This window comes from Streptosporangium sp. NPDC050148 (assembly GCF_055586505.1).
This window is the reverse complement of the sequence record NZ_JBVJIA010000034.1, coordinates 33,117-87,407: the sequence shown is the minus strand read 5'-3', so window position 1 is coordinate 87,407 and position 54,291 is coordinate 33,117. Positions and strand designations below refer to the sequence as shown.

Annotated in this window: 30 protein-coding genes; 20 read left to right on the top strand and 10 right to left on the bottom strand. The window is 74.2% G+C overall.

Features of this window, described 5'->3' with window-relative positions; genetic code table 11:
* Window positions 1-20 precede the first annotated feature (20 nt).
* The 9 genes from ACZ6RT_RS30240 to ACZ6RT_RS30200 are packed head-to-tail and all read left to right on the top strand — an operon-like array spanning window position 21 to window position 23,952.
* Window positions 21-4,169: an SDR family NAD(P)-dependent oxidoreductase gene (locus ACZ6RT_RS30240; RefSeq protein ID WP_470157323.1), complete on the top strand. Its 4,149-nt coding sequence runs from the start codon at window positions 21-23 to the stop codon at window positions 4,167-4,169.
* Window positions 4,170-4,173: 4 nt separating this feature from the next.
* Window positions 4,174-9,138, top strand: a complete 4,965-nt coding sequence (locus ACZ6RT_RS30235; protein ID WP_470157322.1) for a type I polyketide synthase — start codon at window positions 4,174-4,176, stop codon at window positions 9,136-9,138.
* A 26-nt stretch (window positions 9,139-9,164) separates the two neighbouring features.
* Window positions 9,165-19,010 carry a type I polyketide synthase gene (locus ACZ6RT_RS30230; RefSeq protein ID WP_470157321.1) on the top strand — a complete coding sequence of 3,282 codons (9,846 nt, stop codon included), beginning with the start codon at window positions 9,165-9,167 and terminating at the stop codon, window positions 19,008-19,010.
* Window positions 19,011-19,055: 45 nt separating this feature from the next.
* Window positions 19,056-19,907, top strand: coding sequence for a 3-hydroxyacyl-CoA dehydrogenase family protein (locus tag ACZ6RT_RS30225; RefSeq protein ID WP_399195245.1), 852 nt, complete (start codon window positions 19,056-19,058; stop codon window positions 19,905-19,907).
* Between the two features lie 12 nt (window positions 19,908-19,919).
* On the top strand, window positions 19,920-20,174 hold the full coding sequence (locus tag ACZ6RT_RS30220; RefSeq protein WP_344901094.1) for an acyl carrier protein: 255 nt from the start codon (window positions 19,920-19,922) through the stop codon (window positions 20,172-20,174).
* Window positions 20,171-21,382, top strand: a complete 1,212-nt coding sequence (locus ACZ6RT_RS30215; RefSeq protein WP_470157320.1) for an acyl-CoA dehydrogenase family protein — start codon at window positions 20,171-20,173, stop codon at window positions 21,380-21,382. The genes ACZ6RT_RS30220 and ACZ6RT_RS30215 overlap by 4 nt, the downstream gene beginning before the upstream one ends.
* On the top strand, window positions 21,379-22,452 hold the full coding sequence (locus tag ACZ6RT_RS30210; protein ID WP_470157319.1) for an HAD-IIIC family phosphatase: 1,074 nt from the start codon (window positions 21,379-21,381) through the stop codon (window positions 22,450-22,452). Before ACZ6RT_RS30215 ends, ACZ6RT_RS30210 begins: the two co-directional genes overlap by 4 nt.
* Window positions 22,453-22,462: 10 nt before the next feature.
* Window positions 22,463-23,257, top strand: a complete 795-nt coding sequence (locus ACZ6RT_RS30205) for a thioesterase II family protein (protein ID WP_399195251.1) — start codon at window positions 22,463-22,465, stop codon at window positions 23,255-23,257.
* Between the two features lie 29 nt (window positions 23,258-23,286).
* Complete coding sequence (locus tag ACZ6RT_RS30200) at window positions 23,287-23,952, top strand: 4'-phosphopantetheinyl transferase family protein (RefSeq protein ID WP_470157318.1); 666 nt, start codon at window positions 23,287-23,289, stop codon at window positions 23,950-23,952.
* Between the two features lie 173 nt (window positions 23,953-24,125).
* Here ACZ6RT_RS30200 and ACZ6RT_RS30195 read toward each other — a convergent pair whose 3' ends face one another.
* Genes ACZ6RT_RS30195 through ACZ6RT_RS30175 form a run of 5 tightly spaced genes read right to left on the bottom strand, consistent with a single transcriptional unit; the run spans window position 24,126 to window position 35,654 of the window.
* Entirely contained in the window at window positions 24,126-25,286 is a 1,161-nt protein-coding gene (locus tag ACZ6RT_RS30195) for an acyl-CoA dehydrogenase family protein (protein WP_399195259.1), read from the bottom strand.
* Between the two features lie 7 nt (window positions 25,287-25,293).
* Entirely contained in the window at window positions 25,294-29,196 is a 3,903-nt protein-coding gene (locus tag ACZ6RT_RS30190) for a type I polyketide synthase (protein ID WP_470157317.1), read from the bottom strand.
* A complete protein-coding gene (locus ACZ6RT_RS30185; protein ID WP_470157316.1) occupies window positions 29,193-33,992 on the bottom strand; it encodes a type I polyketide synthase in 4,800 nt (1,599 codons plus the stop codon). Before ACZ6RT_RS30185 ends, ACZ6RT_RS30190 begins: the two co-directional genes overlap by 4 nt.
* A gap of 50 nt (window positions 33,993-34,042) precedes the next feature.
* Window positions 34,043-34,828 (bottom strand): ABC transporter permease, encoded by a 786-nt coding sequence (locus ACZ6RT_RS30180; protein ID WP_470157315.1) that lies wholly within the window; start codon window positions 34,826-34,828, stop codon window positions 34,043-34,045.
* The gene (locus tag ACZ6RT_RS30175) at window positions 34,818-35,654 is read right to left on the bottom strand and encodes an ABC transporter ATP-binding protein (protein ID WP_399195267.1); all 837 of its coding nucleotides are present in this window, start codon (window positions 35,652-35,654) and stop codon (window positions 34,818-34,820) included. The genes ACZ6RT_RS30180 and ACZ6RT_RS30175 overlap by 11 nt, the downstream gene beginning before the upstream one ends.
* Before the next feature lie 169 nt (window positions 35,655-35,823).
* On the opposite strand from ACZ6RT_RS30175, the gene ACZ6RT_RS30170 reads away from it, so the two are divergent.
* The 4 genes from ACZ6RT_RS30170 (at window position 35,824) to mug (ending at window position 39,389) form a co-directional block, all read left to right on the top strand.
* Complete coding sequence (locus ACZ6RT_RS30170) at window positions 35,824-36,501, top strand: phosphotransferase (protein WP_399195269.1); 678 nt, start codon at window positions 35,824-35,826, stop codon at window positions 36,499-36,501.
* A gap of 18 nt (window positions 36,502-36,519) precedes the next feature.
* Complete coding sequence (locus tag ACZ6RT_RS30165) at window positions 36,520-36,942, top strand: DUF1707 SHOCT-like domain-containing protein (protein ID WP_344901053.1); 423 nt, start codon at window positions 36,520-36,522, stop codon at window positions 36,940-36,942.
* Between the two features lie 185 nt (window positions 36,943-37,127).
* A complete protein-coding gene (locus ACZ6RT_RS30160) occupies window positions 37,128-38,426 on the top strand; it encodes an acyltransferase family protein (RefSeq protein ID WP_470157314.1) in 1,299 nt (432 codons plus the stop codon).
* Between the two features lie 393 nt (window positions 38,427-38,819).
* The gene (gene mug, locus ACZ6RT_RS30155) at window positions 38,820-39,389 is read left to right on the top strand and encodes a G/U mismatch-specific DNA glycosylase (RefSeq protein ID WP_470157324.1); all 570 of its coding nucleotides are present in this window, start codon (window positions 38,820-38,822) and stop codon (window positions 39,387-39,389) included.
* Window positions 39,390-39,435: 46 nt separating this feature from the next.
* Here the strand turns inward: mug and ACZ6RT_RS30150 are convergent, their stop codons facing one another.
* From ACZ6RT_RS30150 to ACZ6RT_RS30140, 3 genes are all read right to left on the bottom strand, one after another.
* Window positions 39,436-40,053 (bottom strand): DUF1707 SHOCT-like domain-containing protein, encoded by a 618-nt coding sequence (locus tag ACZ6RT_RS30150; RefSeq protein WP_470157313.1) that lies wholly within the window; start codon window positions 40,051-40,053, stop codon window positions 39,436-39,438.
* Between the two features lie 7 nt (window positions 40,054-40,060).
* Window positions 40,061-40,852: a PadR family transcriptional regulator gene (locus ACZ6RT_RS30145; RefSeq protein ID WP_399195275.1), complete on the bottom strand. Its 792-nt coding sequence runs from the start codon at window positions 40,850-40,852 to the stop codon at window positions 40,061-40,063.
* A gap of 169 nt (window positions 40,853-41,021) precedes the next feature.
* Window positions 41,022-41,720 (bottom strand): SDR family NAD(P)-dependent oxidoreductase, encoded by a 699-nt coding sequence (locus ACZ6RT_RS30140; RefSeq protein WP_470157312.1) that lies wholly within the window; start codon window positions 41,718-41,720, stop codon window positions 41,022-41,024.
* Window positions 41,721-41,968: 248 nt separating this feature from the next.
* Between ACZ6RT_RS30140 and ACZ6RT_RS30135 the strand changes: the two genes are divergently transcribed.
* The 3 genes from ACZ6RT_RS30135 to acnA all read left to right on the top strand — a co-directional run bounded on the left by ACZ6RT_RS30135 (window position 41,969) and on the right by acnA (window position 47,591).
* Window positions 41,969-43,258, top strand: coding sequence for an MFS transporter (locus tag ACZ6RT_RS30135; RefSeq protein ID WP_470157311.1), 1,290 nt, complete (start codon window positions 41,969-41,971; stop codon window positions 43,256-43,258).
* A gap of 619 nt (window positions 43,259-43,877) precedes the next feature.
* Entirely contained in the window at window positions 43,878-44,606 is a 729-nt protein-coding gene (locus ACZ6RT_RS30130; RefSeq protein ID WP_399195281.1) for a metal-dependent hydrolase, read from the top strand.
* Between the two features lie 174 nt (window positions 44,607-44,780).
* On the top strand, window positions 44,781-47,591 hold the full coding sequence (acnA, locus tag ACZ6RT_RS30125) for an aconitate hydratase AcnA (protein WP_399195283.1): 2,811 nt from the start codon (window positions 44,781-44,783) through the stop codon (window positions 47,589-47,591).
* Window positions 47,592-47,783: 192 nt separating this feature from the next.
* On the opposite strand, the gene ACZ6RT_RS30120 is transcribed toward acnA, so the two are convergent.
* Entirely contained in the window at window positions 47,784-48,587 is an 804-nt protein-coding gene (locus ACZ6RT_RS30120; RefSeq protein ID WP_470157310.1) for a hypothetical protein, read from the bottom strand.
* A gap of 194 nt (window positions 48,588-48,781) precedes the next feature.
* On the opposite strand from ACZ6RT_RS30120, the gene ACZ6RT_RS30115 reads away from it, so the two are divergent.
* Together ACZ6RT_RS30115 and ACZ6RT_RS30110 are read left to right on the top strand one after the other, a co-directional pair.
* Entirely contained in the window at window positions 48,782-50,020 is a 1,239-nt protein-coding gene (locus tag ACZ6RT_RS30115) for a sensor histidine kinase (protein ID WP_470157309.1), read from the top strand.
* Window positions 50,017-50,811 (top strand): response regulator, encoded by a 795-nt coding sequence (locus ACZ6RT_RS30110; protein ID WP_470157308.1) that lies wholly within the window; start codon window positions 50,017-50,019, stop codon window positions 50,809-50,811. Before ACZ6RT_RS30115 ends, ACZ6RT_RS30110 begins: the two co-directional genes overlap by 4 nt.
* A gap of 81 nt (window positions 50,812-50,892) precedes the next feature.
* Here the strand turns inward: ACZ6RT_RS30110 and ACZ6RT_RS30105 are convergent, their stop codons facing one another.
* The gene (locus ACZ6RT_RS30105; protein WP_470157307.1) at window positions 50,893-51,789 is read right to left on the bottom strand and encodes a LysR family transcriptional regulator; all 897 of its coding nucleotides are present in this window, start codon (window positions 51,787-51,789) and stop codon (window positions 50,893-50,895) included.
* A 72-nt stretch (window positions 51,790-51,861) separates the two neighbouring features.
* On the opposite strand from ACZ6RT_RS30105, the gene ACZ6RT_RS30100 reads away from it, so the two are divergent.
* Both ACZ6RT_RS30100 and ACZ6RT_RS30095 read left to right on the top strand, forming a co-directional pair.
* Window positions 51,862-52,761: a dihydrodipicolinate synthase family protein gene (locus ACZ6RT_RS30100; RefSeq protein ID WP_470157306.1), complete on the top strand. Its 900-nt coding sequence runs from the start codon at window positions 51,862-51,864 to the stop codon at window positions 52,759-52,761.
* A gap of 317 nt (window positions 52,762-53,078) precedes the next feature.
* On the top strand, window positions 53,079-54,197 hold the full coding sequence (locus tag ACZ6RT_RS30095) for a sugar ABC transporter substrate-binding protein (protein ID WP_399195292.1): 1,119 nt from the start codon (window positions 53,079-53,081) through the stop codon (window positions 54,195-54,197).
* Window positions 54,198-54,291: the final 94 nt, after the last annotated feature.

Sequence of the window (54,291 nt, the reverse complement as noted above, 5' to 3'; positions counted from 1 at the left end):
GGGTGGCCGGGGTGATCAAGATGGTGCAGGCGATGCGGCACGGGGTGCTGCCGCCGACGTTGCACGTCACCGAACCCACCCCCCACGTCGACTGGGACTCCGGAGGCGTCCGCGTGGCCACCCGCCCGGTGGAGCTCCCCGGCGACCGACCGGCCCGCACCGGGGTCTCCAGCTTCGGCGTCAGCGGCACCAACGCCCACATCGTCCTGGAAGGCCCTCCCGTCCCCGGCCCGGACGAGCAGCGGCCCGCCGCCCCCGGCGAGCCACTCGTCTGGACCGTGTCGGCCAAGACCGACACCGCCCTGCGGGCACAGGCCGGCCGGCTGCGCCGGTACGCCGCCGGCGCCTCCGACGACGACCTGCGCGCCACCGGCCGTACCCTGGCCGCACGCGCGGGGTTCGCCCACCGCGCCGTGGTGGTGGCCGCGGACCGCGACGAGCTGCTCGCAGCGCTCGCCGCCGTCGCCGACGGCACCCCCCACGCCGCAGCCGTCCACGGCGAGGCGCTCCCCGCCGCCCGGCCGGTGTTCGTCTTCCCCGGCCAGGGCTCCCAGTGGGAGGGCATGGCCGTCGACCTCCTGGACACCAGCGAGGTCTTCCGCACCCGTCTGCTGGACTGCGACGAGGCACTGCGCCCGCACACCGGATGGTCGGTCGTCGACGTGCTGCGCGGGCGTGACGGCGCCCCCGCCCTGGAGGGCACCGACGTCATCCAGCCCGTCCTGTTCGCCGTCATGGTCTCCCTCGCCGAGCTGTGGCGCTCCTGCGGCGTCGACCCCACGGCGGTCGTCGGCCACTCCCAGGGCGAGATCGCCGCCGCGTGCGTCGCCGGGGTGCTCACCCTGTCCGACGCCGCCACGGTCGTCGCCCTGCGCTCCCGGGCACTGATCCGGCTCAGCGGCACCGGTGGCATGCTCGCGGTGGCCCTGCCCGCCGCCGAGACCCGGACACGGCTCCAGCCGTGGGAGGGCAGCCTCTGGGTGGCCGTCCACAGCGGCCCGGCCTCCTGCGTCGTCGCCGGGGAGGCCGCCGCGCTGGACGAGTTCACCGCGGCCTGCGGAGAAGACGTCCGCGTGCGCCGCATCGCCGTCGACTACGCCTCCCACACCCCGCTCGTCGAGCCCATCGCCGACGAGCTCGCCGCCGCTCTCGACGGCATACGGCCGGACGACACCGGCATCGCCTTCTGCTCCTCCCTCGCCGGGCGGTTCATCGAGCCGTCCCGGCTGACCTCCGGCTACTGGTACGACAACCTGCGCAACCCGGTGCTGTTCGACGAGGCGATCAGGGCGTGCGCGGGAGCGGGCACGCCGCTGTTCGTCGAGGTCAGCCCGCACCCGGTGCTGGGCGCCGACGCCGACGAGATCTGCCACGCCGCGGGCGTCACCGCCGGGGTCTGCGCGACCCTGCGCCGCGGCGCCGGCGACCGGCCGCGCTTCCTGCTCGCGCTCGCCCACGCCTGGGCGCTCGGCGCGGACGTCGACTGGCTCACCGCGCTCGCCCCCGCTCCGCGACCGGTGAAGGACCCGCCCACCTACGCCTTCGAACGGCGCCGCTACTGGCTCGGGGACCACGAGCCGGTGGGCCGCCCCACCGGCGCGGGCATCGACGGCTCCCGGCACCCGCTGCTGGCCGCCGTCGTCCCCGTGGCCGGCGACGCCTACGTCCTGTCCGGCCAGATCTCGGCCGGGAGCCCGGCCTGGCTCGCGGACCACGCCGTGGAGGGCGGCGTCCTGCTGCCCGGCACCGCGTTCGCCGAGCTCGCCCTCGAAGGCGGCACCCACGCCGACTGCGGGCGCCTGGACGAGCTCGTCATCGAGGCGCCGCTGCTCCTCCCGCAGAGCGGCTCCGTCACCGTCCAGGTCACCGTGGACCCGCCCGACGACGAGCGGCGCCGCGCCGTCGCCGTCCACTCCCGTACCCCCGACGGCTGGTTCCGGCACGCCTCCGGCACCCTGTCGGCCGACGCCCCCGCCGGTGTCTCGTACCCGTGGGCGGTGGAGTGGCCGCCGGTGGGGGCCGAGCCGGTGGAGGTGGAGGGTGGTTATGAGCGGCTGGCCGAGCGGGGGTACGAGTACGGTCCGGCGTTTCAGGGGTTGCGTGCGGTGTGGCGCCGGGGCGAGGAGCTGTTCGCCGAGGTGGCGCTGCCCGCTGAGATCGACCCGGCCGGGTACGGCGTCCACCCCGCCCTCCTCGACGCCGCCCTGCATCCCCTCGTCCTGACCGGCGGCGACGACGAGCTTCTCCTGCCCTTCGCCTTCGGTGGCGTGCTGCTGCACGCCACCGGGGCCCCCGAACTGCGGGTACGGCTGACCACCACCGGCGAGGACACCCTCGTCGAGGCGGCCGACCCGGCCGGCGCGCCGGTCCTGTCGATCGACGCCCTCCGCGTACGGGCCGCCGCCCCCCGCCATAGCGCCCCCGGCGGTACGGCGGTGCACGGCGTCGACTGGATCGAGGCACCCGCCGTCACCGAGGGAACCGCCGGAACCGCCGGGGCCACCACCGCCGACGCCGTGGTGATCCCGTGCGTGAGCGACCTGCCCGACGTGCCCGCCCGCGTCCGCGAGCTGACCGGCCGGGTCCTCGACGCCATCGCCGTGCACCCCGCCGACACCACCCTGATCTTCACCACCCGGGCCGGCGACCCGGCGGGCGCCGCGGTGTGGGGGCTGGTGCGGTCGGCGCAGTCGGAGCAGCCCGGCCGGTTCGTCCTGGCCGAGGTCGAGGACGACCATGTCGACCACATCGACCGGTCCCTCGTCACGGCGACCGGCGAACCCCAGGTCCGCATCGTGCGCGGCAGGCCTCTCGTCCCGCGCCTGGCGCGGCGCGAGGTGCTCGCCGAGGCACGGCCACCGGTGTCGGGGACGGTGGTGGTGACCGGTGGTACCGGTGGTCTGGGGGCGTTGGTGGCGCGGCGGTTGGTGACGGGTCATGGGGTGCGGGACCTGTTGTTGCTGTCGCGGCGGGGTCTGTCGGCTCCGGGGGCGGGTGAGCTGGTGGCCGACCTGGAAGGCCTGGGTGCTCGCGTCGAGGTGGTGGCGTGTGATGTGTCCGATCGTGACGCTCTGGCCGCCGTACTGGACGGGGTGTCGCTCGGCGGGGTCGTGCACACCGCCGGAGTGCTGGACGACGCCGTCATCGAAGGGTTGTCGGCTTCGCGGTTGGATGCGGTGCTGGCGCCGAAGGCGGACGCGGCGTGGTACCTGCACGAGCTGACCGCCGACCACCAGCTGTCGATGTTCGTGTTGTTCTCCTCCCTGGCCGGGGTGGTGGGCAACCCCGGCCAGGGCAATTACGCGGCGGCGAACGCGTTCTTGGACGCGCTGGCCGCCCACCGCCGTCAGCTCGGTTTGGCGGGGGTGTCGATCGCGTGGGGGTTGTGGGACACCGCCTCGCAGATGACCGGTGGCCTGTCGCCTGCGGATGTGGCGCGTCTGGCGCGTGCCGGGGTGGCGCCGTTGAGCGTGGAGCAGGGCCTGGAGCTGTTCGACGCCGCGCTGGCGAGCCCCGACCCGCTGGTGGTCGCCACCCGCTGGGACGCGGCCGGGTTGCGGGCCCGCGCCGAGGCCGGGGACCTGCCGCCGATGCTGCGCGGCCTCGTCCGCACCCCCCGCCGAACCGCGGGAACCGGCACGGTCACCCCGGCCGGACCCGGCGCGCTCGCCGGACGCCTGGCCGCGCTGCCCCGGCAGGACGCGCTCCGCCTCCTCGTCGACACCGTCCGCGCCCAGGTCGCCTCCGTCCTCGCGCACGGCGGCCCCGACAGCGTCGAGCTCGAACGCCCCTTCAACCAGCTCGGCTTCGACTCCCTGACCGCCGTCGAACTGCGCAACCGCCTCAACACCGACACCGGGCTCCGCCTGCCGCCCACCCTCGTCTTCGACCACCCCACCGTCAACGCCCTGGCCTCCTACCTGGCCGAGGTCCTCACCCCCGCGCCCCCCTCGGCCGAGGACACCCTGCGCGGCGCGCTGGAACAGATCGACGACCTGCTCCTGGCCGCCAACGGCGAGGGGGACGCCGTCCGCGCCCGGCTGGTGCCGATCCTGCAGGGCGCCCTCACCAGGCTCGGAGCCGCCCCCGCGGACACCGGCGGGGTGATGGCCACGATCGACTCCGCCTCCGACGAGGAGATCTTCGCCCTCATCGACAACGAACTGTGACGACATGACCGCGACAGGAAAGGCTCCGCCGATGGGGACCGAGGACAAGCTCCGCGCCTACCTCAAGCGCGTGACCGTCGAACTGGCCCAGACCCGCCGCAACCTCGCCGAGGTGGAGGAGCGACGCGACGAGCCCATCGCCGTCATCGGCATGGCCTGCCGCTACCCCGGCGGCGCGGACACCACCGAGGACTTCTGGGAACTGCTCAGGGAGGGCCGGAACGCGGCCCGCGAGATACCGGCCACCCGCTGGGACATCGACGACTACTACGACCCCGACCCGCGCGTCCCCGGCGGCATCTACACCCGCTACGGCACCTTCCTGGAGGACGTCGCCGGCTGGGACGCCGAGTTCTTCGGCCTGTCCCCCCGCGAGGCCCTGCGCATGGACCCCCAGCAGCGCATGCTCCTGGAGCTCGCCTGGGAGGGCCTGGAGAGCGCCGGCCTGTCACCGTCACGCCTGCGGGGCAGCCGCACCGGCGTCATGGTCGGCTACATGGACACCCTGCAGTACGGCAGGCTCCAGATGGAGTGGCAGGGCCGCGACGCCCTGTCCGACCCCTACCTCGGCCAGGGCGCCATCGCCAGCGTCGCGGCCGGGCGTATCGCCTACCAGCTCGACCTGATCGGCCCCACCCTCACCGTCGACACCGCCTGCTCCTCCTCGCTCATCGCCGTCCACCTGGCCGCCGAGAGCCTGCGCAGGGGAGAGTGCGACCTCGCGCTGGCGGCCGGGGCCTCCCTGTCACTGCACCCCACGCTCTACATCCAGGCGTGCGCCGGGCTCATGATGTGCTCCGACGGCCGGTGCAAGACCTTCGACGAGAACGCCGACGGCTACGTCATGGGCGAGGGCGGCGGCCTGGTCGTGCTCGAACCGCTGTCGAAGGCCCTGGCCAACGGCCGCCGCATCCGCGCCGTGATACGCGGCTCGGCCGTCAACCAGGACGGCCGCAGCAACGGGCTCACCGCTCCCAGCCGCAAGGCCCAGGTCGACGTGATCACCCGCGCGCTCGCCGCCGCCCGCGTCACGCCCGACGAGATCGACTACGTCGAGGCGCACGGCTCCGGCACCCACCTCGGCGACGCCATCGAGCTGTCGGCACTGCACGACGTCTTCGGCGGACGCCCCGCGGACCACCCGCTCCGCGTCGGAGCCGTCAAGACCAACATCGGCCACACCCAGGCCGCCGCCGGGGTCGCCGGGCTGATCAAGACGGTGCTCATCCTGGAGAACGAGCTGATCCCGCCCAACCTCAACCTCACCGTCCCGGCCGCAGCCATCCCCGGCGACGGCACCGTGCGGCCCGTCACCGACCCGCTGCCCCTGCCCCACCGGGACACCCCCCGGCTCGCCGGCGTCAGCTCCTTCGGGCTGTCGGGCACCAACGCCCACCTCGTCGTCCAGGCACCCCCGTCCCCGGAGAGCCCGGCCCGCCCGGCGGGCACGACCCCGGCCGCGCCGTACGTGCTGCCGCTGTCGGCGGGCGACGAGGCGGCGCTGCGCGAGCAGGCGGACCGCCTCGCCGGCTGGCTCCAGGAGCGGCCCGGCACCGACCTGGCCGACGTCGCCCACACGCTCCAGACCGGCCGCGCCGAGCTCGACCACCGCCGCGCCGTCGTCTGCGCCGACACGGCGGAGGCCCTGCGGCGGTTGCGCTCCACCTCCGCGGACGGCCACCGCGTCAGGCGCCGCCCCCGCGTCGCGTTCCTGCTGCCCGGCGTCGGCGACCAGTACGCCGGCCTCGGCAGGGAACTGTACGCCGCCGAACCCGTCTACGCCGAGGCCGTCGACCGGTGCGTCGAGCTCGTCCACCGGCGCTCCGGCGTGGACCTGCGCCCCCTGTTCTTCCCCGGCGACGGCACCCCCGCCACCCCCGCCGCCCCCGCCGTCACCGACCTGGCCGCCCTCCTCGGCCGGACCCCCGAGAAGTCCCGCGACGACCGCGTCGCCGGTGACGCCGGTGACGCCGGTGACGCCGGTGACGCCGGCGACACCGGCGACGCACACGACCCGCTCGACCAGGCCGCCACCGCCCACCCCTTCCTGTTCACCGTCGAGTACGCGCTCGCCCGCCTCCTCGCCCACTGGGGCGTCACCCCCGACCTGCTCGTCGGCTACAGCCTCGGCGAGTACGTCGCCGCCACCCTGGCCGGGGTGTTCACCCTGGAGGACGCCCTGCACGTGGTCGCCGAGCGGGCCCACCTGATCGGCACCGTGCCGGCAGGGCGCATGGTCGCGGTCGCCGCCCCGGAGGACCGCGTCCGCGCCGTCCTCACCGCGAGCGGAGCCGACGTGGACGTCGCCGCCCGCAACGGGCCCGCGATGACCGTGCTCAGCGGCCTGCCCGCCGAGATCGACGCCGCGACCGCCGCGCTCGCCGCCGACGGCCTGGCCTGCCGCCCCCTGCGCTCCGCCCACGCCTTCCACTCCACGCTGCTGCAGCCCGCCCGGGAGAAGCTCGCCGCCGTGCTGGAGGGCGTGACCATGCGTCCCCCCGCCGTCGCCATCGTGTCCAACCTCACCGGGAGCCGCCTCACCGCCGAACAGGCCACCAGCCCCTCCTACTGGGCCGACCAGCTCGTCGGCACCGTCCGCTTCGCCGACGGCGTACGGCACTGCCTGGAGCAGGAGGTGTCCGCGTTCGTCGAGCTCGGCCCCGGCCAGACGCTCGGCGGGCTGGTCCGCCAGAACCTCACCGGAGGCGGCGGCGGAGCCGCCGTCCTGGGCACGCTCGCCCCGCACTGGAACGCGGCGGGGAACCGGGACGCCCACGGCGACCTCCTGACCACCTGCGCCACGCTGTGGGAGCTCGGCGCCGACGTCACCTGGGACCTCGCCCGGCCGGGCGGCGGCCGGGTCGTCGACCTGCCCACCTACCCCTTCCAGCGCGTCCGCTTCTGGCCCGAGCCGGCCCGGAACCTGCCGGAGCCCTCCCGGGCCGGGACGGCGGAACCCGCCGACCACGTCTTCGTCCCCACCTGGCGGCGCGACCCGGCCGCCCGCGCGACCCCGCCGGCCGCCCGCGCGACCCCGCCGGCCGCCCGCCCGCTGCCCGGCCCGCTCGTCGTCTTCACCGACCCCGGCGGGACCGGGACGGCACTCGCCGACCTGGCCGCCGCGTCCGGCACCCCCGTCGTCGAGGTCGTGCCCGGCACCGGGCCGCACCGCGACGGCCGCCGCCTCACCATCGACCCGGCCGACCCCGGCCAGTACGCCGAGGCGTTCGCCGGGCTCGGTGACGGGCCCGTGCACGTGGCCCACCTGTGGAGCCTGGCCGTCCCGGGCCCCGCGGCGGGCACCCCGCCCGGGGACGACGACCTGCGCGCCGCCGTCGGGCACGGCTTCGACAGCCTCATGCTCGTCCTGCAGGCACTGGGGGAGCGGCCCGCCCGGCTGCTCACCGTGACGCGGGGGGCCGCCGACATCCTCGGCGGCGACGCCGTCGCACCCCACCAGGCACTGGCCCACGGGCTGGGCCGGGCGGCCAGGCACGAGTACCCGGGCCTGACCTGGTCCGGCGCCGACCTCGATCCCGGCGACCCCGGCGACCCCGGCGACTCCCGTGACCCCGGTGACCACGGTGCCCCGGACGCCCCGCTCGACGGCGCGGCCCGGCAGCTCCTCACCGAACTGCTCACCGAACCCGGCGCGGGCGACACCCCCGAGTCGCCCGACCCGCTCACCGGCTGGCGGCGCGGCCGGCGCTGGGTACGCGGCTGGACCCCGGTCCCCGACACGCTCCCCGCCACCGCTCCCGCCACGTCCCCCGATGCGGACGCGGAGCACGCCGGGCAGGACCGGCCCGTCTGGCGCCCCGACGGCGCCTACCTCATCACCGGCGGCACCCGCGGCCTCGGCATGGCCCTGGCCGGGCACCTCGTCCGCTCGGGCGTCCGCCGCCTCGCCCTCCTGGCCCGTACCGCCCCGCCCGAAGGCGACGAGGGGGTCGCGCGGCTGGAGGCCGCGGGCGCCGAGGTGCTGCTGCTGACCGCCGACGCCGGGGTGCCCGACCAGCTGCGCGCCGCCCTGAAACGGGCACGGGAGCACTTCGGCCGCCTGCACGGCGTGATCCACGCGGCCGGGCTGCCCGCCGGGGGACTGCTGCTGCGCCGCACGCCCGCCGAGGCCGCCCGGGTGCTCGCCCCCAAGGTGCACGCCATGGGCCCGCTCGCCGAGCTGGTCGGCCCCGGCACCCCCGAGAGCGAGCGGCCCGAGCTGCTCGTCCTGTACTCCTCGGCCGTCACCGCGTTCGGCGGCATCGGCGAGGGCGACTACTGCGCCGCCAACACCGTGCTCGACGCCTACGGCCAGGCACTGGCGGGCACCGCGCCCTCCACCCGGGTCGTCACCGTCGCCTGGGGCCCCTGGCGGCACGACGTCTGGCAGTCGGAACGGCTGAAGACCGCCGGGAGCCTCGCCGACAGGGTCGCCGCCTACCGCGACCGCTACGGCTTCGCCGACGAGGCCGGATGCGCCCTCCTGGACCGGATCGTCGCCGGAGGACACGGCTGCGTCATGGCCGTCCGGCAGCCGCTCCGCGAGGTGCTCGACGCCTGGACGAACATGCTCGACCTGGACGGCCTCCTGCAGTCGGCCACGGCCGCGCCGCAGGGCGAGCGCTTCCCCAGGCCCGGCCTGCGCACCGACTACACCGCCCCCAGGAGCGAGGCCGAGGCCAGGATGGCCGACCTGTGGGGCGCCTACCTCGGCATCGACCGGGTCGGCGTGCACGACCCCTTCTTCGACCTGGGAGGCAACTCCCTGACGGGCATGGCCATGGTGCTCGCCATCGAAAAGGACCTCGGCCGCCCCGTCGCGCCCGCCGTGCTGTTCGAGCACCCCACCGTGGCCGCGTTCGCAGCCGCCCTGGACGGCGACGACGACCCCGGCGCCCAGGAGGCGCTCGCCGGCAGTTCCGCACGGGGGCAGCGGCGCCGCCGCGCCCGTTCCAGCAACCGCACATGAGACCGGACACGAGGACGGTAGACGTGATGGACGACATCGAGGGCCCGGGCACCGACATCGCGATCGTCGGCATGTCCGGCCGCTTCCCGGGGGCGTCCGGCGTCGCCGAGCTCTGGTCCGCGATCCGGGCCGGAGCCTCCGGGATCACCCGCTTCACCGACGACGAGCTGCGCGCCGCGGGCGTCCCCGCCGACCTCGTCGACGACCCCGCGTACGTGAAGGCCGCACCGGTCATCGACGGCGTCGAGGAGTTCGACGCGGCCTTCTTCGGGTTCGGCCCCAAGGAGGCCCAGATCCTCGACCCGCAGCACCGGCTGTTCCTGGAGCACAGCTGGGCGGCGCTGGAGGACGCGGGCTGCGACCCCAAGCGGTTCGACGGCTCCATCGGCGTGTTCGGCGGCTGCGCCCACAGCTCCTACATGCAGAACAACCTGCTGCCCAGCGGCATCAGCGCGATCATGGGTGATCTCGCCGTCGGCCTGGCCAACGACAAGGACTCCCTCACCACCCGGGTGGCGCACACGATCGGCCTGTCGGGCCCCAGCTACGGCGTGCAGAGCTACTGCTCGACCTCGCTCGTCGCGGTGTGCGCCGGCGCCTCCAGCCTGGCCGGCTACGAGTGCGACCTGGCCCTGGCCGGCGGCGTCGCGGTCAACGTGCCGCAACGGGTCGGCTACCTGTACCAGCAGGGCGGCATCGCGCCTCCCGACGGCCTGTGCCGCGCCTTCGACGCGCGCGGCCTGGGCAGCCCGCTCGGCAGCGGCGTCGGCGTCGTCGCCCTGCGGCGCCTGGAGGACGCCCTCGCCGACGGCGACCAGATCTACGCGGTCATCCGGGGCTGGGCGGTCAACAACGACGGCGGGCGCAAGGTGGGCTTCACCGCGCCCGGCGTGCAGGGCCAGGCCGCCGTCATGGCCGAGGCGCTGGCCAGCCCCGACCTCGCACCGGCCGACATCGACTACGTCGAGGCGCACGGCACCGGCACCGCGCTCGGCGACGCCGCCGAGCTGGCCGCGCTCCAGCAGGTCTACGGCGGCCAGTCGCTGCTGATCGGCTCCGTCAAGCCCAACGTCGGCCACCTGGACCGCGCCGCAGGCGTCACCAACCTGATCAAGGCCGCGCTCGCCCTGCGTCACGACGAGATCCCGCCCACGCTCAACCTGTCGGAGCCCAACCCGCAGCTCGGCACCGGGGAGGCCCGCCTCGACGTGGTCACCCGGCTGCGGAGCTGGCCGCGCGAGGCCGGCCGCATCCGCCGGGCCGGGGTGAGCGCGTTCGGTATCGGCGGCACCAACGCCCACGTGGTCCTGGAGGAGGCGCCGCTGGTGCCCAGGACCGAGGAGACGCCGCGCCCGGAACCGCTGATCTGGTCGGCGCGCACGGCCGCGGCGGCCGACGAGATGACCACCCGGCTCGCCGGCCACCTCGCCGGCGACGGGAGCGGGCACCGGCTCGCCGACGTGGCCCACACCCTTCAGGCCGGACGGCAGGGGTTCGGCCACCGCAGGCTGCTGGTCGCCTCCTCCGCCGCCGAGGCCGCCGAGGCGCTGGCCGACGGGGACGTGCTCGGCCGCGCCGAGAGCCGCGCCGACCGGCCCGTCGCCTTCCTCATCGCGGGCACCGGCGAGCAGTACCCCGGCATGGCCGCCGAGCTGTACGGGAGCGAGCCGGTCTTCCGCGAGGCGCTCGACGACTGCCGCGCGCGGCTGCGCAGGCTCATGGGCGGCACCGACCCGCTCACCGAGATGCTCACCCCCCGGACGCCCCCCGCGGACGGCGGCCTCGGCGCGCTGCTCGGCCGCGCGCCCGGACCCGCCGCCGCGACCCCGACCGCCGTCCTGCAACCGGCCCTGTTCGCGGTCGAGTACGCGCTCGCCGTGCTCGTCCGGTCCTGGGGGATCCAGCCGTCGGTGCTGGCCGGATACAGCCTCGGCGAGTACGTGGCCGCCTGCCTGGCCGGAGTGCTCTCCCTGGAGTCGGCCCTCGCCCTGGTCGCCCACCGCGCCCGCCTCATCGGCGAGCTGCCCGCGGGCGCCATGGCCGCGGTTCCGCTGGCCGCCGAGGACGTGCTGGAGCGCATCGGACGCGCGGGCATCACCGGCGTCGGCGTCGGCGCGGTCAACGGGCCCGAGCTCACCGTGCTGTCCGGCGAGGTGCGGGGCATCGCCGCCGTCAGGGCCCTGCTGGAGGCCGACGCGGTGCCGTGCCGGCCGCTGGCCACCACCCACGCCTTCCACTCCGCCATGATGGAGCCGATCCGCGAGCGGCTGACCTCCTGGATCGCCGCCAACGTGACGCTGCACGCGCCGAGCGTCCCGTACGTGTCCAACGTCACGGGCGAGCGGGCCACCGCCGAGCAGGTCACCGACCCCGCCTACTGGGCCGAGCACATGTGCGCGCCCGTCCGGTTCCACGACGTGCTGCGCACCCTGCTGCGCCAGGAGGGCGAGCCCGCGCTCCTGGAGATCGGTCCCGGCCGGTCGCTGGGCGCGATGGCGCGCGGCCACGCCGACTGCCCTCCGGAGCGCTGGCCGCTCATCGTGCCGACCCTGCCCGGCGCGAGCGACCCCGGCCCGGCCCAGGCCGTGCTCGCCGAGGCGGCGGGACGGCTCTGGCTGACGGGCGTCCCGATCGACTGGGCCGGCTACCGCCAGGACCGCCCCGTCGCCAAGGTCGGCCTTCCGACGTACCCCTTCCAGCGCGAGCGCTTCTGGGTGAACCCGCCCGCGCCCGGTGTGCCCGCCCTCCCCGGCGAACCCGCGCTCTCCCCGAACGGACGGGACCACGGCGCGTCCTCCGGCGGGACGCTCCCGGACGGCGCGTCCTCCGGCGGCGCGTCCCTGGGCGGCGCGTCCTCCCCGGGCGGGGCGGCCGACGGCGCCTCGCGCACCGCGCACGTGACGCTGATGACCCCCCGCTGGGTTCCCGGCGGGACCGGCGCGGCCGGTGCGTCCGGTGCGGCCGGTGCGGCCGGCGCGGTGGGGGAGCGGGCCGCGCGCTGCGTCGTCCTGCCCGACGCCGCCGGAGCCGGTGAGGCACTGGCCCGCGCGCTGCGCGCCGAGGGCACCGAGGTCGTCACCGTCACCGCCGGGGACACCTTCGCCGAGACGCCGGACGGCTTCACCGTCGATCCCGCCTCGCCCACCGACCACGCCGCCCTGGCGGGCCGGCTCGGTACCCCCGGCGGCATCACCGTGGTCGACCTGCGCCTCCTCGACCGCCCCGGCGGCGGTGACGGTGACGGCCGGGACACCCTGCCCGCCGTGGCGCGGCTGCTCGCCGCCTGGGGCGAGGAGGCCGCCGACTCCGTCCGCGTCCTCCTCGTCACCCGGGGCGGCCAGGCCGTGACCGGCGACGACCGCCCCGACCCCGGTCAGGCCGCCGCCGCGACGCTCCCCATGGTCGCCAACCAGGAGTACCTGAACCTCGACTGCGCCACCGTCGACGTGGCGGCCGACGCTGGGGCCGCCGACGTGGCCGAAGCGCTCGCCACCGAGGTCCGCCGCCCGTCCGGCGACGTCTTCGTCGCCTACCGGGACGGCTCCCGCCTGGTCCGTACCTACACCCCCGCCGAGACCGGGACCGGGACCGGGACCGAGACCGAGACCGAGACCGGGACCACGGCCGGGACCGGGACCACGGCCACGGCCGGGACGGGGACCGCGGTCACGCCCGGGGCCGATCCCGAGGAGGGGACCGGAGCCGGGGCACAGATCCGGAAGGGCGGGACCTACCTCGTCACCGGCGGACTCGGGGACGTCGGCCTGCTGCTGGCCGCGCACCTGGCCGACGAGGGCGCCGGAAGGCTGATCCTGCTGAGCCGGGGCGGCGTGCCCGACTCCGCCGACGGCGAGGCGCACCCGCGCCGCACGGCCGTGGACGCGCTGCGCGCGCGGGGCGTCGAGGTGAGCACCCCCAGGGTGGACGTCGCCGACGCCGGCGCCCTGCGCGCGCTGCTCGCGCGGGAGAGCCGCCTGGACGGCGTCGTGCACGCCGCCGCCGTCACCACCCCCGACACCTTCGGCCCGCTGCGGGACCTCGACGACGCCGGCGTCGCCCGGCACTTCGACGCCAAGGTCACCGGCGCCCTGGCGCTGGAGCGTGCCCTCGCCGGGACGGGCCTCGCACCGGACTTCTGCGTGCTGTTCTCCTCCACCTCCGCGCTGCTCGGCGGCATCACGTTCGGCAGCTACGCCGCCGCCAACGCCGCGCTGACCGCCGTCGCCCACCGCCACCACGGCGGGCCCGTACGGTGGACGGCCGCGAGCTGGGACACCTGGTCGGTGACGCTGGAGCGCATCGAGGGCGGGCTGGGCGCGGCCATGGCCGCCCACTCCATGTCCGCGGACGAGGCCCTGGCCGCCTTCGACCGGGTGCGGGCCGGAAGCGGCCCGCACGTCGTCGTGGCCGCGGGCGGCCTGGACGACCGGCTCCCCACGGCGCAGCCCGCTCCGGCCGGCGCGAGCACCGGCCCCGGCGCCGGTTCCGCGGGGGGCGCCGACCGGTTCCCGCGGCCCGAGCTGCCCCAGCCGTACTCGGCGCCGGTCTCGCAGTCCGAGCGGGACCTCGCCGGGCTCTGGTCGGAGGTGCTCGGCGTCGAGCCGGTCGGCACCCGCGACAACTTCTTCGACCTGGGCGGCAACTCCCTGGTGGCGCTGCAGATGCTGGCGCTGGTCAGGAAGCGCCACGGCGTCGCGGTGCCGACCGTGACCCTGTTCGAGGCGCCGACCGTGCGGACGCTGGCCGCCTTCCTCGACGAGCGGCGCGCCACCGTCCAGGGCTCCCCGCCGCGGCCCGCCCCGGCCCCGAGGCCCGTCCGGGAGGTGCCCGTACGCGTCACCCGGCGGGCGGACGACGACCGGCGGATCGCGATCGTCGGCATGGCCGGCCGTTTCCCCGGCGCCCCGGACGTGTCCGCGTTCTGGCGGAACCTCCGCGACGGCGTCGAGTCGATCACGTTCTTCTCCGAGGAGGAGCTGGTCGCCGCCGGGGCCGACCCCGAGCAGGTGCGCGACCCCGCGTACGTGCCCGCCAGGCCGGTCCTCGACGACGTCGGCGGCTTCGACGCGTCGTTCTTCGGCATGAGCCCGCGGATGGCCGCGATCACCGACCCGCAGCAGCGGGCCTTCCTGGAGGTCTGCTGGGAGGCCCTGGAGCAGGCCGGCTACGCCGCGCCCGGGAACCGGGGCCGGGTCGGCGTGTTCGGCGGCGCCAACATCAGCACCTACCTGCTCAGGATGACCGACCACCTGCTCGGCGGCGGCCAGAAGGACTTCAGCGACTTCGAAGTGATCATGGGCAACGACAAGGACGCCCTGCCCACCACCGTCTCCTACCTGCTCGACCTGCACGGGCCCAGCGTCGCGGTGCAGACGTTCTGCTCCACCTCGCTGGTCGCCGCCCACCTGGCGGTGCAGAGCCTGCGCAACGGGGAGTGCGAGCTCGCCCTGGCCGGCGGCGTCTCCATCCGCGTGCCGGACCGGGTGGGACACCTGTACGGGCCGGGCGGGCAGGAGTCGCCCGACGGGCACGTGCGCACCTTCGACGCCCTGGCCAAGGGCAGCATGTTCGGTGACGGCGCCGCCGCCGTCCTGCTCAAGCGGCTGCCCGACGCGGTGCGCGACGGAGACCACATCTGGGCGGTGATCCGCGGCACGGCCATGAACAACGACGGCGCCCTCAAGGTCGGCTACACCGCGCCGAGCGTCGTGGGCCAGTCCCGCGTGATCGCCGACGCGATGGCCGACGCCGGAGTCACCGGCGAGGACATCAGCTACGTCGAGGCGCACGGCACCGCCACCGAGCTGGGCGACCCGATCGAGGTGGCGGCCCTCGCCCGCGCCTTCGGGCCCACCCGCGACAGCCGGTACTGCGCGATCGGCTCGGTCAAGACCAACGTCGGCCACCTCGACCGCGCGGCAGGGGCGAGCGGCCTGATCAAGACCGCGTTCTCGCTGCGCGACGGGGTGATCCCGGCCAGCCTGCACTACACCAGCCCCAACCCGGAGATCGACTTCGAGTCCGGGCCCTTCTACGTCAACACCGAGCTGTCGCCGTGGCGGACCCGCGACGGCCGGCCGCGCATCGCGGGACTCAACTCGCTCGGCATGGGGGGCACCAACGTGCACATGGTGATCGAGGAGCCGCCCGCCCGCCCCGACGCCTCGCCATCCGCCCGGCGCCACCAGGTGCTGCCGGTCTCGGCCCGCGCCGCCGCCGCGGCCGACGAGTCCTGCCGCCGCCTCGGCCGTCACCTGGCCGCCGAGCCGGACACGCGTCTCGCGGACGTGGCCTACACCCTGCAGGCCGGGCGGAAGACGTTCGAGCACCGGCGCGTGCTGGTCGCCGCCGACACCGGCACCGCCGCCGCCGCGCTGGAGAGCGGCACGGGCCTGCTCGGCCGGGTGGAGACCGCCCAGGACCGCAAGGTCGCCTTCCTGCTCGCCGGGGTCGGCGAGCAGTACCCCGGGCTCGCCGGGGACCTGTACCGGCACGAGCCCGTCTTCCGCCGGGCCCTCGACGAGTGCCTCCACCTGCTGAACGAGACCCTCGACGGCCTCGACGACGGCGACGGGGCCGGCGCGGACGGTGGTGCCCGGGTCGACATCGCCGCCCTGCTGACCGGCGCCCGCACCGCGGGCCCCGGCCTGGCGGCCCTGCTGGGCCGCGAAGGTTCCCCGAACGGCACCCGCGACGGCTCCCGGAACGGCACCCTGAACGGCACCCGCGACGGCTCCCAGAACGGCACCCTGAACGGCACCCGCGACGGTTTTCAGAACGGCACCCGCGACGAGCGGGCCGCGGTGCTGGCGCGTACCGAGATCGCGCAGCCCGCCCTGTTCGCCGTGGAGTACGCCCTGGCGCGCACCCTCATGGCGTGGGGCCTGCGGCCGGAGATCATGCTCGGCTACAGCCTCGGCGAGTACGTCGCGGCCTGCCTGGCGGGCGTGCTCTCCCTCGGGGACGCCGTCGCCCTGGTCGCGTACCGGGCACGGCTCATCGCCGCCCTGCCCGCCGGGTCCATGCTCGCCGTCTCCATGCCCGCCGCCACGCTGGACCGCCGCTTCCGGCTGGAGGGGCGCGGACTCGACGTCGCCGCGGTCAACGGCCCCCAGGTCACCGTCGTCGCCGGCCCCGCCGAGCCCGTCGCCGCCCTGGCCGCCGAGCTGCGCGCGGACGGGATCCCCTGCCGCCCCCTGGAGACCACCCACGCCTTCCACTCCCGCATGCTGGAACCGGCGGCCCACGACCTCACCCAGTGGATCAAGGCCAACGTCACGCTCAACCCGCCCGCCGTCCCGTACGTCTCGAACGTGACCGGTGACGTCGCGGACGCCGAGCTGGTGTGCGACCCCGGCTACTGGGCCCGGCACATGTGCGCGACCGTGCGGTTCGCCGACGGTGCCGACCGGCTGCTGGCCGACCCCGGGTCGGCCGTCGTGGAGATCGGGCCCGGCCAGTCGCTCGGCGCGCTGGTGCGCGGCGGCGGCTGCCCGCCGGAGCGATGGCCGCTGATCACGCACACCATGCCCGCCGCGGGCGACTCCACGCCCGGCGACAAGGCGCTGGCCGACTGCCTGGGACGGCTCTGGTTGTCCGGCGTCACCCTCGACTGGGACGCCTACCACGGCCGCACCTCGGCCCCGGCCGCCGAAGCCCTCGCCACCGAAGCCCTCGCCACCGCGGAGCGCACCGGAGACCCCCTCGGAGACCCTGCCGCCGACCCCGCCGACCCCGCCGACCCCGCAGCCCCCGCCGCGGACCCCGTCGCCGGGCCGCCCGGCCGCGTCCCGCTGCCCACCTACCCCTTCCAGCGGCAGCGCCACTGGATCGACCCGCCCGCCCGCCGCGCCACGGTCGCCGCCGAGCCCGAGGACCTGTTCGAGGCCGTCGCGAGCCTGGCCAGGCTGCCCGAGGACGAGTGGCTCTACCTGCCCGTGTGGCGGCAGACCGCGGCCCCCGCCCCCGCCGCCCACGGGCCCGGCTCCCGGCTGGTCCTCACCCGCGACGGCCTCGCCGACGACGTCGCGCGACGGCTGGCCGCCGACGATGCCGACGGGGGCGACGGGGGCGACGGGGGCGAGGGGGGCGAGGGGGGCGACGGGGGCACCGTCACCCTGGTACGCCCGGGCGAGGCCTACGCCGCCACCCCCGGCGGGTACACGATCCGGCCCGGCAGCGTCGCCGACGCCGCCGCCCTGCTGCGCGACCTGCGCGCCGCAGGCCGTCCCCTGGAGCGGGTCGTCCACCTGTGGACGCTGGAGCCCGGGCCGCACGACCTCACCGTCGCCCGCGGCCTGCACACGCTCGTCGCGCTGGCCCGCGCCGCCGGCGAGGCGGGCATCGGCGAATGGTCGCTCGACGTGGCCGTCTCCGGCACCCAGCAGGTGCTGGGCGAGGAGGTGACCGACCCCTCGGGCGCCACCCTGACCGGCCCCTGCCTGGTGATCCCGCTGGAGTACCCGGGCGTGACCACCCGCCTCGTCGACCTGCCCGCCGCTCCGGCCGCCGCCGACCTGGACGCGCTGGCCGCGGAGCTGGCCCGCCCGCACGGCGACCGCACGGTGGCGCTGCGCCGGGGCCGGCGCTGGCTGCCCGGCCACGACCGGATGCCCGTACCGGCCGTCCCGGAGACGCTGCGCGACGGCGGCGTCTACCTGATCACCGGTGGGCTCGGCGGCATCGCGCTGGGCCTGGCCGAGCAGCTGGCGCGCGAGCGCCGCGCCCGGCTCGTGCTGCTCGCCAGGAACGGGCTGCCGCCCCGCGCCGAGTGGGAGGCCGTCCTGGACGGCCGCCAGGCGGCCGGCGAGACCGTCCGGCGGCGCGTGGCCCAGGTCGCAGCGCTGGTCGACCTCGGCGCCGAGGTCGAGGTCGTCACCGGCGACACGGCACGGGCCGAGGACGTGCGGCGCGCCGTGGAGACGGCCCTGGACCGCTTCGGCGCCCTGCACGGCGTCCTGCACGCCGCCGGGGTGCCCGCCATGGGGCTCATGCAGTTCAAGCGCCCCGAGGAGCTCGACGCGGTGCTCTCCCCCAAGGTCGAGGGCACGCTCGCGATCGCCGAGGCGCTGCGCATCGGCCGGCCCGACGAGATCGAGCTCGACTTCCTCGTCCTGTTCTCCTCCATCACCTCCGCCACCGGCGGCGGACCCGGCCAGGTCGACTACTGCGCCGCCAACGCCTACCTGGACGCCTACGCCTGCGCGCTCTCGGCCACCGGCCGCCGCGTGGTCGCCGTCGGCTGGGGCGAGTGGGCCTGGAACGCCTGGGAGGCCGGGCTCGAAGGGTACGAGGAGGCGCTGCGCGACTTCTTCCGCGACAACCGGGCCCGCATCGGCATCGGGTTCGCCGACGGCTGGCGCGCCCTGCTGCGCGCCCTGGCCACCGGGGAGCCGCGCGTCGTCGTCTCCACCCAGGACTTCCCCACCCTGGTGGCCGGCAGCGCCCGGTTCACGCTGGAGGCGGTGACCTCGCCCGGGCTGGGCGGGACCGGCGGCGAGCGGCACCCCCGCCCCGAGCTGCTCACCCCCTACCAGGAACCGGCCGGCCCCACCGAGGAGACCATCGCCGCGATCTGGCAGGAGTCGCTGCGCCTGGAACGCGTCGGCGCGTCCGACAACTTCTTCGAGCTCGGCGGCAACTCCCTGCTCGGCGTCTCCATCGTGGCCGCGGTACGCCGCGCGTTCGCGCTGGACGAGCTGCCGCCGCACATCCTCTACGAGTCCCCGACCGTGGCCGCGCTCGCCCGTACCGCCGAGGCCCTCGCCTCCGGTACGGCGCCCGAGACCGCCGACACCGGGGGCAGCCAGGTCCGCGCCCAGCTGCGCAGATCCGGCCTCGAAGCCTCGGCCGCCCGCAGACGCGGCCGCTGACCACACCCACGATAAGGAACCCACGATGATCGGAACGGAGCGCACATGAGCGTGATCGGTGTGATCGGCGCCGGTGTGATGGGCGTCGGCGTCGCGCAGAACCTCGCCCAGACGGGCCACGACGTGGTCCTGGTCGACAAGGACGAGCGCGTCCTGCAGGAGGCGCTGGCCACGATCGGCCGCAACACCCGGTTGAGCCGCCTCATGGGCGGCCCCGCCCTGGACGTCGAGGAGGTGCTGTCCAGGATCACCACCGCGGTCGGCGTCGCCAACGCGGCCAAGGCCGACCTCGTCATCGAGAACGTGACGGAGAACTGGGACGTCAAGCGGGAGGTGTACGAGACGCTGGACGCCGAGTGCGGTCCCGACACCGTCTTCGTCGTCAACACCTCCGCCATCCCCATCACCAAGGTCGCGGCCGTCACCGGGCGGCCCGACAAGGTGGTCGGCGTGCACTTCATGAACCCGGTGCCCGCCAAGCCCGCCGTGGAACTGATCCCCGGCTTCCACACCTCGCCCGACACGGTCCGGCGCACCCGGGACCTGCTGACCGCCATGGGCAAGAAGGCCATCGACGTCAAGGACTCGTGCGGGTTCGTCTCCAACCGGGTGCTGATGCTGACCGTCAACGAGGCCGCCTACCTGGTGCACGAGGGCGTGGCCGACGCCGCGTCGGTGGACGAGGTCTTCCGCAGCTGCTTCGGCCACCCGATGGGCCCGCTGGAGACGGCCGACCTCATCGGCGTCGACACCATCCTCTACAGCGTGGAGGTGCTCCACGAGCACTACGCCGACAGCAAGTACCGCCCCTGCCCCCTGCTGAAGCAGATGACCGACGCCGGGCTGCACGGACGCAAGTCCGGCCGCGGCTTCTACACCTACGAAACGCAGAACTGAAGGAGTCATCGCATGTCCATCACGGTCAAGGGCCAGATCCTCGAGTTCATCCGCGGCAGGTACCCGCAGGCGGAGATCGACGAGTCGCAGGACATCTTCGCGCTCGGGTTCGTCAACTCGCTGTTCGCCATGGAGCTGGTGATGTTCGTCGAGAAGACGTTCGACGTCGTCATCCCCAACGAGGAGCTGCGCATCGACAACTTCCGCACCGCGGACGCCATGTCGAGGCTGGTGTCCCGCCTCTCGCCCGACCTGGTCGTCGCGTGACCCTCACCAGCACGGCGCCCGCCACCGCGGCGGGCGCCGTACCCGCCACCGGCCCGGACGCCGTCGACGCCGTGGACGCCGCGCCCGTCGCGGCCGTCACCGACCGGAGCTCGGCCCGCGCGTTCGTCGACACCCACGTCGTGCCGCACGCGGACGCCTACGACAGGAGCGGCCGCGTCCCCGAGGACCTGCTGCGGCGGGTCGCCGAGGCCGGCCTGTGGGCCCCGTTCCTGCCGCCGGAGTCGGGCGGCATCGGGATGGACATGGTCACCCTCGGCGAGGTCCACGAGGAGGTCGGCCGGGGCTGCTCGTCGCTGCGCAGCCTGCTCACCGTGCACACCATGCTGTCGTGGACCGTGCAGCGCTGGGGCACTCCCGAGCAGCGCGAGCGGTGGTCGCCCGCGCTCGGGCGGGGGGACGCGCTCGGCGCGTTCTGCCTGTCGGAGCCCGGCGCCGGAAGCGACGCCGCGGGCATCGTCACCACCGCCGTCCAAGCGGGCGGCGGCTGGGTGGTCAACGGGGTGAAGACGTGGACGACCGGCGGCCAGCGGGCCGACGTGTTCCTCGTCTTCGCCCGCACCGCCACCAGCATCGGCGCGTTCCTCGTGCCGAGGGACACCCCCGGGGTGGAGGTGCGGCCGATCGACGACATGCTCGGCACCCGCGCCTCCATGCTGGCGGAGATCTCCTTCACCGACGTGGTCCTCGGCCCCGACGCGCTGCTCGGGCCGAGCGGCTTCACCGCCGGCATGGTCCTGACCGGCACCCTCGACCTCGGCCGCTACAGCGTGGCGGCCGGGTCGCTGGGCATCGTCCAGGCGTGCCTGGAGGCCTCCTCCGCCTACGCCGCCAAACGCGAGGTGGGCGGCAGGCCGCTGGCGGAGCTGCCGCTGATCCAGGCCAAGCTCTCCGACATGGTGACCGACGCGCGGGCGGCCCGGCTGCTGATCGAGCAGGCCGGACGGCTCAAGGACGCCGGGGAGTCCGCCACGCTCATGGCCACCTGGGTGGCGAAGTACTTCGCCTCCACCGCCGCGGCCCGGCACGCCTCCGAGGCCGTCCAGATCCACGGCGCGAACGGCTGCGCGCCCGGCTCCGCGGTGGCGCGCTTCTACCGCGACGCCAAGGTGATGGAGATCATCGAAGGCAGCAACGAGGTCCAGCGGATCACCATCGCGGGCCAGGCAGAACGGGAGACGACCAGATGACCGTGACCACCGAGCGGGCCGGCGCGGTCCCCGCCAAGCCCGTCCAGGGCCGCATCAAGTGCATCGTGTGGGACCTGGACAACACGCTCTGGGACGGGACGCTGCTGGAGGACGGCGAGGTCACCGTGCGGCCCGTCGTCGTCAGGCTCATCCACGAGCTCGACCGCAAGGGCGTGCTGCACTCCGTCGCCAGCAAGAACGACCGCGACGCGGCCATGGAGAAGCTGCGCGAGTTCGGCCTGGAGGAGATGTTCCTGCACCCGCAGATCAGCTGGAACGCCAAGTCCGACTCGATCAGAAACCTCGCCAAGGCGCTCAACCTCGGCCTGGACGCCTTCGCCTTCGTCGACGACCAGGAGTTCGAGCGCGCCGAGGTGGCCCACCAGGTCCCCGAGGTGACCTGCGTCGACGTCCTGGAGCTGGAGGAGGCCCTCGCCAGGCCCGAGTTCCATCCCCGGTTCGTCACCGACGAGTCGGCGCAGCGGCGCGCCATGTACCGCGGCCAGCTCGCCAGGGAGGAGCTGGAGCAGGAGTTCGTCGGCACCAACGAGGAGTTCCTCGCCGGCCTGGACATGACCTTCACCATCGCGCCCGCCCGCAGGGAGGACCTGCAGCGGGCCGAGGAGCTCACCGTCCGCACCAACCAGCTCAACTCCACCGGCCGCACCTACTCCTACGACGAGCTCGACGCGCTGCGCGAGTCGCCCGACCACCTGCTCCTGGTCGCCTCCCTCACCGACGTGTTCGGCAGCTACGGCAAGATCGGGCTGGCGCTGGTGGAGAAGGGCGAGGACGCCTGGCGGCTGTGCATGATGCTGATGTCGTGCCGGGTGATGTCGCGCGGCGTGGGGATGGTGCTGCTCAACCACATCATGCGGCTGGCCGCCGAGGCGGGCGTCGCCGTGCGGGCCGACTTCGTGGAGACGGGCCGCAACCGCATGATGCAGATCACCTACGCGTTCGCCGGGTTCAGGGAGGTGAGCAGGGACGGCGCCCACGTGGTGCTGGAAGCGGACCTGGGCGCCGTGCAGCCGCCACCGGCGTACGTGAAACTCGAGATCGCCGAGTGAGGGACCGACCATGACCGTCCACGACCTGATCGGCGACGACGTCCTCGTTCGCTGGCTGCCGTTCCGGACCCTGACCGGCGCCGAGCCGGGGGCGCTGCCGCTGTACTGCCTGCCGCACGCCGGCGGCGCGGCCTCGGCGTTCCGCATGTGGCAGCGCAAGCTGCCGGGCGTCGCCGTCCAGCCGGTGCAGCCGCCCGGCAGGGAGGGCCGGCACGCGGAACCGCCCTACCTGCACATGTCCGAGCTGATCCCGGACCTGGCCGACGTGGTGCTCGCCGACGTCGAGCTGTCCGCGGCCGGCCGCCGCTACGCCCTGTACGGGCACAGCCTGGGCGCGCTGGTGGCGTTCGAGCTGGTCCGGGAGATCCGGCGGCGCGGAGGGCCGGAGCCGGTGCACCTGTTCGTCTCCGGCGCCGACGCCCCGCACGTCACCCACGAACCCGGACCGCCGGTGTCGGGGATGACGCGGGCGGAGGTGGCCGCGCTGCTGCGGCGGCTCGGCGGCACCCCCGAGTGGCTGCTGGCCGACCCGGAGGCGCTGCAGATGATCCTGCCCGCCGTGCAGGCCGACTTCACCGTCAAGGAGACCTACCGCTACCTGCAGGAGGCGCCGCTGGACGTGCCGATCTCCGCGCTCCCGAGCGCCTCGGATCCGCGGGTCGCGCCGGCGAAGGTGGCGCGCTGGCGCGACCAGACCGCGACCGTGTTCGCGCTGCACCCGTTCGACGGCGGGCACTTCGCGGTGTTCGAGCAGGCGGAGCGGACGCACCGGCTCGTCGCCCGGGCGCTCGCGCCGTGGGTGTGAGGAGCCGGCGGACCCCGTACGGGGGACGGGTGACGCCCCTGGGGCCGCATCCGGCGGACGCGCACGGTGTGCGGGTGTGGCGGGTGCGGCTCGACCGGACGGGCGCCCCCCGCGGGTGGCGCCTGCTGTCCGTCGCCGAGCGCGAGCGGGCGCTGGCCTTCGCCGACCCGGCGGAACGACGCCGGTACGTGGTGGCGCACGCCGCCCTGCGCACGGTGCTGGCCGGGGTGTGCGGCGTGCCCGCCGGGCGGCTCGGCTTCGGCCGCGACGACTCGGGCCGCCCGTGCCTGCTGTCCCCGGGCGGGCGGCCCGTGCCCGACTTCAACCTGTCGCACTCCGACGCGTGGGCGCTGGTGGCGGTCGCGCCACCGGGCGCCCGCGTGGGCGTGGACGTCGAGCGGGTCCGCGACGGCTTCGACCACCTGGAGATGGCCCGGCGCTTCTACCAGCCGGAGGAGGTCGCCCGGCTGCCGTCCGCCGGTCCGGAGGGGTTCTTCCGGCTGTGGACCGCCAAGGAGGCCTACGTCAAGGTCTCCGGCGCGGGCCTGGCCGGCATGAGCGACGTCCTGGTACGCGAGAGGAGCGCGACGCACGCCACCGTGCTGTCGCGCTCCGCGCGTTCTCCCGAGTGCCGGGTCCGCTGGCTGGACGTCGCGCCCGGCTACGCCGCCGCCCTGGTCACGTCCCTCGGCTGACGGCCGCCCCGGCCGGGGTCACCTCGTCGCGGGGGACCTCACGGACGTCCGCGACGTCCGCGACGTCCGCGCCGCCCCGCCGGTCATCCCGGCCGGGGCCTGCCCCGTCACCTCACCACGAAGGCGGCCGCCCCGGTCACGATCACCGGGGCGGCCGCCTCGTCACGCTCCCGTCACGACCGCTTCGAGACCGGCACCACGTACCGGCTGAACACCAGCTCGCGCAGCACGTCGTCACCGCCCTCCACGATCGAGACGTAGCGCATGTCGCGCAGCAGCTTGCCGATGACGGACTCGTGCGTGTACCCGAGCCCGCCGAACATCTCCGAGGCCGCCGAGGCGATCCGCCACCCCGTCTGGCCGCAGAACATCTTGGCCGTCAGCGCCTGCTTGAGCGTGCCGACGCGCAGGAACTCCTCGCCCGCGTCCGGCCGGGCCGCGATCGCGTCGTAGGCGCGCGCCGCGGCCAGGCACTGGCCGGCCATGACCTCGATCTCCATCTCGAACTGGCCGAGCCGGCCGGCGAACACCGCGTTGCCGGTCAGCGGGACACCCTTCACGATCTTGGACGCGCCGTACTCCATGCACACGTCCCGCACGCGGCGGGCGATGCCGAGCGCCGTGGCGGCGATCAGGATGCGGCTGGCGTTCAGCCCCACCTCCAGCAGGCGGAGCCCGTTGCCGCGCAGCACGTTGCCCGCGGGGACGCGCACGCCCGACAGCGACACCTGGTAGGTCGCCGACGAGCGCAGCCCGATCACGTCCCACCGCTTGTCCACGGTGACGCCCGGCGTGTCGCGCGGCACCAGCACGGCCAGGTACCCGGACGGGTCGTCCTGGGCGCGCGCCACCACCACGAGGAACCGGGCGAAGTCGGTGTTGGTGGAGAACGCCTTGCGCCCGTCGAGGACGATCGTGCCGCCCTCGGCGCGCGCGGTGGTCGTGATCCTGGCCAGCTCGCTGCCGGCCTCGTGCTCGCTGCCCAGCGTGGCGCAGAAGCCGTTGCCGGTCACGAGGTCGCCCAGGTGGCGCTCCTTCAGCTCCTCGCTGCCGTACCACGTCACCATGCTCGTGGTCAGCACCGGGACGAACAGGGTGAACGCCACCCCGGCGTCGGCGTAGGCGAGCTCGGCGGCGATGCGCACGCTCTCCTCCAGCCCGAGGCCGAGGCCGCCGATCTCCTTGGGCAGCCACCAGTTGGCCAGGCCGGTGGTGGCGAAACGCTCGTACAGGGGGAGCGGCGCGTCCGCGAGCGAGTCCAGGTAGGCGTCCTTGCCCGCCAGCTCGCGGCGGACGAACCCCTGCACGGACCGCAGGTACGCGGGTTGCTTCATCGGCCCCTCACCCCTCCTCGTCGTCGCGGACGTCGAGCAGCTCGGCGAGCTGGCGGACCGTCGGGCACTCCAGCAGGCCGGTCACCGGCACCGACGCGTTCAGCGACCTCCGGATCCGGGTGGTGAGCTCGATGGCGAGCAGCGAGTGGCCGCCGAGCTCGAAGAAGTTGTCCAGGGCCCCGATCGGCTCGATGCCGAGCACCCGGGACCAGATCGCGGCCAGGGTCGCCTCGGTGCCCTCGGACGGCTCCACGTAGGCGTTGTTCAGCTCGGGACGGGGGTGCCGCTCCCGGTCGTCGTCATCGTCGCCGGCCTCGTGGATGTCGCCGGTGACCCACTGCGCGATCCGGGCGTCCAGCGAGCCCGTCGAGATGACGAGGTGACCGGCGCGGTCGGCGGCCGACAGCGCCCGCTCGAACACGTCCACGCCCTCGGCCGGGGTCATCGCGAAGTCGACGACGGCGCCGCTGTGGCCCGCGACCCGGTCCGGGTCGATGTTCCAGGTGTCCCAGTCCACCGTGACCCACCGCCCGGCGCCCCGGGTGCGGGCGACGCGGACGTAGGCGTCCAGGGCGGCGTTGGCGGCCGCGTACGGCCCCAGCGTCATGCCGCCGAGCACGGCCGCGACGGACGACAGCGTGATGCGCCGGTCCGGGCAGTGGTCGCCCAGGACCTTCTGCAGGACGTGGAAGCCGCCCACCTTGGCGGCCAGGTGGGCGTCGCACTGCTGCCGGTCCATCAGGTGCGCGAAGTTGAAGTAGGCGCCGTCCTGCACGCCCGCCCCGTGCACCACCACGTCGATGCCGCCGAAGCGGGCGACCGCCTCCGCCACCACGGCGCCCATCCGCTCCTCGTCGGCCACGTCGGCCGACAGGGCGAGCACGGTGGCGCCGCGCTCCTCCAGGTCGCGGACGTTGCGGATGTGGCGGGCGGTCCGCTCGCCACCGGGCGGTACGGCCGCCAGGTAGGCGTCCCACTCCTGCCGGGGCGGCAATGCCGAGCGGCCGGTCAGCACCAGGCGGCAGCCGTAGGCGCCGGCCAGGTGGCGCGCCAGGACCAGGCCGACGTCACCGAGCCCGCCGGTGATGAGGACGGTGTCGCCGTCGCGGAACGGCCGCTCCTCCGGTTCGAGGTCGGCGATCGGGTAGGGCTCGTAGTGACGCAGCCACGTCTCGCCCGCGCGGACGGCCATCGGGCCCTCGTGCGCGCAGACCGACGCGGCCAGCGCCGCCTCCGCCAGCGCCTCCAGGTCACCGGAACCGGCGGTCCCGGCGCCGACGGCGCCGACGGCGTCGAGGTCGACGTGGCGGCAGCGCAGCCGCGGGTTCTCCTGCTGGAGGCTGGGCGCGAGCGCCGCCAGCGTGGCGTGCTCGGGGTGGCGCAGCTCGGCCCCGGCGACGTTCACCGCGAGGGAGGTGAGCAGGACCAGCTCGGCCCTGGGTGCCGAGCCGGTGTTGTCGACCAGCTCGCGGGCCAGCTCCAGCGCCGAGTGGAAGCCGCGGTTCTGTTCCGCGGAGAAGTGCGCCGCCGGGTCGCCGCCGGGTTCGGCCTCGGCGGACGCGAGGCTGAAACCGTGCACGATCGCGCGCGGGCTCACCACCAGCGAGTAGAACAGCTCGGACATGTCGCCCGGCCTGCCCGAGCGGATCGTGAAGGAGCCGTCGTCGTGCTGGGCGAACCGGTCGCCGTCGCGTACCGCGGTCACCTCCGCGCCGGCCCGCTCCAGCCGCCGGATGAGCGCCTCGCCGCGCTCGTCGGCGGTGAACACCAGCCAGGGGCCGGCCTCGCGCAGTCGCTCGTCCAGGCCGGCGACGGGCACCGGGCGCTGCCTCCAGGACGGCAGGTGCGTCCACTGCGACCGGTCGAAGTTCTTGCCCTCGACGGCCTGCGGACGCGCGCTGCCGGCCGGGGGATCGACCCAGAACCTGCGCCGCTGGAACGGGTAGGTCGGCAGCTCGACGCGGAGCCCGGCGCCGCCGTGCAGCTTCGCCCAGTCCAGGACGCTGCCCGCCAGCCAGAGCCGCGCCAGCGTGGACAGCAGCCACGTGGCGGCGTCGGCGCCCTCCTCGGGCGCGACCGGCACCTCCTCGGCCTGCGCGTCCTCACCGTCGCCCACCAGGTGGACGCCGAGCCCGGTCAGGCCGTCGGCCAGCGCGGCCAGCGCCTCGGTGCGGCCCACCGTCCCGGACGTCCTCGCGGACACCGTCCCGGCCGGCGCCGCGCCGGGGCGCAGCACCGTGTGGACGGCCGCGTGCAGCTCCGCCCACCAGGACTCCGGCACCGCATCGGCGTCCGTCCCGCCCGCGATCGCGGCGTCAGAGGGTACGGCCAGCCGCAGCCGGGGGTTGCGTCGCTGGGTCCTGCCGTCGATCCAGCGCGACGGGTCGGCCAGCGCGGCCACCGCGTCGTCGCGGTCGGCGCAGACGACCGCGCGGCGCAGCGCGAAGGCGCCCCGCGACATCTGCAGGGTGAACGCCACGTCCGCCAGGTCGGCGGAGCGCTCCTCGCCCAGGTGCCGGCGGAGCCGCTCGGTCAGGTCGGACAGCGCCTGCTCGTCGGACGCCGAGAACACCAGCAGGTGCGGGCCCGGCCGGGCGGGCCGGGCCGGCCGGACGGGCGCCTGCTCCATCACCACGTGCGCGTTGGTGCCGCCGAGCCCGAAGGAGCTCACCCCGGCCCGCCGGGGGTGCGGGCCCGCGGCCCACGGCCGGTGCTCGTTCAGCACGGTGAACCGGTCGCGCGCCGTCGCCAGCGCCGGGTTGGGCGTCTCGTAGCCGGGCGTGCCCGGCAGCAGCTCGTGCTTGAGGACGAGCGCGGCGCGCATCAGCCCGGTGACGCCGGAGGCGCGGTCGAGGTGGCCCAGGCTCGGCTTGACCGACCCCAGGACGCACGGCGTCTCGGTGGCCTGGGTGAACACCCGGCTCATGGCCGCCAGCTCGATCGAGTCGCCCAGCATGGTGCCGGTCGCGTGGCACTCGACGTAGCCGACGGTCTCGGGCTTGACCCCGGCCACGCCCAGCGCCGACTCGATCACCTCGGCCTGGCCGTCCACACCGGGCGCCGTGTAGCCGGCCCGCAGGCGGCCGTCGTTGTTGGACGCCGACCCCAGGATGACCGCGTGGATGACGTCCCCGTCGGCGATCGCGTCGGACATGCGCTTGAGCGCCACCACGCCGGCCCCGCTGCCCATCACCGTGCCGCCCGCCTCGGCGTCGAAGCTGCGCACCCGGCCGTCGGGCGCCATGATGCCGCCCTGCTCGTACAGGTAGCCCGACCGCTGGGGCAGCGGGGTGAAGGCGCCACCGGCCACGGCCACGTCGCACTCGTAGGTGAGCAGGCTCTGGCAGGCCAGGTGGACCGAGACCAGCGAGGTCGAGCAGAACGTCTGTACCGACACCGACGGCCCGCGCAGCCCGAGCTTGTAGGAGACCAGCGAGGCCAGGGAGTCGCGCTCGTTGCCGATGGCCATCAGCATGGCGCCTCCCGGCTGGGAGGTGAGGTGCTGGATGTTCTGCACGATGTAGTCGGGGAAACCGCAGCCGCCGAACACGGCGACCTGGCCGGGCACGTCCGTGGGGCAGTAGCCGGCGCTCTCCAGCGCCTCCCACGAGCACTCCAGGAACAACCGGTGCTGCGGGTCCATCATCTCGGCCTCGCGCGGGTTGATGCCGAACACGCCGGCGTCGAACCGGTCGATGTCCTCCAGCGGGCCGCCGACGCGGACGTAGCGCGGGTCGGCCAGCGTGCCGGGGTCCACCCCGGCCTCGCGCAGCTCGTCCTCGGTGATCGTGCGCAGGCCCTTGACGCCCGCCAGCAGGTTGTCCCACAGTTCGGCGACGCCGCCGGCGCCCGGGAAGCGCCCGGACATGCCGATCAGCGCGACCGCGGACTCGTAGTCGGTTCCGGTCATGACGTCCTTCCGCTCCTGAGCATGTTGCGCCGCTGCGCGATCCTGGACCGCTGCTGCTCGCGGGCCTCGGCGGGCTGCCCGCCGGACTCCTGGTCGGCCGTGGCGGCCTCGGCCAGCGAGGCGATCGTCGGGGCCTGGTAGAGGATGTGCGGTGGCAGGTAGGAGAGCTCCAGCGCCTTCCTGACCTCGGCGATGATCTCCATGCCGAGCAGCGAGTTGCCGCCGAGCTCGAAGAAGTTGTCGTGCACGCCGACCTGCTCCAGGCCGAGCGCCTCGGTCCACACCCCGGCGATGGTCTCCTCGGTGGGGGACTGCGGCTCGACGTAGGCGGTCGACAGGTCGGGCCTGGGGTGCCGGCCGAAGGCGTCGCGGATCTTCTTCACCACCGCCTGGTGGCTCTCGATGGACGAGCGCCGGCTCATCGCCACCATCGGCGCGAAGTCCTGGGTGGAGGCCACCACGTGCGGCTCACCGCTGGCCAGCACCCGCAGCAGCGTCTCCCAGCCCTGGTCGAAGGTGAGGCCGAAGTTCTCCCGGTACCACTCGAAGTACTGCCGGGAGCCCTCGTCGTAGTTGTCGAGCCCGTCGGTCCAGCCGTTCCACGTCCACTCGCACCAGTCGATCGAGGTGACGGTCACGCCGGGCAGCGGGTCGCTGAGCGCGAACGAGTCCAGGAACGCGTTGGCCGCGCAGTAGTCCACCTGGCCCGCGCCGCCGCCCGTCGCCGATGTCGTGGACGAGAACAGGGCCAGGAAGTCGACCGGCACCTCGCGCAGCACCTCGGCCAGTGCCAGCGTGCCGGCCACCTTCGGCGCGAGCACGCGGTCCATGTCGGCGACGGTCTTGAACTGCATCAGGCCCACCGCGGGCACGCCCGCGCAGTGCAGCACGCCGTCGAGCTCGCCGAAGTTCTCGATCGCGGCGTCCACGGCCCGCCGTACGTCCTCGACACGGGAGACGTCCCCGGCGACGGTGACCACGCCGGAGCCGGCCGCCTCCAGGCGGCGCAGTCCCTCCAGCCGTCGCAGGACCTCGCCCGCGGCGTTCCCGCCGGCCAGGATCGACGCCCACTCCTCGCGGGGCGGCACCGGCGTGCGGCCCAGCAGCACCAGCCGTGCCCGGTACCGCTCGGCCAGCCGCTCGGCCATGGCCAGCCCGATGCCGCCGAGCCCGCCGGTCACCAGGTAGACGCCGCCCTGGCGGACCTGCGCCGCCGGCGGGGCCTGCTCGATGACGCCGGCGTCGAGCGTCTCGTAGTCGGGGATCCAGCGCCGGTCGGCGCGCAGGGCCACGACCTGGTCGGCGGGCTCGGCGCGCAGCTCGGCGAGCAGCGCCCGCGCCCCGGTCCCTGCCCCTGCCTCGGTCCCGGTCTCGGCCCGCGGGCCGAGGTCGATCAGCCGGGTGCGCGTCCTGGGATACTCGACGGGGATGAGCCGGGTGGGGCCGAGCAGCGTGCCCGCGGCGGCGTGCACGCGGTCGCCCGGGTGCACGCGGTGGGCGCCACCGGCGACGATGTCGAGGGTCCAGCCGTGCAGTCCCAGGTCGCCGCAGGCGCGGGCGAACGCGACCAGCGTGTGCAGGCCGCGCCGCAGGCACTCGTCCATGCTCCCGTCGCCGCCGGCGTTCCACAGGTGCACGATCCGCTCGGGCACCCAGTCGCGGCCGGTCAGCTCGCGCAGCACCGCGCCCGCGTCCTCGGGCGAGCCTGGCCGTACCCGCAGGCCGTCGGGGCCGCTGGAGAACTCCTCGCCCGGCCGTACCAGCACCGCCTGGCGGCCGGTGGCCTCCAGGTGCGCCAGCAGCGGCGCGGCCAGCTCGTCGGCGAGCCCGGCGTCGGTGTAGACCAGCCAGCGGTCCGCCTCCTGCGGCATCGGCGGGCGCGGGGTGGTCTCGCGCCAGGTCGGCGCGTGGATCCAGCGGGTGTCGGGCAGCCGGGGGTAGGCCTTGGCGATGCTCTTGGGATCGCTCTCGTCGAACGCGGGAGTGCCGCCGCCGCCCAGCGCGGACTCGTCGATCTCCAGCCAGTACTCCTGGTGCTCGAACGGGTAGGACGGCAGCGGGACGCGGCCGGGCCTCCAGCCGTCGCCGTCGTCGTGCAGCGCGTCCCAGTCCACCGGCACGCCGGTCAGCCAGAGCTTGGCCACGGCCGTCGCCAGCGCGGCACCCGCGTCCAGCGGGTCGCCGGCGGCGGGCAGCGTCGTCACGATGAGCGGCCAGCGCCCGCGCTCGCAGGCCGGGTGGCCGCGGGTCAGCGCGCCCAGCGACTGGCCGGGGCCGATCTCGGCGAGGGCCAGCTCGGGGACGCCGAGCACGTGGTCGAGCCCGGCGCCGAACTCGACGGTCTCGCACATGTGCCGCGCCCAGTACCCGGGATCGGTGACGAGCTCGGCGGTGGCGGGCGCGCCCGTCACGTTGCTCAGGTACGGCAGGGACGGCGGGTTCAGGGTGATGTTGTCGGTGATCCACGCGGTCAGCTCGCCGGCGACCGGCGCGAGCATCCGCGAGTGGAAGGCGTGCGTGGTCTCCAGCCGCCGGTGGCCGATCCTGGCCTCCAGCAGCCGGGCCGCCGCCGCCTCGACGGCGGCCTCCGGTCCGGCGAGCACCACCTGGGAGCCCGTCCGGACGGCCACGTCCAGGTCACGGACGCCCTCCTCGCCGAGCACCGCGGTCAGCCGCCGCTCGTTGGCCGAGACGGCGAGCATGGCGCCCTCGGGCTGGGAGGTGATGAGCTTGGCCCGGTAGGCCACCAGCCGCAGCGCGTCGGGCAGCGACAGCACGCCCGCCAGGCAGGCCGCGACGTACTCGCCCAGGCTGTAGCCGATCATGACCTCGGGGCGCAGGCCCCACCGCATGAGCCGGCGCGCCAGCGCGTACTCGGCGACGAAGACCGCAGGCTGCACCAGGTGGGCGTCGGTCGTGGAGCGCGGCGCCTGCGCGGCGCCTGCCCGGCCCAGCAGCCTGGCCAGGTCGTCCGCGCCACCGGCGCCGTTCGCCCCGTTCGTACCGTTCGCGCCGCTGCCGGCGGCGCGCTCGACGGGCGTGAACACGTCGGAGAGCTGGCCGGGCTCGGTGAGCCCGAGGACGGCCAGGCACTCGTCGACGTCCGCCCGGAAGCCCGGTTCCTCGGCGTAGAGCCCGGCCACCATGCCCGGGTACTGCTCGCCGACCCCGGCGAGCAGGAAGCCGACCTGGCGTCCCACGGTGGCGTCGTTGCGGCCCAGCGGCCCCGCGGGGTCGGCGAGCAGGGCGGCGGCCCGGCCCGTGGAGTCGGCGACGACGACCTTGCGGTGGTTGAACACCTTGCGCCCGGCCTGCAGCGTGTAGGCGACGTCCCCGAGGTCGCTCGGGCCCACGGGGGAGCCGGGGGAGCCGGCGGGGCCGTTCAGGTGCTCGGCGAGCCGCGCGCAGGAGCGCTCGGCCGCCGCCGCCGAGCGCGCCGACACGGGCAGGATCTGCCAGCGGCGCGAGCGGGCCGGGCGCTCGGCGGGCAGCGGCGCCTCGGTGACGATCGCGTGCGCGTTCGTGCCGCCCATGCCCAGGGAGCTGATGCCCGCGATGCGGGGCCGGTCGCCGGTACGCGGCCACGGCGTCGGCTCGGCGGTGACGCGGAACGGGCTCGCCTCGAAGTCGATCTCCGGGTTGGGGGAGGTGTAGTGCAGCGTGCCCGGGATCAGCTCGTTGTGCAGCGACTGCACCACCTTGATCAGCCCGGTCACGCCGGAGGCCCTGTCGAGGTGGCCGACGTTCGGCTTGATCGAGCCGAGCACGCAGTACTGCCCGCGCCCGGTCGCCCCGAAGGCGCGGGTCAGCGCGGCCACCTCCATCGGGTCGCCGACCTCGGTGGCGGTGCCGTGCGCCTCGACGTAGGAGACGTCGGCCGGGTCGACGCCCGCGCGGGCGAGGGCCGCCGACACGCAGCGGCGCTGGCCGTCGATGCTGGGCGCCAGGTAGCTGAACTTCATCGCGCCGTCGTTGTTGATCGCCGAGCCGCGGATGACCGCGAACACGGTGTCGCGGTCGGCGACCGCGTCCGTCAGGCGCTTGAGCGTCACCACGGCGGCACCGTCGCCGAACATGCTGCCCCGGCCCTCGGCGTCGAAGGTGCGCACGTGCCCGTCGGGCGACTCCTGGCCGCCCTCCTCCCACAGGTAGCCGATCCGGTCCGGGATGCGCACCGACACGCCCCCGGCCAGGGCCATGTCGCACTCGCTCCGGCGCAGGCTCTCGCTCGCCAGGTGCACCGCGACCAGCGAGGTGGAGCAGAACGTCTGCACCGACAGACTGGGCCCGTTCAGGTCGAGCCGGAAGGAGACGTTCGTGGCCAGCGAGTCCTTGTCGTTGCCGATCATCAGGGCGGAGGTGTCGACGCCCATCTGGAAGGCCATCAGCCGGGTCAGCAGGTAACCGCTGATGTTCATCCCGGCGAACACCCCGACGCTGCCCCGGCCCTGGGGCGCCGCGTAGCCGGCGCACTCCAGGGCCTCCCACACGCACTCCAGGAAGATGCGCTGCTGCGGGTCGGCGAGGGTGGCCTCGCGCGGGTTGTAGCCGAAGAACCCCGCGTCGAACCCGCGGATGTCCTCCAGGATCGGCCGCGACCGGACGTAGTTCGGCTGCTGGAACGTGGCCGGGTCGACGCCCGCGGCGATCAGGTCCTCGTCGGAGAAGCGCGTGAACGACTCGACACCGGTGCTGATGTTGCGCCAGAACGTCCCGATGTCGGTCGCGCCGGGGAACCGGCCGGCCATGCCGACGATCGCGATGTCGGTGCCGCCCGGTGGATGTCCGTGTTCCATCAACCTGCCTCAATTCACTGGAGTTGGCTTGCGGTGCTCATGTCAGGTGCTCACATCAGCCCGCCGCGGCCCCAGCCGCGCGCGAGCCTGCGGGCGGCGAACGCGCCGGCCAGGACACCGATCGCCAGCAGCACGGCCGCGGGACGCAGCGTGCCCGCCACGTTCCCGGCGACCGCGGACTGCATCATGGTCAGGGCCCAGTAGCCGGGGGACGCGGGCGCGACCGCCTGCGCCCACGCGGGCATGAGGCTCAGCGGCACCAGTGCCCCGCCCAGCGAGCTGAGCGTGAGCGCGCCCACGTCGGAGATGACGCTGAGCTCGCCGTGGCTGCGCACGATCGTGGCGAGCGCCGCCCCGATCGCCAGCAGCGCGAAGGCCCAGATCACGATCGACATGAACACGACGAGCGGATTGGGCGGGACGGGCAGCCCGATCGCCAGGCAGCCGTACACGAGCAGGATCGACTGCTGGGTGACCATCACCACGAACAGCGGCAGGGTCTTGCCGATGAGCAGCTCGGCCGCGGGGGCGCGGCTCACCCGCAGCCGGTCCCAGGTGCGCCAGGTGCGTTCGGACAGGATCGCGTTGCCCGCCAGGGAGATCGCGAAGACGGAGAACATGACCATCAGGCCCGTGGCCACCTGGGTGGCGCCGGTGTCGAGCGCCCTGACGTACAGGGGCCGCAGGACCAGCATGAGCACCATCGGCATGGCCACGTAACTGATCATCTGGCCGGGGTCGCGCAGCCGCAGGGTCAGGTTGTGCCGGGCCAGGGCGGCGATCCGGTGCGCGGAGCCGAGCAGGTCGATGCCGGGCCGCGGGGCGTCAAGGAGCATCGTGGACCGCCAGGGATCGGTAGAGGTCGTCCAGGGACGGGTTGCGCACGTCCACCGAGCTGATCGGGCGCTTGGTGCGGTGCAGGAGGTCGATGAGCGTCGCCGCCGGGTCCGAGGTGGAGATCGTGAGCTCCTCCTCGCCCTCCAGCGTCACCCGCACCTCGCCCGGCAGGTCCCTGGCCAGCTCCTCGTAGGCGCCCCGGGCGATGACCCGGCCGTCGCGCGCCACCGCGATCGTGGCCTGCAGCTCGGTGAGCTCGGGCAGGTAGTGGGTGGTGTAGACGACGGCGGCACCCTCGCCGGCGCGCTGCTTGACGACGTCGAGCATCGCCTGCCGGGTCTCCAGGTCCGCGCCCGCGGTGGGCTCGTCGAGGAGCAGCAGGCCCGGCCGGTGCACGAGCGCGGTCGCGGCCTGGGCACGGCGCTGCTGGCCGCCCGAGAGCTTGCCGGCCCGCCTGTCCATGATCTCGGTGAGCCGCAGCACGACCGACAGGTCCTCGATCGCCGAGCGCAGCGCGGCCCCGCGCAGCCCCGAGAGCCTGCCGTACAGCTCCAGGTGCTCGCGGACGGTCGCCGACGGGTACAGGGCGATGTGCTGGGGAGCCACGCCGACCTGGCCGCGTACGGCGGAGGGCGGTCTGCCGTCGATCGTCACCCTGCCGCCGTCCGGGCGGACCAGGTTCGACACGATCTCGACGAAGGTCGTCTTGCCCGCGCCGTTGTGTCCGAGGAGCCCGACGATCTCTCCGGCCGCCACGCTCAGAGTGAATCCGTCGAGTGCCTGGATGTCGCCATAACGCTTGACGAGGTCGGTTGCTACCAGCAACGTGTCACCTCCCCATAATTAATGGAATAAGCAGGTGAGTAAGAATGAATCCATGTTCGCTTCACGTTAGCGATAAGTACCGCCTCTCTCGCTGACAGGTAGTTACCGTAAAAAACGGTCACCGCCTCGGCGTATCGACGTACCGGCTTTACCGCCTAACCTGACAGGCATGCAGGTTGGATCGTTGATCGTCGCCGGCTACGACTGTGAGATCTTCGAGGCGGGGCCCGGCCGGGTCGTCCGCCGCTCGCGTGACGGCCGCAGCCTCGAACGCGAGGCCGCGGTGATGCGGCACGTGCGGCGGCACGGCTTCCCCGCCCCGGAGATCTTCGACGCCGACGGGCCCGACATCCTCATGGAGCACGTGGACGGGCCGAGCCTGCTCCAGGAGGCGGCCCGCACCCCCGGGCGGGCCGCCGAGCACGGCGCGCTCCTGGCCGGCCTGCTGCGGGCGCTGTCCGCCGTGCGGTCGCCCGGCTGGCTGCAGGCCGCCGTCGGCCGCCCCGGCAACCGGTTGCTCCACCTGGACCTGCATCCCGGCAACGTGCTCGTCACCGCCGACGGCCCGAAGGTCGTCGACTGGGCCAACGCCGCCAGGGGCGCGCCCGCGGTGGACGCCGCGTGCACCTGGCTCATCCTGGCCACCGCCACCGTCACGGAACCGTCCCTGCGGGCCGGGCGGGCCGACCTGCTCGCCGCCTTCCTCGACGGCGTCGACCCGGCGGCGGCCCGCCCCCACCTGAGGGCGGTGGCGGAGCGGCGGTGCGCGGAACGCGACCTCCCGGCCGCGGAGAGAGCCGAGATCGACCGTTTCCTGGCCCGCGAGGCCGGAGAGACGGCTTCGTAGCCCCCACAGGAGGTAGAGATGGCCGAGCACGGCGACGTGCGGGCGTCGGACGACGATCGCGAGGCCGCCACCCGGCGGCTGCGGCTGGCCGTCGAGGAGGGCTGTCTCGACATGCCGGAGTTCGACGACCGGGTGGGCCGGGCGCTGTCCGCCACCACCCGCGGCGAGCTGACCGTGCTGCTCGCCGACCTGCCCGCCGAACGACGGCAGAGCCCGCCACCGGTCCGCCGGGACGTGACCCGGTGGCTGAGGATCCTGTGGCTCGTCTGGGGCGCGATCCTGGCGGTCAACGTCGTGGCCTGGGGCGTGGCCAGCGTGGTGGAGGCGTGCCCGCTGGAGTTCTGGCCCAAGGACATGCTCGGCCCCGCCGCCGTGCTGGCCGTGGTCACGGTGGTCCACACGGCCCGCAGGCGCTCCCTCCCGCCGGAGGGCCGGGCATGACCCTTCCCCCGACGCCCCCGACGCCCCCGACGCCCCCGGCCTCCCCGGCCGGGCCCGGATCCGCGACCGGGTCCGCGACCGGCCCTTCGGCTGCGACAGGACCCGCGACCGGGGGTGAACCCGCGACCGGGCCTGCGACCGGGCCTGCGACCGGCACCGGCGCCGTGACCGGGCGGCGGACGGAGGTGGACCTCCTGCGCGTCGTGGTGGTGGCCGGGCTGGTGCTCTTCCACTCGGCGCTGGTGTTCGACGCCCGCGACGACTTCTACGTCAAGAACGCCGAGACCACCGGCCTCACCATGGTCGTCAGCGTCCTGGGCGTGCTGTGGGCGATGCCGCTGCTCTTCTACCTCGCAGGCCTGGCCGCGCGCCACTCGCTGGGCCGCCGCGGCCCGGCCGGCTACGCCGTGGAGCGCCTGCGCAGGATCGCCGTGCCGCTGGTGTTCGCCACGGTGGCCGTCGTCCCGGTGCCGCAGTGGCTGCGACTGCGTGCCGACCCCGCCAACCGGGAGTCGTACCTGGAGTTCCTGCCCCGGTTCTTCCGGGTCGAGCTCGACCTCGCCCAGTTCCCCTTCGTCCTGCAGGGCGAGTACTTCGAGACGGGGCACCTGTGGTTCCTCGTCCTGCTGCTGACGTTCTCGCTGCTGCTCTCGCTCGCGGTGCGGTGGCTGCCGTCATCGGGCCTCGGCGAGCGGGTCGCCGGGCTCACCCGCGTGCGCGGCGCGGTGCTGCTGCCCGCCCTGCCGCTGGTCCTGATCAGCATGGTCCTCGGTCTGGAGGAGGAGTACGCCGGGTGGAGCCGGTGGGCGTACCTGGCCTTCTTCTGCTACGGGTTCGCGTTCGCGGCCGACGAGCGCTTCCGCGGGGCGGTGCGCCGCGACCTGCGCGTGGTCGCCGCGTGCGGGCTGGCGCTGTTCGCGGCCGGAGTGCCGGTGCTGCTGTCCGCGGGCGACGACGCCTTCACGGCCTCGGCGCCGCTCGCCGTCCTCGGCCGGGCGCTGTACGGCGCCGCCGGATGGTGCTGGATGCTGACGATCGTCGGCGTCCTCGACCGGGGTTCCGCCGGTTCCGGCACCCGGCCCGAGGCGGGTCCCTCCGGTGTCCCCTCTCACGCGGGTCCCCCCGGCGTGCTTCCTCGCGCGGACTCCTCGGGCGTCCGCCCGGCCACCCGGTCCCGGAGCGGGAGCGGAGGCGGCCTGCGCGGTTACCTGGCCGAGGCCGTCCTGCCGCTGTACGTGCTGCACCAGCCCATCGTGGTCGCGGTCGCCTACCAGGTGGTGCGCTGGCAGGCACCGATCGCGGTCAAGTACGTCGTCATCGTGGCCTGCTCGCTCGCCCTGACGATCCTGGCCTACGACCTGCTGGTGCGGCGGACCCGGCCGACCCGCTTCCTGTTCGGGATGCGGCCCCGGAAGCCGGACGCGGCGGATCGCCCACCGCCCGCGGAGACATCCCGTTCGCGGGGTACGGAGTATTCACCGTGACCGGCGGGTCGTCCTCACCCGGTGGAAATCGAACGACCGGGAATGACCACCAATGACCGTTTATAAACTTTAATGCCGACATAATAGTGAATAGTCGTGAATTGCCGAGTGAGGCGCGTCGTCTCCGCGGCACGCCCGTTCTTTTCCGCGGTGCTCATGCCCGGAGAGACGGCGGGACGTGAGGATAAGCCCGGCGGGAAGGGGTAGCTTCGGCCCGTGCCGCCTCACCAGACCCCCGCCCCCTCTCCCGAGAACCCCGGCTCCTCGCGCAGGGGCCCCGGCTCGCTCCACGAGAATCCGCCTCGCGAGAACCCGCCTCGCGAGGGCCCGCCCGACCGGCGCCCGCCCGGCGGGGGCACGGGGTCGCCGGTCCGGCGGCCGAGCCGGGCCGAGCTGGAGGCCTCCACGGACCGGACGATCGAGGACGTGCTGGGCCCCGACCTGGACGTGCTGTTCTGCGGCATCAACCCCGGCCTGTACTCCGCGGCCACCGGCCACCACTTCGCCCGTCCGGGCAACCGCTTCTGGCCCGCGCTGTACCGCTCCGGGTTCACGCCCCGGCTGCTGTCCCCGTCCGAGCAGGACCTGCTCCCCTCCTACGGGCTGGGCATCACCAACGTGGTGCAGCGTCCCACGGCGCAGGCGGCGGAGCTGTCGGCCGAGGAGTTCCGCGAGGGCGGCAAGAGGCTGGCGAGGCTCGTCGCCGAGGTCCGGCCCAAGGTGCTGGCGGTGGCCGGGGTGACGGCCTACCGGCAGGCGTTCGGCGCGCCCAAGGCGGCGATCGGCCCGCAGCGGTCCCGGATCGGGGGCGTCGCGGTCTGGGTGCTGCCCAACCCGAGCGGCCTGAACGCGCACTGGACGCTGGACGGCATCGCGGGGGAGATGCGGAGGATCCGGGAGTTCCTCTCCGGCGGACCGGGACCCGGTGACGGTACGGACGCGGAGCCCGAGACGCTCTGGTGACGCGCCCCCGGCCCGAAGGCCGGGGGAACCGGGGACCCGGAGTCGCTCAGGCCGCGCCCGGAGGGCCGATCCGGGAGTGGCCGCCGGTGCGCGCCCGCCCCCGGCGGAGGGCACCCGCCACGGTCAGCACCAGGGCGATCGCCAGGAGGACCTTCAGCACCCCGAGACCGGTGAACGCCACCCCGGCCACCAGCAGCAGGATCAGCGGCACGGGGAACCCGGGCCCGCCCCGGCGCTCCCGGCGCCGGTACTCACGGGCGGCGCGGTGGCGCATCCACGCGTCGGGGTGGTGGTGCGCCCAGGACCGTCCCGGCCCGTCCGCCCACGACCGGGGGCCGTGACCGCCCGGCCGGCCGTGCCCCCACGGCCCACCGGCGTGCGCCCACGACCTCATGGCGCGCTCCCACGGATCCGCGTGCCCCCACGGCCCCGCGGGATCCGGTGCCCCCGGGACGTCTGCGACGCCCTCGCCGTCCCCGCTCCGGCCGGGCAGGTCGGCGCTCACCCTGGCCAGGTCGCCGCCCGTCCGCGCGGACAGCGCCAGCTCCAGCCGCTCGTCGAGCTCCTCGTGGGTCAGGCGGCCCTGGGCGTAGTTCTCGCGCAGGAACTCCATCGCCGCGTCGCGCTCGGCGTCTCCGATGCGAAGTCCCTCTCGGGGCGTCATGGTCTGCTCACTCCTCGCCGGTGTCGCCGTCGGCCAGGATCTGGTAGAGCTTGCGGCGCGTCTCGACCAGCGCCTGCTTCGCCTCCCGGATCTGGGCCTCGCTGCCGGTCTGCAGGATCTGGAGCATCGCGAACCCCGACTGGCGGGTGATGTCCATCAGCTCCCAGGTGCTGTCGTCCACGTCGGGGGTCATCTCCTCCCACGGGGCGCGCACCTCCTCGGGGTGCTCGGCCACGTAGGCGCGCCCGGCCTCGGTGAGACTGAACGTCTTGCGCCCCTCGTTCTCCTCCGACAGGACCAGGCCCTCGTCGGTGAGCTGCTGCAGTGCGGGGTAGACCGCGCCCGGACTGGGCTTCCAGCCCCCCTCGCTGCGCCGCTCGATCTCCTGGATGATCTGGTAGCCGTTGCAGGAGGTCTCGGTCAGCAGGGCGAGGATCGCCGCGCGGACGTCGCCGCGCTTCGCCTTGCGCCCGCGGCCGAACGGCGGCCCGCCCCCGCCGAACGGGCCCCTGCGCCCCCAGCCGCCCCGGGCGAACTCCCAGGGGAACCCGCCGCCGGGGAAGGGTCCGCCGGGAAAGGGGCCGCGGTGGCCGCGGTGGCGGTGCTCGTGCGGCCCGCCCTCGGCGTGCCCGTGCGAACGGTGCTCGTGGGAGTGGTGGTGCGCGTCGTGCCGCCCCCCGCCCCGCTGCCAGCCGGCGGCCGCCTGCCGCCACGCCTCCTTGGCCGCGCGCTTCATCTCACGCCTGATCTCATCCGGGCCGATGCCCGCCCACGGGCCGCCCGACGCTGCGGATGTCATGTCCGACCTCCATATCGCGATCGTCCTTCGATCGCTCTCGATGCTTCAAAGATATATCGAGAACATTCTGCTGGCAACCATATGTCGCGAAAGTGGGGGTGGGGGCATCCGGAGGCACGACCATGTCACCGGGCCGGCCGGGGGCCGTCCCGGCCACGGCCAGGGACGATCAGGACCAGGCGATCTCCCCGAACCGGTCGACGAAGCGGCCCGAGCCCGCGCCGGGCCCCTCGGTCGCCAGGGCGACGATCGCGTCCGTGCCCTCGGTGACGGTCTGGGTGCCGTTGTTGCCGTTCAGGTCGGTCGCGGTGTAGCCGGGGTCGGCGGCGTTGACGCGGACGTCCGGCAGCGCCCTGGCGTACTGGGTGGTCAGCATCGTCAGCGCCGCCTTGGAGGCGGCGTAGAGCGGCGCGACCACCGAGGACTCGATCCGCGACGGGTCGTGGGTGAAGGCGAGCGATCCCAGCCCGCTGCTGACGTTGACGATGGCCGGATCCGGTGACCGGCGCAGCAGCGGCAGGAAGGCGGTGGTCGTGCGGACCACGCCGACGAGGTTGACGTCGAGGACGCCGAGGGCGTCGGCGCCGGTCAGGGTGGTGGGGTCGGCCCGAGGGCCGGCGATGCCCGCGTTGTTGACCAGGACGTCGATCGAGCCCTCGTGTTCGGCGACGTCCGCGGCCGCGGCGGCGACGGACGCGTCGTCGGTCACGTCGACGGGGACGAACCTGGCGCCGAGTTCGGCGGCGGTCCGCTCGCCCTGCTCGGGGTCGCGCGCGCCGACGAGCACGATGTGACCGAGTTCGGTGAGACGGCGGGCGGTCTCGCGGCCGAGACCCTTGTTCGCTCCGGTGATGAAGGTGATCGTCATGTCTTCATTGTCCGCCTCACCTGCGGAAACGGGTCAGGGGCCCCACGGCGGGCGGGAGTGGCGGTACCACCGGCGCCGCCGGGCGATCTGTCGTCGTCGCCGTCCCGGCCGCGCGTCTTCGCCCGCGACGGGTTACCCCGGTCGGCCGTCCGCGCGCCGGTGCCCGCCGGGATCCCGCCCCGGGACGGTCGACGGGCGATCTCCGCATGCGTAGGATGCAACCACCAAAAGCCTTTAGGTGGTGTTGAATGCAGCGTAACGAGTTCGTGCTCGTGGGATTCACGGTGGCCACCAACCTCGCCGACGGCGTGGCGAAGATCACCCTGCCCCTGCTGGCGGTCGGCCTGACCGCCTCGCCCGGCCTGGTGGCCGGGGTGGGCCTCACCCTGACGCTGCCCTGGTTGCTGGCCTCGCTCCACGTCGGGGTGCTCGTCGACCGGGGAGATCGCAGGAGGCTTGCCGCCTGGGCCAACCTGGTCAGGCTCGCCGCCGCGCTCGTCCTGGTGGCGGCCCACGCCGCGGGCGTGCTGTCGCTGCCCCTGCTCTACCTCGCGGGCCTGGCCATCGGGATCGCCGAGGTGGTGGCCAACTCCGCGGTCGGCGCGCTGATCCCCGCCGCCGTGTCACGGGACCGGCTGCGGCCGGTCAACGCGTGGATCGCCGGGAGCGAGACCGTCGCCAACGAGTTCGCCGGCCCGGCCGTCGGGGGCCTGCTCGCCGGGGTGGGGACGGCCCTGGCGCTGGGCTCGTCGGCCGCGGCCTTCGCCTTCGGGGCGGTGCTGCTGGCCCTGCTGACCGGCCGCTTCCGGGCGACCGGCCTGCGGGACGGCGGAGACGCCGGGAACCGGGACGACCGGGTGCCCGTGCGGGAGCCGGGGCGGGTCCGGGCGGAGATGGTCGAGGGCCTGGCCTTCCTGTGGAACCACCGCCTGCTCCGCGCCATGACGCTGACCATCGCCGTGCTGTCGGCCTGCTGGAGCGCCTGGCTGGCGCTGCTGCCCTCCTACGCGACGCGGGTGCTCCAGCTCGACGCGTTCGGCTACGGCCTGCTGATCAGTTCGATCGGCCTGGGCGGTCTGCTGGGCGCGGTGGCGGTGGGGGCGGTCAACCGCCTGCTGGGGATCCGCTGGGCGCTGTTCACCGACATCGTCTTCACCGTCGTCATGATGATCGTTCCGGCCGTGTTCCCGCGGGCGTGGGCGGTCGGCGTGGCCGCGTTCCTCGGCGGCCTGGGCGGGACGTTGTGGACGGTCAACGCCCGGACCCTTGGGCAGATGCTCGTCCCGGACCGGCTGCTGGGCCGTTACGGAGCCGCGAGCCGCCTGCTGAGCTGGGGGACCCTGCCGCTGGGTGCGGCGTTGGCCGGGATACTCGCCGAGATCACGGGCTTGACCTGGGCCTTCGGAGTCTTCGCCGTCCTCGCCGCGCTGCCCCTGGTGCCGTTCCTGTGGATCGTCACCGAGAGTGAGATCGTCGATGCCCAGCGTAGAAGTGAGGCAGATCACGGAATTCTTGCCGGAATCAGGAACAAGTACTGAGACCGGCACGTTACAAAGGACGTAGACGGGATTCGTTCCGTGCCGGAAGGGCTGGGGGGTGCTTTCGGTGCGGAACGGTCCCGTCTGTCGTTTCCCCAGGTGCGGTCCGCGGGCGACACGCCGGTGATCTTCCCCGGCTCCCGCCGATCCCGCCCCGCGCGGCCCGCTTCCGGCCCGTCCGCAGACCGCTCGCCTTCCCGCCGGTCGAGCCGTCCGCGGTCGGACTCGTCGCGCCTTCTTCCGCGTCCCGTTCCGCCCCGACGGGCCTCCCGGGTGGGTGATCTCCCGGACGGCCCGGTTCGCGGGTGGACCGTTCCCGCTCGTCGCGGCCGGAACGCCGCTCCGGTCGCGGTTCCCGGCACCAATCGTCCGTTCCATCCGTTCCTCGTTCATAGGAAGATGCCAGGGGCAGGCACACCTCGTGAAGGGACGGGAAGATCGAAGCGGACGATCGTCGCCCTCGGGCGGCAGGGGAATCGGACGGGAACGATCGGCACCCGCGTGTCCGGGCCATAGGGCCCGCGCGACACGCCGGTGATGCGGGACACCGTGGTGCGCCGTCCGGGGAAGGCGGCGGCGTACGGTCTCTCGGGATGATCTCCATGGTGGTGTCCGGGCGATGATGGGACACACGCACGCCCTGACCGGGGCGATCGTCTGGCTGGGCCTCGCGCCCCCGCTGGCCGCGTTCCCGCTGCTGACCGAGTCCCACCGGTTCATCGAGACCGGTGTCATGGTCAACGCGCTCGACCCGGCCGAGCTGGTCGCCGGGACCATCATCTGCGCCGGTGCCGCGATGCTGCCCGACCTCGACCACCCGAGCGCGACGATCGCGCAGACGTTCGGGCCGGTCACCTGGGCGCTGAGCAAGGCGGTGTCGTGGCTCGCCGGGGGGCACCGCAACATCACCCACTCGCTGGCGTTCGCGGTCGCCGCGGGCTTCGGCGCGCACTACCTGGCCAACACCTACCCGCTCGGCCGCGACATCATGGTGATCCTGCTCATCGGCCTGGCGCTGCGGGCCGTCGGGATCGCCATCCCGGGCAAGAAGTTCGCCTCGGCGATGCTCAACGTCGGCATGACGGGCGGGCTGTTCATCGTCTTCCGCAGCGACAACGTGGGGTACGCCTGGCTGGGGCTGGCGGTGGCCATCGGCTGCCTGACCCATGTCGCGGGGGACTGCTGCACGGAACGGGGCTGCCCGGTGCTCTGGCCGATCCGGCGGAAATGGCTGCTGCCCTGGAAGATCGGGATCAAGACGGGCCGCGCCTTCGAGCAGAAGTTTCTCGGTCCGGTACTTTCCGTCGTCGTTCTCGGGCTGCTGTACCTCCGTCTCGCCCCGCTCTGACCATACTGGTGAGTAATTTGATGTCGAGATATCCAGGAGATATCTTGATATCGAGACATCCGCCGCGACCGGCCGATGACCAGGAAGTTAGGCGTACCTAACCGACATGGGCACTCGGGCGGTGCGGCAGGATTCAGTTGCGCCTTATGTGCCGGCGCGCCAGACATCAGGGTGATGAGGAGGCGAACCGTGTCCGCGAACAGCTTCGGCAGCCGTGACACGCTCCGCGTCGGTGACGCGGGATACGAGATCTACCGGCTGGACGCCGTGGAGGGGTCGGGCCGTCTCCCGTACAGTCTGAAGATCCTTCTGGAGAATCTGCTCCGCACCGAGGACGGCGCGAACATCACCGCCGACCACATCCGGGCGATCGCGGGGTGGGACCCGTCCGCCACGCCGAACGTGGAGATCCAGTTCACGCCGGCCCGCGTGATCATGCAGGACTTCACCGGCGTCCCGTGCGTCGTCGACCTGGCCACCATGCGCGAGGCCGTCCGCGACCTCGGCGGCGACCCGGCCAGGATCAACCCGCTCGCCCCGGCCGAGATGGTCATCGACCACTCGGTCATCGTCGACTTCTTCGGCGGGGCCGACTCCTTCCGCCGCAACGTCGAGCGGGAGTACGAGCGCAACCGCGAGCGCTACCAGTTCCTGCGCTGGGGCCAGACGGCCTTCGACGAGTTCAAGGTCGTCCCCCCGGGCACCGGCATCGTGCACCAGGTCAACATCGAGCACCTGGCCCGCGTGGTGATGACGCGCGACGTCGAGCGGGACGGCGAGACGGTCCTGACCGCCTACCCCGACACCTGCGTGGGCACCGACTCGCACACCACCATGGAGAACGGCATCGGCGTCCTGGGCTGGGGCGTCGGCGGCATCGAGGCCGAGGCCGCGATGCTCGGCCAGCCGATCTCCATGCTGATCCCGCGCGTGGTCGGCTTCAAGCTGACCGGCAAGCTCCCGGCCGGCGCCACCGCGACCGACCTGGTCCTCACGATCACCGAGATGCTGCGCCAGCACGGCGTCGTCGGCAAGTTCGTGGAGTTCTACGGCGAGGGCGTCTCCAGCGTGCCGCTGGCCAACCGGGCCACGATCGGCAACATGAGCCCCGAGTTCGGCTCGACCTGCGCGATCTTCCCGATCGACGGCCAGACCATCGACTACCTCACGCTGACCGGCCGTCCCGCCCAGCAGGTCGCCCTGGTCGAGGCCTACGCCAAGGCCCAGGGCATGTGGCTGGACCCCTCGGCCGAGGAGCCCGTCTTCTCCGAGTACATCGAGCTGGACCTGTCCACGGTCGTCCCCTCGATCGCCGGCCCCAAGCGCCCCCAGGACCGCATCGCGCTCGCCGAGGCCAAGCGGGCCTGGCGCGCGGCCGTCAAGGACTACGTCTCCAGCGTGCAGGGCCCGCTGGACGAGGCCTCCGCCGAGTCGTTCCCCGCCTCCGACCCCCCGGCCGTCTCCGGCCAGGACAACGGCGACAAGCCCAACGAGGCCGACCTCGACGGCGACCGCCCGCACAAGGTCGTGCCGGTCACGCTGGCCGACGGCACCACCTTCGAGATCGACCACGGCGTGGTGACCATCGCCGCGATCACGAGCTGCACCAACACCTCCAACCCGTACGTCATGATGGGCGCCGCGCTGCTGGCCAGGAACGCGGTCGAGAAGGGCCTGACCCGCAAGCCGTGGGTCAAGACCTCCCTGGCCCCGGGCTCGCAGGTGGTCACCGGCTACTTCGACCGCTCGGGCCTGCAGCCGTACCTGGACAAGATCGGTTTCAACCTGGTCGGCTACGGCTGCACCACCTGCATCGGCAACTCCGGCCCGCTGCAGGAGGAGATCTCCGCGGCCATCCAGGAGAACGACCTCGCGGTCACCGCGGTGCTGTCGGGCAACCGCAACTTCGAGGGCCGGATCAACCCCGACGTCAAGATGAACTACCTGGCCTCGCCGCCGCTGGTCGTCGCCTACGCCCTCGCGGGCACCATGGACATCGACCTGAACAACGAGCCGCTGGGCACCGGTTCGGACGGCGAGCCGGTCTTCCTGGCCGACATCTGGCCGGCCCCCGAGGAGATCGCGCAGGTCGTCGCCTCCTCGATCGACCAGCAGATGTTCCTGAACGACTACGCCGACGTGTTCAAGGGCGACGAGACCTGGCGCTCGCTGCCGATCCCGACCGGCAACACCTTCGAGTGGGACCCGGCCTCGACCTACGTCCGCAAGGCCCCCTACTTCGACGGCATGCCGCCGGAGCCGGAGCCGGTGACCGACATCTCCGGCGCCCGGGTGCTCGCCAAGCTGGGCGACTCGGTCACCACCGACCACATCTCCCCGGCGGGCGCCATCAAGGTCGGCACCCCGGCCGCCGACTACCTCAGGGAGAACGGCGTCGAGGTCAAGGACTTCAACTCCTACGGCTCGCGCCGGGGCAACCACGAGGTCATGATCCGCGGCACCTTCGCCAACATCCGGTTGAAGAACCTGCTGCTCGACGGCGTGGAGGGCGGCTACACCCGCGACTTCACGGTCGAGGGCGGGCCGCAGGCCTTCATCTACGAGGCCTCGGCCCACTACCAGGCCGCCGGGATCCCGCTCGTCGTCCTGGCGGGCAAGGAGTACGGTTCGGGCTCCTCGCGCGACTGGGCCGCCAAGGGCACCGCGCTGCTCGGCGTCCGCGCCGTCATCGCCGAGTCCTACGAGCGCATCCACCGTTCCAACCTGATCGGCATGGGCGTGCTGCCGCTGCAGTTCCCCGAGGGCGAGACCGCGGCCTCGCTGGGCCTGACCGGTGAGGAGACCTTCGACATCACCGGTGTCGAGGCGCTCAACACCGGCGGTGTCCCGTCCACGGTGACGGTCAGGGCCGGCGACAAGGAGTTCCAGGCCGTCGTGCGCATCGACACCCCCGGGGAGGCCGACTACTACCGGCACGGGGGCATCATGCAGTACGTGCTGCGGTCGCTGCTCGCCAAGCGCTGATCCGGGTAGCGCGTTCTCCTGACGAGAGCCGCCCGGCGGGACACCGTCCCGCCGGGCGGCTTCGTGCCGTCGGGGCCCGGCGTCCCGCGTGCCGTCAGGGCTCCGCGTGCCGGCTCTGTGTGCCGTCGGGGCTCGGCGTTCCGCGTGCCGTCAGGGCTCCGCGTGCCGTCGGGCACGGCGTCCCGGGTGCCGTCACCCCCTGGGGCCGTAGAGGTTGCCGAGGACGTGCCCGGCGACGAGGACCACGATCCACACCATGGCGCGCCTGCTCGGGGGAGGGCCGCTGCGCAGCAGGGAGACGCCCAGGGGGATGAGGGCGACGCACAGGCCGCCGACGGCGACGAAGGACTGCGGTTCGGTGCCCTTGAGCGTCCCGAGCGCGAGCGCCGACATCAGGCCGAGCGCGATCGAACGGCCCAGTCCCAGGGCGCCGGAGCGGTAGGCGCCGACGGCCAGCACGACCCAGCCCAGGAAGGCGGGCCCGGACAGCGCCCTGAACGGATGCCAGCGCGTGTCCCGCCACGCCACGTAGTAGTCGTCGACGGCGCCGAGCATCGTCTGCAGCCCGAGGCTGTCGGTCATGTGGAAGGCCAGGTGGTCGGTGCCGAACTGGAAGACGCGGGTGAACAGGCCCAGGATCACCAGGCAGCCGCCCCAGATCCCCCACAGCGGGCTGGTGGCGGCGATCCGCTGCGCCAGCGTCACGATGGCCGGGAGCAGCAGGATGAACCCGCAGGCGAAGCAGGCGTAGGCGGCGGTGACGAGGGCGGGGTGGCGGTCGTAGGCGGCGAGCTGCTGGGGGACGAAGTAGTGGAACGGGGAGCGCAGGACGGTCGCGGTCATGATCAGCAGGGGGCCGCCGATCAGCCCGGCGGCGCTCACCCAGCGTCCCGGGAACGGGGGCTGCAGCTCCAGGTTGGCCGCGGCGTTGGCGGCCCGCCGGTCCGCGTCGGCCTGCCGCCACCGGGCGATCCGCCCGCGAGTCTCAACGTTCATGTGTCCCGTGCCCGTCTGTTCGGTTCCGGCGCGTCCCGGCTCGGCATCATGGTGGTGGGCGGCGCCGCACGGGCGCGTCCGGCCGGGGTCGGATCCCGGCCGGCGCGTACGGGCCGGCACTATGACCCTGGGCGGAGGCCGATGTCCGACCCCGGGCGGACGCCGGGGTTCCGGTGAGGCGATAGCTTCCCCTCATGGACGGGACATTGCGGCGGCTCGGCGGAAGGGACGTCGTCGACGGGGGAGCGGCGATCGCCGTGGCGCTGCTCGTCGGGTACGCCATCGTCGACCCGCCGGGGCCGTCGCCGTCGTGGCCCGCCTGGTCGGCCTGGCCGGTGGCGGCCGTGCTGAGCCTTCCGGTCGCGCTGCGGCGGCATCGGCCGCGGGCGATGCTCGTGTGGGCGTGCGCCGCGGCCGTGTCGGCCACCGTGGCCGGTGCCGTCGCGGCGGGCGCGATCTGGCTGACGTTCGTGCCGGCCGTGCTCGTGCTCTACCAGGTGGCCACCACGGTCTCGGCCGTACGGTCGGCGACGGCCGCCGCGGCGTGCGCGTCCGCCGCGACGGCCGCGATCCTGGTCTTCTACGACCGGGTCCTCCCCGGCCTCGCGCCCGCGGCCACGCCCAGCGAGATGCCGCCGTACTGGCCGGTCGAGATCGGCGTGACGTGCGTGCTGCTGGCCGTCGCATGGGCCGTCGGGGCGGTCGTGCGCTGGAAGCGGGACACCACCGCCCGTCTCGTGCACCACCTCGCCGAGGCCGCGGTGAGCGACGAGCGCAGGCGCATCGCCCGGGAGCTGCACGACGTCATCGGCCACAGCATGAGCCTGATCGCCGTCAAGGCCACCGTGGCCAACCACGTCGCCGACGCCCGCCCGCAGGAGGTGCGCGCCGCGCTGGCCGTCATCGAGCAGACCAGCCGGAGCACGCTCGCCGAGATCCACCGGGTGCTCGGCCTGCTGCGCTCCGACGGCGACCTGCGGGAGGCCCCCCTGCCCGTTCCCGGCATGGCCGGCCTGCCCGAGCTGGCCGCCCATGCCCGCTCGGCCGGGGTCGAGGTGGAGCTGACCGTCCGCGAGGAGGGCGTGCCCCCCGCCGGGGTCGCGCTGTCGGTGTACCGGATCGTGCAGCAGGCCCTGACCAACGTCGTCACCCACACCGGGTCCACCCGCTGCGTGGTCACCGTGGACGTCGACGGGCGGGCCGCCTCGATCGAGGTCGTAGACGACGGCCCCCGCAACGGCCGGCCCCCGCGGGCGGACCACGGGGTAGACGCAGGACACGGGGGACACGGGGGACACGGGGGACACGGTCTGATCGGCATGCGCGAGCGGGCCAGGATGTACGGGGGCACGTTCAGCGCGGGCCCCCGGCCCCAAGGAGGTTTCCGCGTGGCGGCCCGGCTGCCCTACGACCCGGAAGGCACCCCGGCATGACCACCGACGACACCCCGCAGGACCCGTTCCCGTCTTCGCACGAGTCGTCCCCGCACGAGTCGTCCCCGCACGAGTCGTCCCCGCGCGACCCGTCCCCCTGTGAGCCGTCCCCGCGCGAGCCGGAGCCCGTCCGGGTCCTGCTCGCCGAGGACGAGGTCCTGTTGCGCGACAGCCTCAAGGTCCTCATCGACACCGCGCCGGGCATGGTCGTCGTGGGCGAGGCGGGCACCGGCGCCGAGGCCGTGTTCCTGACCCGCCTGCGGCGGCCGCACGTCGTCCTCATGGACGTGCGGATGCCGGACATGGACGGCATCGAGGCGACCAGGCGCATCTGCGCCGACCCGGCCGGTGCCGGCGCCCGCGTGCTGATCCTCACCACGTTCGACCAGGACGAGTACGTGTACGCCTCGCTCAGGGCAGGGGCCAGCGGGTTCCTCGTCAAGAGCGCGACCGCGACCGAGCTCCTGGCCGCCGTCCGGGTCGTCGCCTCCGGCGAGGCGCTGCTCGCGCCCACCGTCACCCGGCGGCTCATCGCCGACTTCCTGCGAAGCCCCCGCCCCGCTCCGGCCCGGCGGCTCCTGGACGACATCACCCAGCGCGAGCAGGACGTCCTCACCCTCATCGGCACGGGGATGTCCAACTCCGAGATCGCGGAGCACCTCCACCTCACCGTCGGCACGGTCAAGACCCACATCGGCCGGCTGCTGGCTAAGCTGCACGCCCGCGACCGGGCCCAGCTCGTCATCGCGGCCTACGAGGGCGGGCTCGTCCCCGCCCCGCCCTCGTCATGATCCCCGAGCGGGCCGGTCCCCTCCGGGTGGTGTCACCGGTCCCGTGCGGGCGGCGCGCCCGCGACGGCGCCGCGGCCGCCGTCAGGTCTCGAACCCCGCGGGGACCGCGGTGCGCAGGGCGGCGGTGACGGTGGCGACGGCGGGGTGCGCGTCGGCTCCGGCCCGGTGGGCGGTCATGGTCCGCCTGCGGATCGGCAGCCGGGTCAGCACCACGCCGGGAGGCGGATCCACCGCGCCGAGCCGCGGGACCAGCGCGACCCCCTGCCCGGCGGCGACCAGGGCGAGCACGGTGGCGAACTCGTCGATGTGGTGCCGGACGCGCGGGGTGAAACCGGCGGCCTGACAGGCCCGGACGGTCATCGTGTGGCAGGCCGTGCCCGGGATCGCCGCGATCCAGGGCAGGTCCGCGCAGGCGGTGATCGCCTGGCCGCCGGAGGCCGTCACCGGAGCGGCCGACGCCAGGTAGACCGGTTCGCCGAACAGCGGACGGGTGGCCAGGCCCGGTTCGGCCGGCCGGGGGACGAAGTCGTAGTCGTGGATCAGCGCGAGGTCCAGGTCACCGGCGCGCAGCGCGTCGGCGACGCCGGCCGGATCGATCTCCGAGACCATCGGCTCCAGGGCGGGGTGCTCGCGGGCCAGGACGGTCAGGGCGACCGGGAGGATCGCCCGCGCCGCCGTCGGGAAGGTGCCGATGCGCAGCGGGCCGGCCAGGCCGTGGCGGGCGTCGACCAGCTCGCCCGCGGCCTGCTCCAGGTGCCGCAGGATCACCTCGGCGTGACGGGCCAGGTTCTGCCCGGCGGGGGTCAGGCACACCCGCCGCCCGGTCCGTTCCAGCAGCGGCACGCCCGCCTCGCGCTCCAGGACGGACAGCTGCTGGGAGACGGCCGAAGGGCTGAAGGACAGCGCCCGGGCGACGGCGGCGATGGTGCCGCGCAGGGCGAGTTCGCGCAGCAGGCGCAGGCGGCGCACATCGAGCATCGGCTCAGCTTACGCTGGAACCCGGAAAGGTGAACTGGACCCGCACAGTACGGCCGGGACACCCTGGTGGCCATGACCTCGAACACCGCCCTGCGCGGGATCCACGTACCGCTGATCACGCCGCTGACCGCCGACGGGCGGATCGCGACGGACGCCCTGGAACGGCTCGCCCGCGACGTCCTGGCCGCGGGCGCCACCGGGATCGTCGCGCTGGGGACGACCGCCGAGGCCGCCACCCTCGACGAGAGGGAGAAGCGCGCGGTCGTCGACGTGTGCGCCCACGTCTGCGGTGAGCGCGCGGCACCCCTGATCGTCGGCGCGGGCGGCAACGACACCCGGGCCACCGCGGCCTCCCTCGCGCGCCTGGCGGCATGGCCGGAGGTGACGGCCGCGCTGGTCCCGGTGCCGTCCTTCACCCGGCCGGGGCACCCCGGCGTGCTGGCGCACTTCGCCCTCCTTGCGGCCGCGGGCCCGGTGCCGCTGGTCGTCTACCACGTCCCGTACCGGACCGGGCAGGAACTCGACGCGGAGTGCCTGCGCGCGCTGGGCCGGCTGCCCGGGGTCGCGGGGGTGAAGTACGCGGCGGGCGGCGTCGACCGGCACGCGGTGGACCTGCTCGGTGACCTCCCGCCGGGCTTCGCGGTCCTGGCCGGTGACGACCCGTTCGTCTCGCCGCTCCTCGCGCTCGGCGCCACCGGCGCCGTCCTGGCCTCCGCCCACCTGGCCACGGAACGGTTCGCCGAGCTGGCCGGCGCCTGGCTCGGCGGAGACCTCCCGCGGGGCCGGGAACTCGGGCACCGCCTGTCGGCCCTGTCGGAGGCCCTGTTCGCCGAACCCAACCCCACCGTGATCAAGGGGGTCCTGCACGCCCAGGGCCGCATCCCCACGCCGGACGTCCGGTTGCCCCTGCTGCCCGCGGGGCGGGACGCGGTCGAGCGGGCGCTCGAGCGGCTCGACGGCCTGGCGGCGTAGTCCGGAGCCGCGACGGTGACCGGTCGCGGTCCCCAGGGGACCGGGAACGGGCGTGCCCGGCGCCGCCCGCGATGCGGCCCCGGCCGGGCAGGGGCTCCGGCCGTCCGGCACGACGTCGTTAAGCAGGCGTTTCTGGATTGTTACCGGCCACAACAAACTTTACCTCTGGAGGGTCTGGCGCTCTGGCCAACGGCGGAATACGTTGCCGCAAACAACATTCAACGGAACGGTGAGCCGAGATCCGGCGGAGCCGGGCCCGCGAATTCGGCATGCCGCACCTCCGTACCCCCCACTTTCGAAGAAAGGACCCGTGCACCATGCGCAAGGGGATCCTCAGCATGACCACCGCCGCCGCGGTGATGACCCTCGGTCTCGCCGCCTGCGGGAGCGAAGAGCCCACCACCGCCGCCCCGAGCGGCGCACCCTCCGCCGCCGCGAGCTCGGCCGCCGCCGGCAAGATCGGTGTCATCCTCCCCGACAGCAAGTCCTCCGCCCGCTGGGAGACCGCGGACCGCAAGTACCTGGAGGAGGCGTTCAAGGCCGCGGGTGTCGCCTACGACATCCAGAACGCCCAGGGTGACAAGACGCAGTTCCAGACCATCGCCGACCAGATGATCACCAACGGCGCCACGGTCCTGATGATCGTCAACCTGGACAGCGGAACCGGCAAGGCCGTCCTCGACAAGGCCAAGGCCCAGGGCGTGGCCACCATCGACTACGACCGCCTCACCCTCAACGGCGGCGCGTCCTACTACGTCAGCTTCGACAACACCAAGGTCGGCACCCTGCAGGGTGAGGGCCTGGTCAAGTGCCTGACCGACAAGAAGGCCGAGAAGCCGATCGTCGCCGAGCTCAACGGCTCGCCGACCGACAACAACGCCACGCTGTTCAAGAACGGCTACGACGGCGTGCTCAAGCCCAAGTACGACTCGGGCGAGTACGTCAAGGGCCCGGACCAGTCGGTTCCGGACTGGGACAACGCCCAGGCGGGCACCATCTTCGAGCAGATGCTCACCGAGCAGCCGAAGATCGCCGGTGTCCTGGCCGCCAACGACGGTCTCGGCAACGCCGCCATCACCGTGCTCAAGAAGAACAACCTGAACGGCAAGGTCCCGGTCACCGGCCAGGACGCCACCGTGCAGGGCCTGCAGAACATCCTCGCCGGCGACCAGTGCATGACGGTCTACAAGGCGATCAAGAAGGAGGCCGACGCGGCCGCCGAGCTCGCCATCGGCCTGGCCAAGGGCGAGAAGCCCGCGGCGTCCGGCACGGTCAAGGACAGCGAGAGCGGCGCCGACGTGCCCGCCGTCCTCCTCGACCCCCAGCCGATCTTCTTCGACAGCGTCAAGGACGTCGTCGCCGACGGCTTCGTGACCAAGGAGGAGCTGTGCACCGGTGACTTCGCCAAGAAGTGCACCGAGGCCGGAATCGAGTAACACGCGGGAGGGGGGGGGGGGGGGGGGGGGGGGGGGGGGATCCCCCCCGCCCCGCTGGGGGGACATCGATCCTTGCAGAGGAGGGAGGGAGGCA

What these genes read in the sequence shown, in the direction of transcription:
- ACZ6RT_RS30240 (WP_470157323.1), top strand. Translation starts at nt 21, where the DNA reads ATGGTGCAGGCGATGCGGCACGGGGTGCTGCCGCCGACGTTGCACGTC.
- ACZ6RT_RS30235 (WP_470157322.1), top strand. Translation starts at nt 4,174, where the DNA reads ATGACCGCGACAGGAAAGGCTCCGCCGATGGGGACCGAGGACAAGCTC.
- ACZ6RT_RS30230 (WP_470157321.1), top strand. Translation starts at nt 9,165, where the DNA reads ATGGACGACATCGAGGGCCCGGGCACCGACATCGCGATCGTCGGCATG.
- ACZ6RT_RS30225 (WP_399195245.1), top strand. Translation starts at nt 19,056, where the DNA reads ATGAGCGTGATCGGTGTGATCGGCGCCGGTGTGATGGGCGTCGGCGTC.
- ACZ6RT_RS30220 (WP_344901094.1), top strand. Translation starts at nt 19,920, where the DNA reads ATGTCCATCACGGTCAAGGGCCAGATCCTCGAGTTCATCCGCGGCAGG.
- ACZ6RT_RS30210 (WP_470157319.1), top strand. Translation starts at nt 21,379, where the DNA reads ATGACCGTGACCACCGAGCGGGCCGGCGCGGTCCCCGCCAAGCCCGTC.
- ACZ6RT_RS30205 (WP_399195251.1), top strand. Translation starts at nt 22,463, where the DNA reads ATGACCGTCCACGACCTGATCGGCGACGACGTCCTCGTTCGCTGGCTG.
- ACZ6RT_RS30195 (WP_399195259.1), bottom strand. Translation starts at nt 25,286, where the DNA reads ATGAAGCAACCCGCGTACCTGCGGTCCGTGCAGGGGTTCGTCCGCCGC.
- ACZ6RT_RS30190 (WP_470157317.1), bottom strand. Translation starts at nt 29,196, where the DNA reads ATGACCGGAACCGACTACGAGTCCGCGGTCGCGCTGATCGGCATGTCC.
- ACZ6RT_RS30185 (WP_470157316.1), bottom strand. Translation starts at nt 33,992, where the DNA reads ATGGAACACGGACATCCACCGGGCGGCACCGACATCGCGATCGTCGGC.
- ACZ6RT_RS30180 (WP_470157315.1), bottom strand. Translation starts at nt 34,828, where the DNA reads ATGCTCCTTGACGCCCCGCGGCCCGGCATCGACCTGCTCGGCTCCGCG.
- ACZ6RT_RS30170 (WP_399195269.1), top strand. Translation starts at nt 35,824, where the DNA reads ATGCAGGTTGGATCGTTGATCGTCGCCGGCTACGACTGTGAGATCTTC.
- ACZ6RT_RS30165 (WP_344901053.1), top strand. Translation starts at nt 36,520, where the DNA reads ATGGCCGAGCACGGCGACGTGCGGGCGTCGGACGACGATCGCGAGGCC.
- ACZ6RT_RS30150 (WP_470157313.1), bottom strand. Translation starts at nt 40,053, where the DNA reads ATGACGCCCCGAGAGGGACTTCGCATCGGAGACGCCGAGCGCGACGCG.
- ACZ6RT_RS30145 (WP_399195275.1), bottom strand. Translation starts at nt 40,852, where the DNA reads ATGACATCCGCAGCGTCGGGCGGCCCGTGGGCGGGCATCGGCCCGGAT.
- ACZ6RT_RS30140 (WP_470157312.1), bottom strand. Translation starts at nt 41,720, where the DNA reads ATGACGATCACCTTCATCACCGGAGCGAACAAGGGTCTCGGCCGCGAG.
- ACZ6RT_RS30135 (WP_470157311.1), top strand. Translation starts at nt 41,969, where the DNA reads ATGCAGCGTAACGAGTTCGTGCTCGTGGGATTCACGGTGGCCACCAAC.
- ACZ6RT_RS30130 (WP_399195281.1), top strand. Translation starts at nt 43,878, where the DNA reads ATGATGGGACACACGCACGCCCTGACCGGGGCGATCGTCTGGCTGGGC.
- acnA (WP_399195283.1), top strand. Translation starts at nt 44,781, where the DNA reads ATGAGGAGGCGAACCGTGTCCGCGAACAGCTTCGGCAGCCGTGACACG.
- ACZ6RT_RS30120 (WP_470157310.1), bottom strand. Translation starts at nt 48,587, where the DNA reads ATGAACGTTGAGACTCGCGGGCGGATCGCCCGGTGGCGGCAGGCCGAC.
- ACZ6RT_RS30115 (WP_470157309.1), top strand. Translation starts at nt 48,782, where the DNA reads ATGGACGGGACATTGCGGCGGCTCGGCGGAAGGGACGTCGTCGACGGG.
- ACZ6RT_RS30110 (WP_470157308.1), top strand. Translation starts at nt 50,017, where the DNA reads ATGACCACCGACGACACCCCGCAGGACCCGTTCCCGTCTTCGCACGAG.
- ACZ6RT_RS30105 (WP_470157307.1), bottom strand. Translation starts at nt 51,789, where the DNA reads ATGCTCGATGTGCGCCGCCTGCGCCTGCTGCGCGAACTCGCCCTGCGC.
- ACZ6RT_RS30100 (WP_470157306.1), top strand. Translation starts at nt 51,862, where the DNA reads ATGACCTCGAACACCGCCCTGCGCGGGATCCACGTACCGCTGATCACG.
- ACZ6RT_RS30095 (WP_399195292.1), top strand. Translation starts at nt 53,079, where the DNA reads ATGCGCAAGGGGATCCTCAGCATGACCACCGCCGCCGCGGTGATGACC.